This is a genomic window from Acinetobacter sp. BHS4, assembly GCF_018454425.1.
In the GTDB taxonomy this organism is placed as follows: Bacteria; Pseudomonadota; Gammaproteobacteria; order Pseudomonadales; family Moraxellaceae; genus Acinetobacter; species Acinetobacter pittii.
Genome location: NZ_CP075323.1, coordinates 2305082 through 2362752, shown reverse-complemented (window position 1 = coordinate 2362752; position 57671 = coordinate 2305082). Strand labels below are relative to the sequence as shown.

Annotated in this window: 43 protein-coding genes, 1 pseudogene and 1 riboswitch (2 of these 45 running past the window's edge); of the genes and pseudogenes, 35 read left to right on the top strand and 9 right to left on the bottom strand. The window is 37.9% G+C overall.

Annotation, left to right across the window (positions count from 1 at the left end; translation table 11 throughout):
* Positions 1 to 101, top strand: the final stretch of a protein-coding gene (locus KIP84_RS11230) for a chloride channel protein (protein WP_213688503.1). Its footprint begins 1120 nt before the window's first position; 101 of the gene's 1221 nt are visible here — the last part of the coding sequence; its start codon lies off the left edge, out of view; its stop codon occupies positions 99 to 101.
* A gap of 86 nt (positions 102 to 187) precedes the next feature.
* Here the strand turns inward: KIP84_RS11230 and KIP84_RS11225 are convergent, their stop codons facing one another.
* Together KIP84_RS11225 and KIP84_RS11220 are read right to left on the bottom strand one after the other, a co-directional pair.
* Positions 188 to 1195: a hypothetical protein gene (locus KIP84_RS11225; protein ID WP_213688502.1), complete on the bottom strand. Its 1008-nt coding sequence runs from the start codon at positions 1193 to 1195 to the stop codon at positions 188 to 190.
* Between the two features lie 90 nt (positions 1196 to 1285).
* A complete protein-coding gene (locus KIP84_RS11220; RefSeq protein WP_213688501.1) occupies positions 1286 to 2782 on the bottom strand; it encodes a DUF2235 domain-containing protein in 1497 nt (498 codons plus the stop codon).
* 812 nt (positions 2783 to 3594) lie between these two features.
* Between KIP84_RS11220 and KIP84_RS11215 the strand changes: the two genes are divergently transcribed.
* Complete coding sequence (locus tag KIP84_RS11215) at positions 3595 to 4161, top strand: TetR/AcrR family transcriptional regulator (protein WP_213688500.1); 567 nt, start codon at positions 3595 to 3597, stop codon at positions 4159 to 4161.
* A gap of 52 nt (positions 4162 to 4213) precedes the next feature.
* Here KIP84_RS11215 and KIP84_RS11210 read toward each other — a convergent pair whose 3' ends face one another.
* Both KIP84_RS11210 and yddG read right to left on the bottom strand, forming a co-directional pair.
* Complete coding sequence (locus KIP84_RS11210) at positions 4214 to 4645, bottom strand: SRPBCC family protein (protein WP_002114206.1); 432 nt, start codon at positions 4643 to 4645, stop codon at positions 4214 to 4216.
* Between the two features lie 128 nt (positions 4646 to 4773).
* Complete coding sequence (gene yddG, locus KIP84_RS11205) at positions 4774 to 5706, bottom strand: aromatic amino acid DMT transporter YddG (protein WP_213688499.1); 933 nt, start codon at positions 5704 to 5706, stop codon at positions 4774 to 4776.
* 204 nt (positions 5707 to 5910) lie between these two features.
* On the opposite strand from yddG, the gene KIP84_RS11200 reads away from it, so the two are divergent.
* From KIP84_RS11200 to uca, 5 genes are all read left to right on the top strand, one after another.
* Positions 5911 to 6861 (top strand): 3-hydroxyacyl-CoA dehydrogenase NAD-binding domain-containing protein, encoded by a 951-nt coding sequence (locus KIP84_RS11200; protein WP_213688498.1) that lies wholly within the window; start codon positions 5911 to 5913, stop codon positions 6859 to 6861.
* Positions 6862 to 7099: 238 nt separating this feature from the next.
* A complete protein-coding gene (locus KIP84_RS11195; RefSeq protein WP_017402877.1) occupies positions 7100 to 8263 on the top strand; it encodes a zinc-dependent alcohol dehydrogenase in 1164 nt (387 codons plus the stop codon).
* Between the two features lie 188 nt (positions 8264 to 8451).
* Positions 8452 to 8547, top strand: a riboswitch (guanidine-I (ykkC/yxkD leader).
* A 28-nt stretch (positions 8548 to 8575) separates the two neighbouring features.
* Positions 8576 to 9316, top strand: coding sequence for an urea amidolyase associated protein UAAP1 (locus KIP84_RS11190; protein WP_213688497.1), 741 nt, complete (start codon positions 8576 to 8578; stop codon positions 9314 to 9316).
* Positions 9317 to 9331: 15 nt separating this feature from the next.
* Positions 9332 to 9985: an urea amidolyase associated protein UAAP2 gene (locus KIP84_RS11185; protein ID WP_108008312.1), complete on the top strand. Its 654-nt coding sequence runs from the start codon at positions 9332 to 9334 to the stop codon at positions 9983 to 9985.
* Between the two features lie 2 nt (positions 9986 to 9987).
* The gene (uca, locus tag KIP84_RS11180; RefSeq protein ID WP_213688496.1) at positions 9988 to 13593 is read left to right on the top strand and encodes an urea carboxylase; all 3606 of its coding nucleotides are present in this window, start codon (positions 9988 to 9990) and stop codon (positions 13591 to 13593) included.
* A 39-nt stretch (positions 13594 to 13632) separates the two neighbouring features.
* On the opposite strand, the gene KIP84_RS11175 is transcribed toward uca, so the two are convergent.
* A complete protein-coding gene (locus KIP84_RS11175) occupies positions 13633 to 14169 on the bottom strand; it encodes an NAD(P)H-dependent oxidoreductase (RefSeq protein WP_213688495.1) in 537 nt (178 codons plus the stop codon).
* A gap of 92 nt (positions 14170 to 14261) precedes the next feature.
* Here KIP84_RS11175 and KIP84_RS11170 point away from each other — a divergent pair, with 92 nt between their 5' ends.
* The 5 genes from KIP84_RS11170 (at position 14262) to KIP84_RS11150 (ending at position 18211) form a co-directional block, all read left to right on the top strand.
* Entirely contained in the window at positions 14262 to 14615 is a 354-nt protein-coding gene (locus KIP84_RS11170) for a helix-turn-helix domain-containing protein (protein WP_000024061.1), read from the top strand.
* 191 nt (positions 14616 to 14806) lie between these two features.
* Positions 14807 to 14932 (top strand): hypothetical protein, encoded by a 126-nt coding sequence (locus tag KIP84_RS11165; protein WP_001000625.1) that lies wholly within the window; start codon positions 14807 to 14809, stop codon positions 14930 to 14932.
* A gap of 4 nt (positions 14933 to 14936) precedes the next feature.
* Positions 14937 to 15371, top strand: coding sequence for a transcriptional regulator (locus tag KIP84_RS11160; protein ID WP_001118705.1), 435 nt, complete (start codon positions 14937 to 14939; stop codon positions 15369 to 15371).
* Between the two features lie 12 nt (positions 15372 to 15383).
* Positions 15384 to 17192 carry an allophanate hydrolase gene (gene atzF / locus KIP84_RS11155; protein ID WP_213688494.1) on the top strand — a complete coding sequence of 603 codons (1809 nt, stop codon included), beginning with the start codon at positions 15384 to 15386 and terminating at the stop codon, positions 17190 to 17192.
* Positions 17189 to 18211, top strand: a complete 1023-nt coding sequence (locus KIP84_RS11150; protein WP_213688493.1) for an ABC transporter substrate-binding protein — start codon at positions 17189 to 17191, stop codon at positions 18209 to 18211. The genes atzF and KIP84_RS11150 overlap by 4 nt, the downstream gene beginning before the upstream one ends.
* A 51-nt stretch (positions 18212 to 18262) precedes the next feature.
* On the opposite strand, the gene KIP84_RS11145 is transcribed toward KIP84_RS11150, so the two are convergent.
* The 3 genes from KIP84_RS11145 to KIP84_RS11135 form a co-directional block, all read right to left on the bottom strand.
* On the bottom strand, positions 18263 to 19144 hold the full coding sequence (locus tag KIP84_RS11145) for an ABC transporter ATP-binding protein (protein ID WP_032070481.1): 882 nt from the start codon (positions 19142 to 19144) through the stop codon (positions 18263 to 18265).
* Positions 19144 to 20088 carry an ABC transporter permease gene (locus KIP84_RS11140; RefSeq protein WP_213688492.1) on the bottom strand — a complete coding sequence of 315 codons (945 nt, stop codon included), beginning with the start codon at positions 20086 to 20088 and terminating at the stop codon, positions 19144 to 19146. Before KIP84_RS11140 ends, KIP84_RS11145 begins: the two co-directional genes overlap by 1 nt.
* A 95-nt stretch (positions 20089 to 20183) precedes the next feature.
* Positions 20184 to 20582, bottom strand: coding sequence for a hypothetical protein (locus tag KIP84_RS11135; protein WP_213688491.1), 399 nt, complete (start codon positions 20580 to 20582; stop codon positions 20184 to 20186).
* A 144-nt stretch (positions 20583 to 20726) separates the two neighbouring features.
* Here KIP84_RS11135 and KIP84_RS11130 point away from each other — a divergent pair, with 144 nt between their 5' ends.
* From KIP84_RS11130 to KIP84_RS11105, 6 genes and pseudogenes are all read left to right on the top strand, one after another.
* Positions 20727 to 23924 (top strand): type VI secretion system Vgr family protein, encoded by a 3198-nt coding sequence (locus KIP84_RS11130; RefSeq protein WP_213688490.1) that lies wholly within the window; start codon positions 20727 to 20729, stop codon positions 23922 to 23924.
* A 9-nt stretch (positions 23925 to 23933) separates the two neighbouring features.
* Entirely contained in the window at positions 23934 to 28757 is a 4824-nt protein-coding gene (locus tag KIP84_RS11125; protein ID WP_228308289.1) for an RHS repeat-associated core domain-containing protein, read from the top strand.
* Complete coding sequence (locus KIP84_RS11120) at positions 28758 to 29216, top strand: SUKH-3 domain-containing protein (protein WP_213688489.1); 459 nt, start codon at positions 28758 to 28760, stop codon at positions 29214 to 29216.
* A 100-nt stretch (positions 29217 to 29316) separates the two neighbouring features.
* Positions 29317 to 29655, top strand: a pseudogene (locus KIP84_RS11115) (hypothetical protein); the annotation flags it as partial.
* A gap of 349 nt (positions 29656 to 30004) precedes the next feature.
* Entirely contained in the window at positions 30005 to 32785 is a 2781-nt protein-coding gene (locus KIP84_RS11110; RefSeq protein WP_213688487.1) for a type VI secretion system Vgr family protein, read from the top strand.
* Between the two features lie 7 nt (positions 32786 to 32792).
* Positions 32793 to 35795 (top strand): hypothetical protein, encoded by a 3003-nt coding sequence (locus KIP84_RS11105; RefSeq protein ID WP_213688486.1) that lies wholly within the window; start codon positions 32793 to 32795, stop codon positions 35793 to 35795.
* Between the two features lie 28 nt (positions 35796 to 35823).
* Here KIP84_RS11105 and KIP84_RS11100 read toward each other — a convergent pair whose 3' ends face one another.
* The gene (locus tag KIP84_RS11100) at positions 35824 to 36792 is read right to left on the bottom strand and encodes an SUMF1/EgtB/PvdO family nonheme iron enzyme (protein ID WP_063098539.1); all 969 of its coding nucleotides are present in this window, start codon (positions 36790 to 36792) and stop codon (positions 35824 to 35826) included.
* A gap of 825 nt (positions 36793 to 37617) precedes the next feature.
* On the opposite strand from KIP84_RS11100, the gene KIP84_RS11095 reads away from it, so the two are divergent.
* From KIP84_RS11095 to KIP84_RS11015, 17 genes are all read left to right on the top strand, one after another.
* Complete coding sequence (locus KIP84_RS11095; protein ID WP_199996951.1) at positions 37618 to 38307, top strand: hypothetical protein; 690 nt, start codon at positions 37618 to 37620, stop codon at positions 38305 to 38307.
* A gap of 16 nt (positions 38308 to 38323) precedes the next feature.
* Complete coding sequence (tssB, locus tag KIP84_RS11090; RefSeq protein WP_202744313.1) at positions 38324 to 38827, top strand: type VI secretion system contractile sheath small subunit; 504 nt, start codon at positions 38324 to 38326, stop codon at positions 38825 to 38827.
* Positions 38820 to 40301, top strand: coding sequence for a type VI secretion system contractile sheath large subunit (tssC, locus tag KIP84_RS11085; protein WP_032003316.1), 1482 nt, complete (start codon positions 38820 to 38822; stop codon positions 40299 to 40301). The genes tssB and tssC overlap by 8 nt, the downstream gene beginning before the upstream one ends.
* 49 nt (positions 40302 to 40350) lie before the next feature.
* The gene (locus KIP84_RS11080; protein WP_000653195.1) at positions 40351 to 40854 is read left to right on the top strand and encodes a type VI secretion system tube protein Hcp; all 504 of its coding nucleotides are present in this window, start codon (positions 40351 to 40353) and stop codon (positions 40852 to 40854) included.
* 78 nt (positions 40855 to 40932) lie between these two features.
* Complete coding sequence (gene tssE / locus KIP84_RS11075; RefSeq protein ID WP_002048404.1) at positions 40933 to 41409, top strand: type VI secretion system baseplate subunit TssE; 477 nt, start codon at positions 40933 to 40935, stop codon at positions 41407 to 41409.
* Between the two features lie 16 nt (positions 41410 to 41425).
* Positions 41426 to 43237 (top strand): type VI secretion system baseplate subunit TssF, encoded by a 1812-nt coding sequence (tssF, locus tag KIP84_RS11070; RefSeq protein WP_039765402.1) that lies wholly within the window; start codon positions 41426 to 41428, stop codon positions 43235 to 43237.
* Positions 43201 to 44199, top strand: coding sequence for a type VI secretion system baseplate subunit TssG (gene tssG, locus KIP84_RS11065; RefSeq protein ID WP_213688485.1), 999 nt, complete (start codon positions 43201 to 43203; stop codon positions 44197 to 44199). Before tssF ends, tssG begins: the two co-directional genes overlap by 37 nt.
* Positions 44196 to 45605: a hypothetical protein gene (locus KIP84_RS11060; RefSeq protein ID WP_213688484.1), complete on the top strand. Its 1410-nt coding sequence runs from the start codon at positions 44196 to 44198 to the stop codon at positions 45603 to 45605. The genes tssG and KIP84_RS11060 overlap by 4 nt, the downstream gene beginning before the upstream one ends.
* Before the next feature lie 30 nt (positions 45606 to 45635).
* A complete protein-coding gene (tssM, locus tag KIP84_RS11055) occupies positions 45636 to 49457 on the top strand; it encodes a type VI secretion system membrane subunit TssM (protein WP_202744309.1) in 3822 nt (1273 codons plus the stop codon).
* A gap of 37 nt (positions 49458 to 49494) precedes the next feature.
* Complete coding sequence (tagF, locus tag KIP84_RS11050) at positions 49495 to 50454, top strand: type VI secretion system-associated protein TagF (RefSeq protein ID WP_014206363.1); 960 nt, start codon at positions 49495 to 49497, stop codon at positions 50452 to 50454.
* A gap of 2 nt (positions 50455 to 50456) precedes the next feature.
* Positions 50457 to 51224 (top strand): OmpA family protein, encoded by a 768-nt coding sequence (locus tag KIP84_RS11045; protein ID WP_199992844.1) that lies wholly within the window; start codon positions 50457 to 50459, stop codon positions 51222 to 51224.
* Between the two features lie 16 nt (positions 51225 to 51240).
* Complete coding sequence (locus tag KIP84_RS11040) at positions 51241 to 51504, top strand: PAAR domain-containing protein (protein WP_108011985.1); 264 nt, start codon at positions 51241 to 51243, stop codon at positions 51502 to 51504.
* 148 nt (positions 51505 to 51652) lie between these two features.
* Positions 51653 to 54334, top strand: a complete 2682-nt coding sequence (tssH, locus tag KIP84_RS11035) for a type VI secretion system ATPase TssH (protein WP_213688483.1) — start codon at positions 51653 to 51655, stop codon at positions 54332 to 54334.
* A gap of 22 nt (positions 54335 to 54356) precedes the next feature.
* Positions 54357 to 55451 carry a type VI secretion system protein TssA gene (tssA, locus tag KIP84_RS11030; RefSeq protein ID WP_213688482.1) on the top strand — a complete coding sequence of 365 codons (1095 nt, stop codon included), beginning with the start codon at positions 54357 to 54359 and terminating at the stop codon, positions 55449 to 55451.
* A 16-nt stretch (positions 55452 to 55467) separates the two neighbouring features.
* Positions 55468 to 56832 carry a type VI secretion system baseplate subunit TssK gene (gene tssK, locus KIP84_RS11025; protein WP_014206368.1) on the top strand — a complete coding sequence of 455 codons (1365 nt, stop codon included), beginning with the start codon at positions 55468 to 55470 and terminating at the stop codon, positions 56830 to 56832.
* Between the two features lie 17 nt (positions 56833 to 56849).
* Positions 56850 to 57656 carry a type IVB secretion system protein IcmH/DotU gene (gene icmH / locus KIP84_RS11020; protein ID WP_002114531.1) on the top strand — a complete coding sequence of 269 codons (807 nt, stop codon included), beginning with the start codon at positions 56850 to 56852 and terminating at the stop codon, positions 57654 to 57656.
* A 12-nt stretch (positions 57657 to 57668) separates the two neighbouring features.
* Positions 57669 to 57671, top strand: the 5' portion of a protein-coding gene (locus tag KIP84_RS11015; protein ID WP_213688481.1) for a hypothetical protein. Its footprint extends 621 nt past the window's final position; the window shows 3 of its 624 coding nt (coding positions 1-3); it begins with the start codon at positions 57669 to 57671; its stop codon lies off the right edge, out of view.

The window sequence follows — 57671 nt, the reverse complement described above, 5'->3', positions numbered from 1 at the left end:
TTGGAATGAATGTTGCCACGTATGCCATCATTACGTGTTTATTGGCTGCGTTATTTTCTGGGAACTGTGGATTGTATCGCCGTAAAAAGTTGATGGATTGATTAAGCCTTTCTAAGGAGTTGAGTAGTTTTAGGTTGCTTAGCTCCTTAGAAAAGGTTAATTAGAAGCTTATAAGAGAAAGTTTTAACTAAGGGGTTTCTACTGGATGAAAGTTAAAATTATTACCGACGTCAGTTTCATCAGTAAATAAATTTTTCACTAAATTTAGATCTTGTTCGTTTTTACTAAAAGCAACGGCATATGGTTTTGTATTATCTAGCTTGTCACAGTTGCGCAGTGTTTCAGAAAAATTTTTAGACTCTAATGGGTTACAGTTCTTATCAAGTATAGGATCTACATTTTTTCTATCTACCATTGAGAAGAAATATACTTGATATTCATAATTGTCAGCATGAGAACCTCCGCAGATACCTGTTGAGATTCCGAAGTGAGAAGAGATTTCAGGTTCTGACATACAATATGTAATGATTGTACCTAGCTGTGTGTTTTGAAGATTTTTAATATTAACATCCGCTTGTGTATATTTAGAGGGGGTTAAATAACCTATTACTAAACCCAGACGCTTCATTCCCTCATGATAGTCAGCTACAAAATAAGCATCTTTATATTGGTATCTTGAAATTGTTATTGATGGATCTATATCTTCATCACTTAGCGGTTCTTCACTAAAAGGTTGACCCATAACTTCAACTATCTTTTCTTTAGGAGAATTTGAGTTAATTTCATTTAGCTTTGTAGCTATCTCTATATAATTTTTTTCTTCATTTAATTTTTCATTTGGGACTATAACTTTTTTTTCTTCATTGTGGGGATTACGTTGTTTATCTAAACAGTCTAAGTAAGCTTGGAATATTTTTACACCATATTCATTTGATCTTATATTTTTAATAATTTCACCTCGGCTAGCTTCTATAGATGAGGCACTCGTTTTTATATTTAAAAAATTAGCCATTTCCCCCAAAATTTGACTTTCTGTTTTACTATCCATTCCTCCGGAACACATTTTTATAGCTTCTTCATTTTGATTTTTTGTATCACTTTTTATTTTAGGAATTAATACTATTAAAGTATTAACAATTATCATTGCAATAAATATTAAGAGAATAATATTTTTATAACTTCGAAAGAATTTCATTGTTATTTCTCCTAAGTAATTATTTTATATTTTGATTTCATTATATAATTATTAAGATAGAAGAGCTTTCCTCCTATCTTACTATTACAATTATTCAACTTGTAAGCGTATGCGGCCACGATTGTTTTCATAGCAGTTCCAAGCATCGTTAGCATACGCATATAAATAACCAGACTGTTTAGGCGTATATTTACATCCGTCACCAATTAAGAAAGTTTCATGTGGTATCCAATTACCTTGACTATCGACCTTTCCATTTGCAATTGCCCCAACTAGACTAAACCAGTTCAATTTTTCATGTCTTTTTGTGAATTTGAAATCCGCAGAATGATTACCAGTTATTTTTTTAAACAAGTCCTCTGCTTTGCCTAAAAGAGATCCTGCAACTTGAATCATTTCAGCAATTTGAAAGTCACCATCCTTAGTACCAGCTGGGCCACATTTAATTGAACTGTCTGTCCATTCACCTGAAGCACTAAAACTATAGGTTTTACCTTTTTCTAGCCAAATACCAGTTTGATTCCAAGGATTAAGCGCATAAATATCTAAACTACAAGGTAATGTCCGAATAAATTTATAAGGACTTTGCTTAATAGGCGGTGTATTAAGTCTCTCTCTTACAGAGTCATGGATAGCAATAGAATTATTTAATTGAGGAGAACTGCGAGGTAAAGATGGAAATGTATAGAAGATACCTGTATAGGAGTTATGTAATGTATCCTGAAAAAGAGGTGTAATTTGTTGTTCAAACTTTGGATTGATTGCTAAATTAAGATGTTTTGCTTCATCAATCATCCATCTAAGAGTGATATGTGATAATCCATGATCTTTATAACCTCCTCCAATATCAGAATGAACGCCTGCAAACCAAACTTGTTTAGTATTGGCATTTGGATTACTCCATAGAGTAGGTTGAAAACTTGCGCGCATTTCGTCAAGAGCTAAAGCTTGGCGTGCATTAATTATTATGGGACTTAATTCAGTATCATGAAAAGTATAGTTTTCAAAGCTATCAATAAGATTTAATAAGCCAAAATAATCGGGTATTCCTAGAGATCCAACTGTTTCCCATACACCAATAAACCAAATAGGCACTGGCGTACTATAATTAGTCTTTAATTTCCATCCTAAGGAAATCCATGTATCTTGTGTTTCAATTTTTTTTCTATAACCCTGTTTAAATACACGATCGATTCTGTCCCATATTTCAGTTTCATTTAAACCTTTAATATTTAATAGCCCCGAATGATGTACTAATCCAGCTAAGCTTCTTACTGTATAAGCGCCACGGCTAAATCCAAATAAAAAAATCTTATCTCCTGGTTCATAATATTCACATAGTTCGCGATATGCGCTTTTAATATTTTTATCTAATCCCTCGCCAGTTCCGCCATTAATTAATTTGTCCCATTTTGTCCCATCTGTACCTACTCCAGGGTGATAATATTTATGTTGTGCTATACCATTACTATCTTGATCTGCTAATGAATTGTATAGTTGTACAACGTTAGTTGGTGATAATACTCCTTGATCTTGTTGATCCGTTGTGTTCCATGTCCCATCACAGCAAATAATTATATTTTTCATTTCTTATTTCCTGATTATTATTTATTTAATAATCAACTCTTTCTAATAAACAATCTAATCAGATTTTTTGTAAATATACTGTTAACTCCATGGAATAAATTGATTTATTAAATTTTGTTTAAAAATTAACCTGATAAAGTCTTTTTTGTTTATTTAAACTAATTGATCAGTAAATATATTTTTATTTAATGTTAAAAAATAGCTTAAATTAATTTTTTAAATCGTAAAAACATTTATCTGCTCTCAACCCAACCGCTCTACTTTAATACAATTGTCATTTCCTACGCTTGACGCCAACAAGAGCGAATACTATCCTTTGCGTGCTGGCCACATTGCCAGTTGGTTTTAGCAGACCATCAGCCAAAGTACACGAAAAAGTATTAACTTTTTTGTGGAAATCCCTGCGTGCCCCCTCTGCGGCGGAACGGGAGGGGGACACCTTCGGGTGTGCTGGATTCTTTGGCTCCAGTCTGCTAACCCTCTTTCGTTTCGCCACCATTATTTAGCAGTAATGCGGTGAAACTTCTTTATAGCCAAAGGAGTCCGCTATGCGTACTAATTCTTCTCATTTATTGGCTTTTGCCAAAGTCTTTCTATCCATACCGTTTAAACAATCTGTAAATCGGTTTAATCGACTCTAGGTTTTTACGCCTAAACATCGTTACGACTAAAACATAGCAACAATAAACCCGAGATAGGCGAGCACACCATTATTGTGCCGCTCTTACATGCCTGTTTTTAGCACTCAATTTAAGAGTGACGGCATTTCTAACTCTTTTACATACAACAAAAAATTATTTTAAGCGGTATACATGAACAATTTAGAATCTTCATTTAGAGCACTACGGGTGCTGCACACGGCAAAAGATTTATTTAATCAAGATGGGTTTAATAAGGTCGGGGTTGACCGAATTATTGCTGAAGCCAACATCCCCAAAGCGACTTTCTATAACATCTTTCATTCAAAAGCACGACTGATCGAGATGTGTTTAACCTTTCAAACGGATGCGCTCAAAGTAAAAGTCCTTTCAATTATCAATTCATACAGCGAACTTATGGTGTTCGATAAACTCAAGCAAATTTACTTTTTACATGCCAATTTAGAAGGCTTTTATCGTTTACCATTTAAAGCAATTTTTGAAATTGAAAAGTGTTATGCAACGGCTTATCGAGTGGTTGTTGATTATAGAAATTGGTTTATAAATGAGCTTTATAAGCTGCTTCTTACCGTCAAAACTACCGCTTCAATAAAAGATGCCCACATGTTTCTATTTGCAATTGATGGGGCAATGGTTCAGCTGTTAAGTGCCAATAGCGTAGATGAACGGGATAAATTATTAAATTACTTTTTATTTATGCTATCTGAGCATTCAACTTAAACTTTAAAAAATAAAAAGCCCGTGATTGGGCTTTTTTGTAGATATTGGTCGATTAAAACTTAAGTTTTTTAAGCCCACGACTCACGCCATTTTGTAAGGCTGCCTTAATAATCGGGCCAATAAAAGGAACGCGACCTTTAAAGCTAATGGTGTAATCCAAACGAGTACGATTATTTCCCAAGTCAGTAAATTTCATGACACCACGGTGACCTTTAATTGGGCTAATCCCGCTCGTAATTGCATACTCGATCAGTTCATTTTCTTTATAGACTAAATTGGTTTCTACAAATGAAGGGGTCAATGGAATAGACATTTTGCGCGCAGAGCCAACACCATTACGAGCGTCTTTTCCGTTGCTAATGCGAGTCACTTTAGCAGGAGCGAAAAGTTTACTTAGGTTTTCATGCTCACTTAAGGTTGCAAAGACTTTGTCTACGGGTGCATCAAATTCTTGTACGATGTTGATTTTTTGAGTTTTTAACATCTTATTCCCTCTAGAAATTATTTTGACATTGGTAATTGTCAGAATTTGGATGTTAGCACGCTTTGGGCAATGGGGGAATTCTTCTTCGTCGGAGTTATCGCATACTTAAAAAATTCACTTTGGTACATCTACAATGCTTTTTGGCCTTTTCTTAATTTTTTAAAGAAGGGCTGAATCACAGACCAGTTGGTTGAAACCCAGCAAATAAAGGAACCAGCCGTCACCATTGCTGTTCCTTGCCAAAAGCTCATTGAAAGTTGAGTTTGTAAAACAAACATCGCCAAAATAGACGAGATAATCGGGGTGAAATAAGAGGCCACCACAAGCACGGTAATGTTTCCATGAATGATGCCAATGTTCCAAGCAGCATAACCAAAACCCATGGCAGCAGAAGCAACTAAAAGGGTCATGACTGTTGGAATATCCATTGCCGGAATGGAAAATTGTCCCGAGACAAGCAGCTTGAGCCAGAGAGTGAGCGCGACACCAACAAAGAAAATGGAAATTGGATTTTGCCCATTACTTAATTTTTTGGTGAGTACACAGTAAAAAGCCCAAATGATGGCACCTGCAAATGCCAAAATATAGCTGAGTGGGTTGCTATGAAAATTATCGACAATACTATTTAGACTAAAATCACCGCTTCCAGTTTGAATAAAAATAATGCCGAAAATTGAAAGCATTAGCCCTAAAATAATAAGGAAATTAAACTTTAATTCTTTAAAAATAACAAAAGCTAAAACCGTTAAACTCGGCCACAGATAGTTAACAATACTAATTTCAATTGCTTGTCTTGCTGTCTGAGAATAAGCAATCGCAAATGAAAAGCACACCTCATAAGCCACGAACAGAATTGTGCCAAATATTAAGTATTTTCTAGAGATCTGCTTAAAATCTGGAACTTTGAAAATGGCAAGCAACAGTAGCGCACTTAAAGAATAAATAAAGGTAACACCTAGCTCAGGCCCAATGGCGGCACTGACTTGTTTCATTAAGCCGACCAGAGATGCCCACATGAGAATGGCGCTTAAACCAATCAATGTTGCTAGATTTTTTGACATAAAATTCAGTAAATAACGATTAAAAAAGGGTAAAAGATGAGGTTGTACTAATCAAAGGAATAAATTTTCAAGCTAAGGAATATAGGACAAATTATATAAAATATAAACAATTAAATTTATTGATTGGTTGAATCTGCTATGTTTATTTAAGCATTCATTTGAGTAAAGAAATTTCGGATAAAACAACATTTGTACGAGGAAAATATGGAAGTCATTAAAACGGTTGGTGTTGTTGGAGCTGGTGTAATAGGTGCGAGTTGGACGGCCTTATTTTTATATAAAGGATTTAAAGTTAATGTTTACGACCCGTATCCGATAGATGAAGCGGTCTTTAAAAAAAGAATATCTGCAAATTTAAATGATTTATTGGCTTTAGACCAAAACGCTGAACACAGTTATTCTCCGCAAGATGTACTGCTTCATCTGGAAATTTTTAATCATTTAAAAGATGCAGTTTCAGACGTAGATTTTATTCAGGAAAATGCCCCTGAACGTCTCGATGTGAAACAACAGCTATATCAAGAAATCACGGCATATTGCCCTGAACATACTATTATTGCTTCAAGTTCATCGGGCTTAAAAGTGTCTGATTTCCAAAAAGAGGCGCAACATCCTGAACGTATTTTATTAGGTCATCCTTTTAATCCGCCTCATCTCTTACCTTTGGTCGAGATCGTTGGTGGTAATCTGACTGATCCTCAAATTTTAAAACAGGCTTCTGAGTTCTATAAACAGTTGGGCAAGAATCCAATTGTTTTAAATAAAGAAGTAAAAGGGCATGTCGCAAACCGTTTGCAGGCTGCGCTATGGCGAGAAGCTTTTTCATTGGTTGAACAAGGCGTGTGTTCTGCCGAAGATGTCGATGTCGCGATTACCAGTGGGCCGGGTTTAAGGTGGGCGCTATTTGGTCCCTACATTAATATGCAGCTTGCCAACCAAAAGGGCTTTAAAGAAGCAATTCATCATTTAGGCCCACCAATGACAGAATGGTGGAATGATATGCACGCATTTCAACATTCAGACGAGACAACAGAGTTATTGGAAGCACAAACCAATCAGCTATTAACACAATATAAAGATATCGATTTATATGAAACCAGAAATAAAGGTCTGGTCGATATCTTAAAGCTCAGACAACAACTTAAGTTAGATTAATTCAAAATATTAGAATAGAGCCAATCATTTTATTGCAGAGATGATTGGCTTTTTTTGTTGGGGTAAATAACAAAAACATTCCTACCTGAAACAATCCTATATTCATTAAATGTTACTGAAATTCCTATCGCGTTGCATTTGAACTATATGCCTTACGTGAAAAGTAAGAATCGTTGCAAACCGTAAAGAAAGCCTCCTCATAATCAAAGGACATGATAGAAAATAGAGGAATAACAATATGCGTGCTCTAACTTACCACGGTGCCGAAGATGTTCGAGTAGAAACAGTAGCAGACCCTATTATTCAAGAACCGGATGACATTATTTTACGCGTGACTGCCACAGCGATATGTGGCTCTGATTTACATTTATATCGAGGCAAAATCCCTAGAACCGAGCAGGGTGATATCTTTGGGCACGAGTTTATGGGCGTGGTTGAAGAGGTCGGTCCAGCTGTCACCGCAGTAAAAAAGGGTGATCGTGTCATTGTTCCTTTTGTGATTGCCTGTGGGGAATGTTTCTTTTGCCAACTTGATCTAACGGCTGCTTGCGAAACTACGAATACAGGGCGCGGCGCAATTATTAATAAAAAGCAGATTCCACCAGGTGCAGCTTTGTTTGGCTATAGCCATCTTTACGGCGGTGTACCAGGCGGGCAAGCGGAATATGTGCGTGTGCCAAAAGCCAATAAAGGCCCTTTTAAAGTGCCAACTTCACTGTCAGATGAAAAAGTACTTTTCTTGACCGATATTTTACCCACCGCTTGGCAAGCCGTGACCAATGCCCAAGTGAAGCGTGGCTCAACCGTTGCAATTTATGGTGCTGGTCCAGTCGGACTGTTAAGCGCTGCTTGTGCCAAGATGCTCGGTGCTGAAAAGATATTTATGGTCGATCACAATGACTATCGATTGAACTATGCAGCGGCAACATACGGTGCCATTCCAGTGAATTTTGACGAAGTCGATGCGGCCGAATTTATTATTCAACATACCGACAATTACCGCGGTGTCGATGCGGTGATTGATGCCATTGGTTTCGAGGCGAAAGGCAGTGTGATTGAAACAGTTCTAACTAATTTAAAGCTTGAAGGTTCAAGTGGTGCAGCACTGCGTCAATGTATTGCCGCGGTTCGCCGTGGTGGAGTGGTCAGCGTACCGGGTGTATATGCAGGCCCGATTCATGGTTTCTTATTTGGCGATGCTTTTGATAAAGGACTGACTTTTAAAATGGGCCAAACCCATGTGCATCAATATTTACCGCAACTGTTAGAATTGATTGAGCGTGGTGAATTAACACCTGAAACGATTATTACCCACCGAATGAAATTAGAAGATGCCGCAGAGGGATATCGCATTTTTAATGAAAGAGAAGAGGACTGCCGTAAGGTGATTCTGCTTCCTTAACATTCTCAATCTTATAATTCATTCTTAAGCCTCTTAGTGAAAGGGGCTTTTTTATTTTGAAATGCACAACTTTTAGTGCAGCTTTTTATTTTGTGTTTTAAATCGCACTCAAATTGCCCAATCTTAGTATTACTTTTAATCAAAAACGTAATACTAAGCTGGCATGTCCTTTGCATAGTCTTAAGCAATCAAAAGTGATCTAGGGTTCCGATACTTCACGTATGTCTGGACCGAGAGTTCACGGTTCCTAGCGAACTACACGGAGGGATAAAAGCCCGGGAGGAAGTCTAAAACTATCCGACAGGAGTAGCTATGAACACTGCAAGTTATCATAACAATCAGGCGATTTGGACCGAACTTTTACCCGGCGGACATCACTGGTCGGGTCGTATTCAAAAAGGAACTATTCTTAGATTTACATCCCTAGGCGCTCAGGCAAATGTTTCTTTGTTTTGTGTAAATGCTGCCGATGTGCTTGAACGTTTTAACATGCCCGACAGTTTAAAAGGGCAACACACTGCCTATTTAAAAGCTTCCAATGTGCTCTATTCAGACCTTGGCCGTGTGATGGCTTCTATTGTTCATGATGACCATGGTTGGAATGATGCGCTTTGTGGTCCAAGCCGACCTGAGCAAATTGAAAAGCAATTCGGCAATCGCACATTTCAAGATGCCCGCAATGATATGTACCAAAACGGCTTAGACAGTTTACTCATTGAAATGTGTAAATACGGACTTGCCAGCCAAGACCTGAGTGCCGCGGTTAACCTATTTTCTAAAGTTGTACCAGATGAAAACGGCGCTTTGTCATATGTCAGTTCTGACAATACTGATCAAACCATTGAACTGCGTTTTGAAATGGACTGCCTGCTATTTTTATCTGCCGCGCCCCATGGTTTAGACACCAGCCCAATCTATCAACCCGCCGATATTCAACTCAGTTTATTTAAAGCCAATTCACTAACAGACAGCGATATTTGTCGTGATGCGTGTTCACAAAATCAGCGTGCCTTTCAAAACACAGCCCGCTACTACGCGCTTAGCAATATTTAAATCAGGAGAAGCATCATGACAGTTTTACAATCATTTGAAAAAGCAGTTTTAAATGAAGTTTGTCCTGCTGGCGAAGCGTGGATGTGCGAGGTTAAAAAGGGCCAATATTTTCGAATTATTGATCTGGAAGGAAACCAAGCGGTCGATACTTTGTTTATGAGTGCCGAAAATCCAACTGAGCGTTATAGCGCAATGGACACTTTGGCTATCAACCAACAAATCTATTTAGAAAGGGGCACCAAGCTCTATAGTAACTTTGGCCGTCCAATTGCCGTTATTCATGATGATAACTGCGGGCGCCATGACACCATTGGCGGTGCCTGTTCATGTGAAAGTAATACAGTTCGCTATGCACATGAAACGTATCCTATGCATAGTTGCCGTAACAACTTTATGTATGCCTTGGCAAAACATCCGATTGCAAAAAAGCATGGCTTAAATGTGCGTCACATCGGTCCAAACATTAACTTTTTTATGAATGTGCCTGTTACGCCAGACGGTCAGCTTAAATTTGATGACGGAATTTCAGGACCGGGTAAATATGTCGAAGTTCGGGCAGAAATGGATTTAATAGTTTTAATTTCCAATTGTCCTCAGCTAAACAACCCATGTAATGCCTATAACCCAACCAAAATTCAACTGGTTGTCCGTGAAGCGGAAGGGGTGTAAGCATGTTTAAAAAAGTTCTGATTGCTAACCGCGGTGCAATTGCCTGTCGCGTAATTCGCACCCTTAAAAAACTCGGGATCGCTTCGGTTGCAGTTTACTCCGAAGCCGACCGTGATTCTTTACACGTGACTTTGGCCGATGAAGCTTTCTTGATTGGACCTGCGCCTGCCCATCAAAGTTATTTAAATATTGAAAAAATCCTTGAAGTTGCAAAACAGTCGGGAGCAGAAGCCATTCACCCCGGTTATGGTTTTTTGTCTGAAAATGCCGAGTTTTGTGATTTGTGTGAAAGCCAAGGCATTGCCTTTATTGGGCCAACTTCAAGCCAAATGCTCGATTTTGGTTTAAAACATACCGCGCGTGAACTCGCAATTCAAAGCAATGTACCTTTACTTCCGGGTAGTTCACTACTTGCTGATGAATCCGACGCCTTGACCGAAGCGGACCGTATTGGCTATCCAGTCATGCTGAAAAGTACCGCGGGTGGCGGTGGTATTGGTATGCGTCTGGTCTGGAATGAAACTGAATTAAAAGATGCCTATCAAACCGTATCTTATTTAGCGCAGGTCAATTTTAAAGATGCAGGTTTATATTTAGAAAAATTTGTACAACATGCACGCCATATCGAAGTACAAATTTTTGGTGATGGGAAAGGGCAAGTTTTAGCGTTGGGTGAGCGTGATTGTTCGGTACAACGCCGTAATCAGAAAGTCATTGAAGAAACACCTGCACCACACTTAAATGAACAGCAACGCGACTATCTGCAAAAAGTTGCGATTCAACTGATGCAGTCGGTGAACTATCGCTCGGCGGGCACAGTTGAGTTTGTTATGGACACCGGAACCCAAGAATTTTATTTCTTAGAGGTGAACACCCGTTTGCAAGTCGAGCACGGTGTGACCGAGCAAGTGTTTGGTGTCGACTTGGTCGAGTGGATGGTTACCTTGGCAGGCGGTGACTGGTCAGCACCGACTGAAAAGTTAGAGCCAACAGGACACTCTATTCAAGTTCGTCTTTATGCAGAAGACCCGATTAAACAGTTCCAACCAAGTGCAGGCTTATTCACTCATGTTAAATTTGACCCACAAGCACGGGTCGAAACATGGGTGGAAACAGGGTCAACAGTGTCGTCTTTTTATGACCCAATGATTGCCAAAATCATTGTGACCGCTGCAACACGGGACCAAGCCATACAGGCAATGAGTGCTAGCCTTGCCAACACACAAGTGGCTGGTATCGAAACCAATTTGGAATATTTGCAAAACATTATTGCTTGCGATGTGTTTGCTTTAGGTACTCAAACCACCCGATTTTTAAATACGTTTGAATGGAAAACTCAAAAAATTGAGGTGTTGCAAGCTGGTATTCAAACCTCCATTCAAGACGTAACAGGGCGATTAGGTTATTGGGATGTCGGAGTGCCGCCATCTGGTGCGATCGATCCGCTCAGTTTAACTGTGGCAAACCAGCTTTTGGCCAATGAACCAAATACCGCAGGGCTTGAATGTACTTTGCAAGGGCCGACCTTAAAGTTTCACTGCGACAGCCAAATTGTCATTACGGGCGGTGATATGCCGTCAAAACTTGATGGCGAACTTGTGCCGATGTGGCAAACCGTCAATGTAAAAAAAGGCCAAGTTTTAAAATGTGGGCTTATCCGTTCAGGTTGCCGTAGCTATATAGGTGTGAAAGGTGGATTTGATGTTCCTGACTATTTAGGGTCACAGGCGACTTTCACTTTAGGGCAGTTTGGTGGGCATGCAGGCCGTAATTTATTAATTGGCGATATGCTGCCGATTACTGAATATTCCGCTCAATCGACCACAGCTCTAGCTCAAGCACAAATTCCTAGCTTTACCCAAAACTGGGAAATTGCCGTCATGTATGGCCCACATGGCGCACCAGATTTTTTCACCAAACAAGATATTGATACGTTCTTTGCCAATGAGTTCGAAATTCACTATAACTCAAGCCGTACAGGCATTCGCTTAATTGGGCCAAAACCTGAGTGGGCACGTGAAGACGGCGGTGAGGCAGGCTTACATCCATCCAATATTCACGACAACGCTTATGCGATTGGGGCAATTGATTTTACGGGTGATATGCCAATTATTTTGGGTCCAGATGGTCCGAGCTTAGGCGGCTTTGTTTGCCCTGCGGTAGTCATTCATTCCGAGCTTTGGAAAATCGGGCAGCTAAAAGCAGGCGATAAGGTCAAATTTGTACCCGTGAGTTATGCGCAAGCAAAAGCACTTGATCAAAAATATTATCAAAGCTTAACTGCGGCTGATACAACTCAGATCGATTTTAACCCAGCCATTCAAGCAGAACCCGACACTTTAAAAGATGCAGTTTTAGCTACTTTAGACGGTAAAGCTGACTTACCAAGCGTGACCTATCGACCAGCAGGAAATAGCTATTTGTTGGTGGAATATGGCGAGTTAGTACTCGACCTAAACTTACGCTTCCGTATTCATGCACTCATGCAATGGGTCAAAGATCAAAACATTCAGGGTATTATCGACTTAACACCGGGCATTCGTTCACTACAAATTCATTTTGATTCAATTCAACTCGATCAACTTGAGCTTTTACAGAAACTTCAACAAGCAGAAGCCGAATTACCTGACATTCAAAATATACAGGTGCCTTCACGGACGGTCTATTTGCCTTTGGCTTGGGAAGATTCACAAACTCAGCTTGCCACCGAGCGCTATACGCAAATTGTTCGTCCAGATGCACCATGGTGCCCAGATAACGTCGAGTTTATTCGTCGTATTAATGGCTTAGCTTCTAAGCAAGCAGTTAAAGATGTGGTCTATAGTGCAAACTATTTGGTGATGGGTTTGGGTGATGTGTATTTAGGTGCACCTGTGGCGACACCACTCGACCCACGCCAACGTTTAGTCACCACAAAATATAACCCTGCACGAACTTGGACACCTGAAAATGCGGTCGGCATTGGCGGGGCTTATATGTGTGTGTACGGTATGGAAGGGCCGGGTGGCTACCAGTTTGTTGGCCGTACCACTCAAATGTGGAGCCGTTACCGTAAAAATGCCAATTTTGAAGATGGCAAACCGTGGTTATTACGCTTTTTTGACCAAGTGAAGTTTTATGAAGTTTCTGAGACTGAACTTCTGCAAATGCGTGAAGACTTCAAGGCGGGTCGTTTAAAACTTCGTATTGAAGATGGCGTACTCAACTTAAAAGAGTACAACGCGTTTTTAAAAACACATCAAGACAGCATTCAAGCCTTTAAAGACATGCAACAAGCCAATTTTGAGGCTGAACGCCGCCGTTGGCACGAAGCGGGCTTACAAGAATATATCTCTGAAAGCCTAGATGCTGTTGATAAAGGTGAAACCGTGGTTATTCCTGAAGGGGGCTGCGCAGTCGAATCGCACATGCCGGGTTCAATCTGGAAAATTGAATGTGCATCGGGAGATATAGTTGAAGAAGGCGCAACCCTTGCGGTAATTGAGGCAATGAAAATTGAAATTCCAATTATTGCGCCGGAACGTATGAAGGTCGAAACCATTACCATTGAAAAAGGGCAAACCGTAAAAACGGGGCAAGTGTTATTTACCTTGGCACCTGTCGCTTAAACCAAAAGAGAGCATCAATATTGATGCTCTCTTTTCATATTATGCTTCGGTCAAATGCTTTAATACTTTATGACCATGTTCAACAGCTTCTAATTTAATTTTCGACTCTGGATTACCTGATAAAGGCGAAACGTCATAAAGCAAGTAGGTGGCGCTTAACTGCATTTGTGTATATTGAATTGAATATTGAACCGCTTTTAAAAAACTATCCGCTAAGTTTTCTCGGTCATTCACCATATCGGCTTCTTTTTGCCCGACCGTCATACTAATAATGACTTTTTTATCTTTTAATTTGTCGCCTTGAGAGCCATAAGCAAACTGATAAGTAAAAACTTCATCAAACCATAACTTCAAAATTGCCGGCATATTAAACCAGAACATAGGATATTGCAGAATGATGGTGTCATGGCGTAGCAACGCTTCTTGTTCAGCACGTACATCAATTTTATAGTCTGGATAAAGCTGAAAAATATCTCGGACTTCAAGGTCCGGATAGGTTTTTATAAGTTCATTCACTATCGTTTTATTTGCAATTGATTGAGCGTAGTAGGGATGGGCCAAAATAAGTAAAGCCATAATAATGCCTTGTAGCTATAAAAATCATAGTCACTATAATTTTTATAGTATGGGTGTACAATAACTATCAAAGTTGATAGGTGGCATGAAAAATGGCAAATACTGAAAATAAATGTGAAATCACCATGAATGGAAAAACCTATCCATGTCATATCAGTATGGCTATGGATTTGGTGGGTGGAAAATGGAAAGGCGTTATTCTGTATTATCTAAAAGATGGGCCAAAACGTTTTAATGAAATCAATCAATTAATGCCAACCATCACAGAAATGACCTTAAGCCTTCAACTTAAACAATTAGAGCAAAGTGGCTTAATATCTCGAACCGTTTATGGTGAAAAAGCACCGATTAAAGTGGTTTATGAAATGACCGAATTAGGCCAGTCTTTTAAGCCTGTTTTAGAGTCTTTATCAGTATGGGCGCATACAATGATTAATCAGTCATAAGATGAAAAATTAACTTTTTAAAAATATAAATATTAGCCCCATCCCTGTGCATGGGGCTTTTTTTTGCCCAAAAATCACTCATAAATTTCTGTCAAGCCTATCAAAACCATGTTTAAAAACTGGCACATATTCTGCATCTCATATTAGTAATACAAAAACTGAATTTGGTAATACCAAACTAGAGGTGCGATATGAATGATGTAAAACCTGTGGTTCAACCAAAGCCAACTTTAAAAGCCTTTTTAGTCGAATTGCTCAGCGTACGTGCAGGCGTATATATCAAGCAAAACAATCAGCCGCCTAAAACAAAAGGATAAGACTGTGGCAAAACAAAAGTTGGCTCGAATCAGTATTACCGTACCTGAAACGACACTTAACGCACTCGATCAAAAAATTGTCGAGCAGAACTATGAAAGTCGCTCGCAAGCCATAGTCGACATGATTAATAAACACCTGATTGCAGAGCAAGCACAGGCCAATGAAGTCATGGTAGGCACGTTGACGCTGCTTTATGACGCTAGCCAAATGACCTTGCGTAATCAATTGGTCGATTTACAACAACAGTTTTTAGCACAGGTGATTAGTTCACTTCATATCCAGCTCGACCAACAAAAGATATTGCAAGTCATGTTAATGCAGGGCGCAAGTTCTGAACTCAGACAAATTAGCCAGCAATTTATTGTGTTGAAAGGGGTGATTAAAGGGCATTTAGAACTGATGGATGCCGTCATGCCGCCTATACAGCAAAATGACTAAATGAGGAGTAGCGTGTTGAAAAATTTATGGACAATTCAAGACTGGAAAACAGCATATCAAAACGGGCAAATCTATCTTGCAGATCTGATTGGCTATGTTGCAGAAATTAAAAATGATGATAGTGCGTGGATTGAAATTGCATCGAACGAGCAGATTCAATCGCAAATTGATATTTTAAAAGACCAGAATATTGCTGACTTACCTTTATATGGTGTGCCATTTGCAGTTAAAGACAACATTGATGTCGCTGGCTTTCACACGACTGCTGCCTGTAAAGAGATTCAATATTTAGCTAAGCAAGACGCTGCCGTAGTTGCCAAGCTAAAAAAAGCAGGGGCGATTGTGGTTGGAAAAACCAACCTCGATCAGTTTGCAACGGGGCTGGTTGGTGTTCGTTCACCTTATGGTGCAGTAAAAAATAGTTTTAACCCTGAATATATTAGCGGTGGGTCAAGCTCTGGTTCGTCAGTGGTGGTTGCCAATGGTATTGTGCCTTTTAGTTTGGGGACAGACACGGCGGGGTCAGGGCGTGTTCCTGCGGGCCATAACAATATTGTGGGCCTTAAGCCGACAAAGGGCTGGTTTTCTACCACAGGTTTAATTCCAGCCTGTCGAACTATTGATGTCATTTCTATTTTTGCGCTGCATATTGATGATGCGTGGACCATTGCGAATTTAATGCAGGGCTATGATGAAACAGATGAATATTCACGAGCACATCCAGCTAATGTACCGACTCAATTTTCTAAACAAAAAATAGCTATTCCAGCTCAGCTTGAGTTTTATGGTGATCTTGAATCTGAAAAAGCCTTTTTAGTGGCAATTGAGCGTGTAAAAAAACTGGGCTATGACGTTGAGAGTATTGATTTCAGTGCATTCAATGAACTTGCTGCCGCACTATATAACGATGCTTGGGTAGCGGAAAGAACAGTCGCCGTTGAACGCATGACCACACGTGAAAAGGCTCATCCTGTTATTGCTCAAATTATTGCGCAGGCAGATAAATTCAAGGCAACAGATGCACTTCAAGCTGAATATAACCGCGCCGTGCTTGCTCGAAAAATTAATTCGGCATTACAACCTTTTGATGCCTTGATGGTTCCGACAGCGCCAACCATTTACACCATTGCCGAAGTTGAAGCCGACCCATTGACTAAAAACGCGCACATGGGGGCCTATACCAACTTTGTTAATTTTGCTGATCTTTCTGCTTTAGCTTTACCAAATGTACTTCGTGAAGATGGCCTACCAAGCGGTGTAACCTTTATTGCACCAGCTTGGCACGATCAGGCACTCGCTAATTTTGCGCAGCTTTGGCAAGCAGAAACATCGTTGGGTTTAGGTAAATCAACTCAACATTATCAAAAAAGTCTAGAGATCCAATCAAATCATTCAGTACAGCTAGCTGTGGTGGGAGCGCACTTAACAGGCATGCCCCTTAATTTTCAGCTCACTAGCCGTAATGCCACTTTGCTTAAGAAAACACAGACTGCAGAGACCTATAAACTCTTTGCCTTAAAAAATACCACGCCACCAAAACCGGGATTGCAATTCGATGAAGCAGGGGCATCTATTGAAGTTGAAGTGTGGAATGTTCCCTTAGCAAATTTTGGAGCCATTGTAGCTGAAGTGCCTGCACCACTTGGTATTGGGAACCTCAAATTAAAAGATGGAACATGGGTCAAAGGCTTTATTTGCGAAGCTTATGCCATTCAAGATGCAACCGATATTAGCCATTTTGGAGGCTGGCGAGCCTATATACAGTCACTCGATCAAACCGCTCAAAGTGTTAGTAAAAATGTTGGGGAAGTTTCTATATGATTAAAAAAGCGTTGTTATCCGTATCTATTTTATCGGCAGTTGTATTGGGTGGGTGTGACAATACCGCTAAAGTGCCCGAGGCCAAACAAGATGCTCAGGCATCCACAAATACAAAACCAATTACCATTGGATATAGCGATTGGCCGGGCTGGGTGGCTTGGCAAGTGGCTATTGAGAAAGGCTGGTTAAAAGAAGCAGGGCTAAATGTAGAGTTTAAATGGTTTGATTATTCGGCTTCTCTTTCAGCCTTTTCGGCAAATCAGCTCGACGCTGTTTTGGTCACCAATGGCGATAACTTGGTAACGGCCTCAGGTGGCACGCAAGGCATGATGATTTTGGCAACAGATTATTCTGCGGGCAATGATGTCATTATTGCAAAAGAGGGCATTAATACCATTCAAGACCTAAAAGGAAAATCGATTGGTGTCGAAAAAGGCCTGGTTGATCATCTTTTATTGGCAACTGCTTTAACCGACCATAATATTAAAGCGAATGAAGTAAAGCTGGTAAATTCAGCGACGAACCAATTACCTCAAGTGTTTAATAGCCCCGATATTTCTGCGATTGCTGTTTGGCAACCTGTTGCAGGTCAGGCATTAAAAGCAGTGGCAGGCTCTAAAATTATCTATACCTCTAAAGACAAGCCAGGTTTAATTTACGATACCTTAACAGTCAACATGAGTCATTTAACTGCTCATCAAGAGGAATGGAAAAAAATCATTCAAGTGTGGGATAAAACAGTTAAATATATTAATGACCCTGCAACCCATGCCGATGCGGTTAAAATTATGGCAAACCGTTCAGGAGTCGACCCCAAACAATATGAGTTGATGGTTAGCGGTACGCATTTACTAGATATCAATGCCAATAAAAAAGTATTTGCTAAATCTCAAGGCTTTGACTCGATTTATGGCTCTACTTATCACGTCAATAAATTTAACGTTGAAAACGGTATTTATAAAACCGAACAAAATGTAGATGGGCTAATTTATCCAAAACTCATAGAACAGCTCAAATAAGCCCAATCAATAAAAAAGCCCAAGATGAACTTGGGCTTTTTAATGTCTTTCTTATTTTTCTGTACTGACCTGAGTCATACGCGGTATTTTCGGTAAGTCTTGTAAGGCAGGGTCAAGCTCATCTTCTTCAGCGTGAACTAAATAATCTACCCGTGAACGGAGCTGTTTAAATTCAGGTGTGCTCATCAAGTCGAGTGAGCGTGGACGCGGCAAATTAACTTCAATAATTTCCTTAATTTCACCGGGATTGGCTTTGAGTGCCACAATTCGGTCTGCCAGTAAAATGGCTTCATCCATGTCATGGGTGACAAAAATAATGGTGATATCAATGTTTTGCCATAAATCCATCAAGTGCTTTTGCATTTTTTGACGTGTGTGTGGGTCGAGCGCACCAAAAGGTTCATCCATAAGTAAAATTTTAGGTTGATTAACCAAAGCTCTAGCAATCGCAACGCGTTGCTTCATTCCTCCTGAAAGTTGGTGTGGATACTGATTTTCATATTTTTCTAAACCAATAATATTAATCCATTCACGTGCTTGAGCTTCGGCTGTCATTTGACTCGCGCCACGCATTTGCGGACCAAACATCACGTTTTCTTTTACGGTTTTCCACGGGAAAAGGGTATAGCCCTGAAACACCATGCCACGTTCAGGGCATGGACCCGTAATGCATTCGCCATCTACTAAAACTTCTCCACTATGGTATGGGTCTAAACCTGCAATAACACGGCTTAGAGTCGATTTGCCGCAGCCAGAAGGTCCAATCACACAAATAAATTCTCTTTTATGAATTTTTAAATCGAGTTTATTTAAAACAGTGCGTTCGCTGTGACCATGCTTAAAGACTTGGCTCAGTTGTTTAGCTTCCAAAATAACAGGACGTTCATAAATTTTTTGAAAGTATTCATGTGCGTTAAATGTTGAATCGTTCATTATTTTGCTCCTACTTTCCAAGTGAACATCCGCTCACCTAACTTCATTAATAGCCAGTCACAGACCAGACCAATCACCCCAATAATCAAAATAGCCGCATAGACATTGTCAAAGTTTTGATAGCGAGCCTGTTGGGTAATAAACCACGTAATACCCGAGGTCGTACCAATCAACTCTGAAACAATTAAATAGGTCCAAGCCCAGCCCAGTAACACACGTAAGTCACGGTAAATATTAGGTAAGGCCGCAGGAATCACCACGTGAAATAAACTTTTGAGCTTATTGGTACCAAGCGTATAGCCAGCTTCAATTAAGCTTCGATCTACCATTCGGGTGGTATTAGCAATAATTAGAATTTGCTGAAATAGCGTACCAATCACAATAATGGCAATTTTAGGTGCGTCATTAATCCCTAAAATTGCCACTGCAAGTGCGCCAAAAGCAGGTGCGGGTAAGTAACGGAAAAATTCGACAAAAGGCTCTGTTAACAGTGATATTCGTTTAGAAAAACCACACAAAATACCCAGTGGAATCCCAATCAGTGAAGAGATAAAAAAGGCTGAAAAAACCAGTTTAATACTGTGCCATAAACTTTGGTGAAACCACGGTGAATCGGGTTGCTCTGGTGGCGTGGTAAAGGCGGTGACCAAAGCCTTAGCGACTTCATGGGGAGCGGGTAAATAAATCGGATTGACTAAAATACCTTGCGGTGGTGCAGAATTTCGATTGACTGCATTTTGTGCTTCGAGATAGAACACATTTTTATCAACGCGACTTCCTACTTGTAAGTAAGGAACACTGCCTGAACTTGTGATTTGTACTTGAGGATGCCAAACAAAAGGTAAGTAACTGATTGCGCACCAAAGACATATTGGAATAACAAAAGAACAAATACTGAGAATCAGCTTGTTCTTTCGCGTAAATTCCTTTGCAACATAACCCATATTGAGAGCTCCCCATTTTGATCAGTATTACGATTTTCATAAAACGTAATATTGTTAAGCAAAATAGGTGCCATCTTTAAGGTGCTCTACATGACTTAAGACGAGGGAACTAAAGTTTCATGTAAATACACCCAATAACATTTTTTATCTTCTACTTTAATGCAGGCCGTAGAGGTACGCACTGTCTCCGTTTCATCAGTTTGCTGATGTTCCTGATATTGCACCCAACAATAATTTTCAAATTCGTATAAAGCTGTACTCTTAATAATGTCGATATTTAAAGAGGGTTTCTTTCCAATATTTTGACTAAATAAGCTTTTAACTTCGGCTAAACCAATAATCTGACCTTGAACCGTAACCATCTTAAAATTTTGATCAAAGCTATCTAAAAGTGGGCTCAGACTTTGCTCTGCATTTTTTCCTGTAAATACATTTTCTATTAAAACATGTAGGTCAATGACACTTTGAATGGCTTGATCCATTTGATTAGACATGAGTTTTCTCCTTTAATACCTTATCTTTCTTTTAGATAAACTAAAAAGTATGTAAATTAGGGGAAGATAAGCTATTTTATATAAATAGACAATTCTGTCTGTTTTTTATAAAATATCGATGATTATGACTCAGTTTTTATAATAATGATGTCCCATAAAATATTTCAAATTTTAGATAGTTTAGGGTTGGTCGCACAGAACCGCGTTCTTCATGTGCAATTTTCCAACGCATCATTAAACAATCAAGTTTTCTTGCAACGCATTGAGGGCGAACATACGCTCAACCAAGGTAGCGTTGCTGAGTTACTGTGCTTATCGACAAACGCGCATATTGCATTAAAACAATTTATTGGCTGTCAGGTTGCCGTCGATCAAGTCACTGACATGGGGCAGTTTTTTAGAACTACGGGCATTATTACCGAAGCGAGCCAAGGGCAAAGTGACGGCTCACTCACCATTTATAATCTCACCTTAAAAGACCCGACTGCACTCTGGCATAAACGCCGTAATAGTCGCGTGTTTATGAACAAAAGTGTGCGGGATATTAGCGAAATTCTGTTTAAAGAATGGCAGGGTAAAAGCCCGTTATTTGCCGCAAGCCTAACCCTTGATACATCTGGTTTAAGCAAAGACTACGATGTGCGTCCGTTTGTGATGCAGTCAAACGAAAGCGATTATGACTTTTTAACCCGTTTGTGGCGTAGTGAGGGCATTGACTGGCTGGTCGATGAGTCACAGCTTTTTGTCGCTGACCAGAATGCTTCCATTCAGCCACAAGTCTTACGTTTAATTGATGATAACCAAAACTATCAGGCGCTTGACCGTCGTAGTCTACGTTACCAACGCAGCAGTGCGACAGAACAGTTTGATACCATTACCCAAGTCAAGGCAGAGCGCCGCTTACAACCAACCTCGGTTCATATTCAACGTTGGCAAGCCGATGCTTTGCAACAAGAAGAAGGCAGCGGCAGTGTACAAGGTAAGCAGCAGCACAGCGAACACTATGACAATGCCAGCCTAAACCTTGAAGATGCATGGCACGTTAGCCCCGCTTGGATGCAGGACTTAAAAGGCGAAGATCAAGCCACAGCTTCAGGTAATAGCCAGATTGAACAGCTTAACCAGCACATCAATGCTTACCATCACCTGAGTTCTAAACAGTTTACGGTTTCGGGCAACGTCCGTGATGCACAGGTGGGTTACTGGTTTGAGCTGAATGACCATCCAGAACTCGATCAACATGACAGTGCGGACAAAGAGTTCTTAATCTTAAGCAAGCATTACTATAACCAGAATAATTTACCGAAAGAATTACAACAGCAACTTGAACGTCTGTTGCCAAAAGACAAGCTCAAGGCTGCGCAACTCGACAGCCAAAACCCTGAGCAGCGCCACTATGCTGAGCTGAACGTGGTTCGACGCAATATTAAAGCTGTCCCTGAATATAACCCGCTAGAGCACCGACCAGCCGCTTACCCGCAGCGCGCTAGAGTCGTGGGGCTGGAAGGTGAAAGCATCCATGTCGATCAATGGGGACGCATTAAAGTCCGCTTCCTGTTTACCCGAGCTGATGACCATAGTCATGACGGCGGAGCGGGAAGTAACGACAATGACACCGACTCGGCTTGGGTAGATGTGCTGACTCCTTGGGCGGGCGCCGGTTATGGCGCACGCTTCTTGCCTCGCGTGGGTGAGATCGTTGTCATCGATTTCTTTGACGGCAACATTGACCGCCCGTTTGTGGTGGGGCGTATTCATGAAGCTGAACGTCACCCAACTCAGTTCGATCAGAAAGGCCAGTTACCCGACACCAAGAAACTGAGCGGCATCCGCTCCGAAGAAGTCGACGGTAAAGGTTTTAACCAACTACGTTTTGATGACACGACAGGTCAAATCAGTGCCCAGCTACAAAGTAGTCATGCAGCAAGCCAATTAAACCTCGGTAACTTAAGCCATCCAAAAGACAAGGCTGAAAGTGAAGGCCGTGGTGAAGGCTTCGAACTCAGAACAGACCAGTGGGGCTCAGTAAGAGCAGGTAGTGGCTTACTCGTTAGTACTCACAAACAAGACCAAGCTCAAGGCGTACACCTAGATGCAAATGAGGCCAAACAACAAATCGAAGGGGGCCTCAACAATGCCAAGGCACTTAGTGAAGTTGCTAAAAATCAGCAAACTGATCCATTGGAAATGCTTGAGAACCTAAAAACGTTCATAGAGCAAATTGAAGAAAAAGATCAAGACAAATCTGCCGCTTTTAAGCAAGCCTTGATGATATTAACGGCACCTAACAGTATCGCTTTAGCCAGTAATGAAGACATTCACCTCAGCGCAGATGCTCAGTTAAGTCAAACTGCTGGTGATAGCATTAACCTGACTACGCAAAAGAACCTGATTGCACACGCCCAAAATAAAATTAGCCTTTTCGCAGCGCAAGAAGGGGCAAGACTCTATGCAGGCAAAGGCAAAGTCGAGATACAAGCACAAGGTGATGGAGCCGATTTAATTGCCCGTAAAGCGGTTCAGATTATTTCAACTGAAGACAAAATTGAGATTAGTGCTTCTAAAGAAATCGTTATCACGGCGGGTGGATCTCAAATCAAGATTAATGGTTCAGGAATTTTCCCTGTCACTGGCGGCAAGTTTGAGGTAAAAGCTGGGCAGCATTTGTTTATGGGGGGAGGAAGTGCGAATTTTAGTTCTTCACTACCGCCTCCGCCAAAACGTAGTCCAGGAAATTTAGAGCTCATCCACGATTATGCGCATGGTGAGTTTGTTAAAGGTGGAAGCTATACGGTTGTCGACAACTTAGGAAAAGAAGTCACTGGCAAGCTAGATGATAAGGGATTTGCAAGAATTTCTGGCTTAGCAACAGGTGCAGTAAAAGTCTTCTTTGAACCAGATCACCGTGATCCTTGGGATGCAGCAAGTGATTTTAAACGTCCAGTTGAGTGGCCAAATAAGAATGATGCGGATAATGAGCAATCAGATTCCTTAATTGCACAAATGAGTAAAACAGCCCAGTCCAAACTTGGTGAATTATCTAAACAATTAACCAATCCTGCGAATATTATGGAAAATATTCAGACAGCACAAAGCATAAAATCTGAAGGAGCAAAGGCTTTAATGCCAATATTAAAAATAGAAGCGCAGGGATTAGTGACTGATCAAGTGAAAAGCTTTTTACCTATTTCAGAAGTAGGTCGAAAAATAGGGAACAATATTGATCTTGCATCAATTCAGAAAATAAATGACATCAGCAAATTAAGTTCTGTTGATAGCGGTAGTTTGCTGACTAACGCGCTTCCTCAATATTTGCAAAGTCCTTTTAAAAAGAATTCATAGAGAAAGAAAATGTCTGGAAAAACAGAAGTTGTTAAGCCATTAACAGAAGTTGCTATTAAAGATGTTAGTCATTCAAAACAAAAAATAGATAATTGGTTAAAGAGTCATACACATCAAATTGTGACATTAGACTTGCTAGCCAGTGTAATGGGGACAGTTCCAATTATTGGAAATGTGATGGCTGCTATCGATGTGGTCTCCGACATTTGCTATATCTACGATAAAGGTTTTCAAAATGCCGATATTATGGATTGGTCCACAATGGGTATTGACCTTATTGGGATTGCACCTGTACCAGGAACAACAGCAATTCGTATGTCTGCTCGTCCAGCCCTGTTTCTAGTCCGTCAAGAAGTTAAACGTGTGGGTAAAGCTGCTTTGGGAGAAGCAGTTATCGTAGTGATCTCCAATCATTTAAATGATCAGGTTGCGGGACAAATTGATAAATTCTGTAAAACAGGCCTTCAACAGTTAAATTCAATTTTAGCCACTTGTGGTGGAACCGTTCAAAATGCCACAACACAAATTAATGGTGGTATTGTTCGAGTTGTAACAAAAGGCCAAGTATTTACAAATGCGGGGTCAAATACAAATCGAGCTCAACAGCAAGCTGCTGGTGTTATTAAAGGAATAAAAAGTGGTGACTTAACACGAGCTGGAAAAAACTTGGTTTACATGACCGAAAACTTGGGAAAAGCTCTTATTAAAACAGGAGCAAACTCGAATGCTAAAGTTGTTACCTCTTTAGTTCCTGCACATCTAAAGCAGCCGATATTAAATGTAGGTGCAACGATTAATAAAATTGGTATCACTGCCAATACTAAAATTAAGGGCTTGGGAAATACAGCGCAGCCGCAAACAATTGGCTGGTTATTTGAAATATTACGTTTAAGTAATGCCAGATTTAGAAAAAAAGCCTCCGGCCAAGTTAAGCCAACCCAAACCACACAAGTTAGACATGACAAGAAGAATGATAAGTTAGAAAAGGCAAATACTGAACATGCTGCGACTCATAATGCGAATGCATGTAAAAACTGTAAAGGGGGGGCGACTAAACGATCGATTACCTTTGCCATGGGTACTGAATTTTTAAATCATACCGATGCACAAATTCATCCATTATTGATAGAGCAATTTTCGAGAACGTATGTATCAAACTTATATCAGTATGATCAATCGATTTTCGGAGCGCGGTGGATTACACCTTTTACAACCAAGATTGCTCGTTGTTCTCGTTACAACATTAATGAACCTAAAGAACCGATTGAGCAAGAGGGCTGGGAGTATATTGGCAGCGATGGCCGTCCTGTTCGCTTACCAGAGCTAAAAGTTGGGCAGAGTTACTATGATGAAGTAGAAACTTTTACTTATACAGTTGTCTCACCTGAAATTAGAGCAATTTCATATGGTGTTTCAGAAACTCGCTTCTATCAAAAATATAAAAATGAGTTTCGTTTAGTCTCCATTGAACGTCAAAATGGATTTAGTATTGGGCTGCGTTATGACCATGAATTAGAAAATGGTGATAGCTATTTATCCGACATTATATTTAAACAGCAACAACAAACACTGGCGCATGTTGCATTACAAATTAATGATGTGCAAAAAGTTGTTGCAGCTTGGTTGGTTGAAGATGGTCAACTCATTAGACAACTATCAGCATATCAATATAACGAGCAAGGCGATTTAATTAAGGCAACCAATGAGTTTGCTGCTTCTTATGAATATCAATACCAAGCTCACTTATTGACTCGTTATACTGATCTTACTCAAAGAGGAATGAACTTAAAGTGGGATGGCGTTTTACCTAGCTCAAAAGCAATTGAAGAATGGGCCGATGACTATAGTTCCGCTACTAAATTAGATTGGGATGAAAATGTTCGCGTAACTTCAGTCATGGATATCGATGGTAACGTGACTGAATACTATTATGGTATTACGGGTTACACCTATCGAATTATTTATCCAGACAATTTGCAAGAATGGTTCTTTAGAGACCAAGCAAAAAATATAACATCGCATATTGCTACAGATGGAACAGAAACATCGTATACCTACGACGAACGCGGTAATGTCTTAAGTATGGTTCAGGCCGATGGCTCAACCTTTTATTATGAATACGACGAAAAAGATAATCTGACTGGTTTTGTTGATGCTGAACAGGGGCGTTGGTTTAAAGAATACGATGCTTCAGGGAATATAATTAAAGAAATTGATCCGCTGAAGCATGAAACAGCCTATACCTATAATGCGATGGGATTGGTAACCTCCATTAAAGATGCTAAAGGCGGTAAGAAGACACTTAAATATGATGATCAAGGGAACTTGGTTACTTATACGGATTGTTCTGGTAAAGAAACTCACTGGCATTATGATGATCGCGGGCGTGTCAAATTTATTGAAAATGCTTTAAAGCAAAAAGTTGAATATTTCTATACGGAATTAACTGCTGAACCAAGAAAACCTCTAGCAAAAGGCTTACCGCTGAATGCTTTTGGACAACTCGAGAAAATTAAACACGCTGATGGAGCTGAAGAGCATTTTATTCATGATGAAGAAGGTCGATTATTAGTTCATATTGACCCTAAAGGTCAGCAGACACGTTATGAATATGATGCGGCTGGTTTAATTACTAAGCGTATTGACCCATTAAATCAAACCTTAAAATATCAATGGGACCGCTTGAGTCGCTTAAAACGTTTAACTAATGAAAATGGCGCAAGTTACGAGTTTGTCTATGATGCGGCGGGTCGATTAGTAAAAGAAATTGATTTTGATGGCAAAGAAACTGTTTATACGTACGATGAATATAATGGTCGTTTAACTAGTAGCATTGAGGTCGCTTCTGCCTATGGTCAAGATTTCAAAGATCGCGCTGCTCCTAAAGACCGTATTCAGCAATTTATTTTTGATAGCATGGGACGTTTAGAACAACGTACAGCAGGATATGGTTATCAAGGGCAAGAGCTTGAAGAAAAGCAAATAGAAGAATTTTCTTATGATGGCTTAGGTAATCTAGTTCAAGCTAAAAATGCTGAAACCAACTTACAGTGGTTTTACGATGCAGCAGGCAATTTAATTAAAGAACATCATCAAGATGTTGTAACTCAGAAAACAGCTGTGTGGAAACATGTCTATGATGAATTAAATAATCGAACCACAACTATTCGACCTGATGGGCAGAAAATAGATTGGCTGACTTATGGAAGTGGACATGTTTATGGCGTAGCTTTAAATGATGAAGATATTGTTAGCTTTGAACGTGATGATTTACATAGAGAGACATTACGCCACTATGCAAATGGTCTTAGCCAACAACAACGTTATGATGAAGTAGGCCGCTTAACTCAGCAATTAATGTTGAATGAGCATGACAAAGGTTATCAGACCCAAACTAAAAATAATGCTATCCAGCATACCAACCAATTGATTGAACGCTTATATCACTACGATAAAACAGGTGAGTTAACGCTCATTAAGGATACTCGTCGTGGGGCTATTCATTATAAATATGATCCTGTTGGGCGTTTATTAGAAGCGACCAGTAAACTTGGGAAAGAGACTTTTAATTTTGACCCGGCAAGTAATATTCTAGATCGATATAACAGTACCAAAGAGCAATCCTCACAACCCGCTGTCACTGAAAAAGGTCTTGGTTATAACCGCTTAGTTAATAATGTCGTGCAGGAATATCTTGACCAACAATATCAATATGATGCTTTTGGTCAACTGATTCGACAAAAGTCATCACAAGGTGATTTAAATCTTGAGTGGGATGTGTTGGGACGTCTTGTTCGTAGTAGAAACAATCAATACACGGCAGAATATCGCTACGATGCTTTAGGCCGACGTATTCAAAAAAGAAGTAAGCATCACCATACTGGACAAGAACAGAACATTATTTATGGTTGGGATGGTGATACTTTAGCTTATGAATCTAGCGCTGATATAACTAAACACTATTTCTACGAAAAAGATAGTTTCGTGCCTTTGTTGCAAGCGGCGTATCATCACCCCATTGAGCTACATCAAACCCAAGACTGGACAGAAAAAACATATAGCATTTATAAAGACCCTCTTTGGAATACAGTAAAACAAAGTCAAGGTTTTGATGATGTATGGTTCTATCACTGCGACCATTTAGGTACACCGCAAGAAATGAGTAACCTGACAGGCGCCATTGTCTGGAAAGCTCAATATAAAGCTTGGGGTGAGTGTAAGGTAGAACAGGCTAAGTCAGATTTCTTTGAAAAGTCAGAAATTATTAGCAATAATATCCGTTTCCAAGGTCAATATTTTGATGGGGAAACAGGGCTTCATTACAACCGTTATCGTTATTATTCGCCGTATGTAGGGCGGTTTATTAGTAAAGACCCGATTGGATTGTTGGGTGGATTTAATGTGTATTCTTATGCACCGAATCCTAATAATTGGATTGATCCACTTGGGCTAACCTCTAAAACATGTCCTAATGCATATGATGAGGCAGTTAAAAAGGCAAAACAAATAAGAGAAGCAGGAGGGCGTCTACCAACTGCAACCTGTGCTGTAGTAAATAAACGTACAGGTAAAGTATATTATGGTACAAGTGGTACCCAACCTAAAAATATTCATGCAGATTTAAGTGTCTCTTTGCCTTCTCCATCTATTGAGCCTTGGGCACCCAATAATTGTGCGGAAGTTGATGCTGTAAATAAAGCATTAAAAGATGGTTCTAATAGAAGAGATTTGGAAATGGCAACTGTTCGAACTAGAAGTGGAGAAGCATTTCCTTGTTGTAGGAACTGTCAAGTAACTTTTAAATATGACAAAGTGTTAACAGGAAAGAAATAAATGCAAGAATCCAATTTTGATTTAAATGCTAATATTGAAGAATATTTAATCAATTGTGGTTGGTATACAGGAAGAAAAATAGATAGCGAACACATCATAGAAGCATGGAAAGCGGATAAATATAAAATTTTTAATTCTGCTATAGTTTTTGTCCAGAGTTTTAATGGATTAAATATAGCTCATGAGGCATATAGAGGAAAAGAAAAAGATTTTTCGTATTTCAATTCTATTAAAGCAACAGAAGGTATAGATCCTGCCTGGATATTTGAGGAGTATTCATTAAAGGCAGGAAGTGACCTTTTACCAATTGGATTGGGCTATAGTGAACATTTAACATATTTTATAGATCCATCATTTAAGTTCTATGGTGGTTATGATGACTATTTTTGCAAAATTGGGGATTCAGTTAATAGCTTTTTTAATAATATTTTTTATGAAAAAAACTTTATTCAATTGTAAGTAATTAAAAAATTAACAGTCAAATACTCTAAAGTTTTGACTGTTAATTAATGTATAATTGAAAAATATTTATAAATATTTTAACTAAGTTTTTGGCTTTGTGAATTTTTATACAATTTATCCGTCTGAGTATATTGATAGAGATTTTTCTTTTGATTTGAAAGGGAAGCAAGAAATTGCCATTAATTATTTTAAATTTGACCTAAGTAATCAATTTTTAAAAAAACCTAGAATAAATTTAGATTATGATAATATTTTTTCTGATCAATTAAATGAGATATTAGAGACTGATTTTTATTATTCATCTTCTGGAATTTTACTATTTTCAAAAAGATTTTTTAATGAAATGAAAGAAATTCTTGAAGATGAGTGTGATTTCTATAAGTGCTATGTGAGGAATGAAGAGGTAGATATTTATGCTATGTATATTAAGAGAAAAAACAATTTATTAGATGAGGATGACTTCATAAAAAAAGATCTTGTAACAGATGAATTTTTTATTGCTAGAGTTACGGATAAACCTTATATCTATGTAGTAAGTCAAAAATTTGTGGATATTATTAATAAATTTAAATTAAAAATGAATTTCTTAGAATACTAAAAAATAAATAATCGTTAAAAGTGAGTTAATAGCGTAAGTTGTTAATTCACTTTTTTTATATTTATCACGGATAGTATTCTCATTCATTCGTGTATTCATATGGTTAAGTTTCCCTATTACAAAATAGACAGATGTTTCTATATTTTATAAAATAATGCCAATCCTGACAAAGTTTTCATAAAAAAAGATGTTATCTCATATACACAAAATTCTAGAAGATTTGGGTATCAGCTCGCAAAAACGCGTGCTTCATATTCAGTTTTCTAATCCATCGTTGAATACTCAAGTCTTTTTACAAAGTATTGAAGGACGGCATCAGCTAAATGAAGGACTGACTGCCGATTTATTTTGTCTTTCTACCAATGCCCATATTTCATTAAAACAATTTATTGGTTGTCAGGTTGCAGTCGATCAAATCACTGATCAGGGGCAGCTATTCAGAACTACAGGAATTATTACAGAAGCAAGTCAGGGGCAGAGTGATGGTTCATTAACATTGTATAAACTGAGATTGCAAGATCCAACCGCACTATGGCATAAACGCCGCAATAGTCGTGTGTTTATGAATAAGAGTGTACGGGACATTACTGAAATTCTATTTACAGAATGGCAGAACAAAAGCCCGTTGTTTACTTCTGGTTTAACATTGGATTTAAAAGGTCTAACCGAAGAATACGATGTTCGACCTTTTATCATGCAAAGTAATGAAACGGATTATGAATTTTTAACCCGACTTTGGCGTAGTGAAGGCATTAACTGGTTAATTGATGAAGCTCAGTTGTTTGCCACTCATAGCTCAGTTGAGATTCAACCGCAAAAGTTACGTTTAATTGATAATAATGAATCATATTTAGCATTAGACCGAAGAAATATCCGTTATCACCGTAGTAGCGCTGTTGAACAACAAGACAGTATGATAAGCCTTGTGCCAACTCGAAGCTTGCAATCTACAGCCGTGCATGTACAACGCTGGCAGGCTGATGCTTTAAGTCAAGAAGAAGGCATGGGCAGTGTTCAGTCAAAGCATAGTCATAGTGCTAATCAGGATAATGCGAGTTTAAGTCTAGAGCAGGCATGGCATGTCAGCCCTGCTTGGATGCAAGATTTAAAGGGTGAAGACCAAGCCACTGCATCGGGTCACCAGCAGCTAGAAAAACTCAACAATAATCTATCTGATTATTATGCGTCTCAATCAAAATATTTCCGTGCACAAACTACGGTACGTGATACGCAAGTTGGCTATTGGTTTGAATTGAATGAACATCCTGAAATAGATACGCATAGCGGATCAGACAAAGAGTTTCTGATTATTGGTAAAAGCTTCTATTTACAAAATAATTTGCCTAAGGATTTGCAACAGCAAATCAATCAACTTTTTAGCCAAAGCCAATGGCAAAAAGATCAATCCGAGTTAAATGACCAAACCGAGCGTCAGGGTAATGAGCTCATCTTATCGCGTAGAAATATTAAAGCGGTGCCTGAATATCACCCGTTAGAGCACCGACCAGCAGCTTACCCGCAGCGCGCTAGAGTGGTTGGATTAGAGGGCGAAAGTATCCATGTTGATCAATGGGGACGTATTAAAGTTCGCTTCCTGTTTACCCGAACTGATGACCATAGCCATGACGGTGGAGCAGGAAGTAACGACAACGACACCGACTCTGCTTGGGTAGATGTACTCACCCCGTGGGCAGGCGCGGGTTATGGTGCACGCTTCTTGCCACGTGTCGGTGAGATTGTGGTCATCGACTTCTTTGACGGCAACATTGACCGTCCATTTGTGGTGGGACGTATTCATGAGGCTGAACGTCATCCAACTCAGTTCGATCAGAAAGGCCTGCTCCCTGACACTAAAAAACTTAGCGGCATCCGCTCAGAAGAAGTCGACGGTAAGGGCTTTAACCAGCTACGCTTTGATGACACCACGGGGCAAATTAGTGCCCAGCTCCAAAGTAGTCATGCCGCAAGCCAAGTAAACTTGGGTAACTTAAGCCACCCAAAAGACAAGGCAGAGAGTGAAGGTCGTGGAGAAGGGTTTGAACTTAGAACAGATCAGTGGGGCGCGGTAAGAGCTGGTAGTGGCTTACTCATTAGTACTCACAAACAGGATCAGGCTCAAGGCGGACACCTTGATGCAAATGAGGCTAAACAGCAAATCGAAGGCGGCCTCAACAATGCCAAGGCACTCAGCGAAGTTGCTAAAAATCAGCAAACTGACCCCTTAGATATGCTTGAGAATATTCAGACTTTCCTAGAAGTTCTTAAACAAGAAGATCCTAAAAAAGCTGCTGAGTTTCAATCAGCAGTGATGCTGCTGGCATCTCCAAAAAGTATTGCTGTAAGTAGTAATGAAGATATACACCTCAGTGCAAATGGTCAGCTCACTCAAAGTGCTGGAGATAGCATTAATATTAGTACGCAAAAGAATATAGTAAGTCATGCGAGTCAAAAAATAAGTCTATTTGCTGCCCAAGAAGGTGCTCGACTTTTTGCTGGCAAGGGCAAAGTAGAAATTCAGGCTCAAGGTGATGCCTTAGATGTGATTGCTCGAAAAGGTGTACAAATTACTTCAACTGAAGACACAGTTTTTATTACTAGCCCAACTGAAATTAATCTGACAGCAAACGGATCTCAAGTTAAGCTGAATGGTTCAGGTATTTTCCCAGTCACGGGTGGTAAGCTTGAGGTGAAAGCAGGACAGCATTTGTTTATGGGGGGAGAACAAGTTACTCCTCCCAAAAAGCAGGAAAATAAGCCTTATTATTTGACTTTTGAAATTACTGATTTAGATGGAAAGCCAGCGAAAAATGTAGAGTATATTGCATTTAGAATGGATGGTAGCCGGCAAAAGGGGCGAACTAATGCCCAAGGTTTAACTCAAAGATTTGAAACTGATGGCTCAGAACAAATTTCTATTCATATTAGTGATGAAAATGCTTCTAAATATAAACTAGCGGCAAAAGGTTAGAGATATAATGACTCCTTATACTACGTTTGAATATACAATAGTATTTTATAATCAAAGAAATAAAGAATTACCAAATGTAAAATACAGCATAATCTTTTTCTGTGAAGATGGGACGAAAGAGACTTATAAGGGTGCCACAAACCCAAAAGGACAAACAAAACCAATTTCATTAAATCAAAATGGAAAATTGCATATTTTTGTTGAGGGGCATGAAACTATTTTCGGCCCTAAAAAGACTATAAAGCCTATTTTGGCTGAAGGAAGCAATATAGTTGAAGTAAACTCCATAAGCCTTAAAAAAAATGCTTTTTTCTTAACAAAAGCTCAGTATGAACTCAAGCAGAGCAAAGCAAATAAAGATTTAGAAGAGCTAAGAAAAAATGCTAAATCAGTTAAACAAAAAAACTTTTTTAATTTATCAAAAATACAACCAACTTTTCCTTTAGATTTAGCAGAAGAATTAAATGAAAGAATTAATATGTCTTATGAAGAATATAAAAAGAAGAATACTCATATTGTAAAAAAAACTAAACATCTTAAGTTTAAAAACTATGCTTTATATAGATTTATTGATAGCGCTGGGAATGGGATTCCAATTGTAGATTATCAAATCTTTGGACAAGGTCAGGATAAGCCCTTAGTAAACTTGAAACCAGGACCACCTGATAAAAAAGGGTATACCCAATTAGCTTATACGCATTTGAAGAGTAGAGTTACATATACTTTAGGAACTACTAAAAAAAATAGTGAATGGTATGAGCCAATAACTTGTGTAGATAAACAAGTTATTTATCAGATTATTTTTCCGACTTCAACAGCGGTAACTCAACCTGATATTAATCATAAGGAAAATATGGGTGCAAGACAAAAACCACCTATTGTGATTAACCCGTGTACCAATGAAGTGCTTGTTTTGCCGCCTGCAGTCTATGCTGAATTTGATAAAAAAACTAAGATATTATCTGATGCAGTAAAGGAAGTTCACAAGTCTAATAAGGATCTAACACAAGCAATCCAAAGTCGTGATTTGGAAGAAATTAAAGAATTGGAAAAGCGTTTAAATATAAATCAGGAAAAGGCCATTGAAAAGATTAATGGTGAATTTAAGCAAAGAGCTGATTTAAGAGAAGTATGGGTGGTTGAGAGCAGTGGTAAAACAAACGAACAAGCATCTAAATATAATTTAAAACGACGTTATTTAAAAGTTACTGAATATGAGGAGTTAAAAGCAAAGCGTAGAAATCCTCAGACAAATGTGGATGTAACTGCGAATCAATATACAGTACAACAACCTGCACAAATCCGTAGTAGTTTTGAAAAACTTTCCCAGCAACTTTTGACAGCAAAAGGGAGTGTTGGAAGTGATGAAAAAGCTGTTTATAACCTGATAGGAGGCTTGGGTGGCGAAATTGCTGAAGAGTATAAAAATAGTAGGGATATTACCGTTACCCAAGAAGCACAATGGATGCGCATGGTCGCTGGGGCAAGCGGTGAAGGCTCAATAAGTGCTGCACCTAAAGGGGTAAGTATTAAGGCTTCTGGAGATATGTCTACTAAATGGACATTATTTGAAGGAGTGAAAGAGTGGCGGAAATTTTATCCTTGTGAAACAGGTTGGAAACTTGAATATGATAACTATGATCTGGGAATAATCCGTTTTTTAATTGGGGCTGAGATATCTGGTTTTTCAGGAGCAAATTTAGGGATCGCTGGTAATCTATCTGTTGATATTTCTTATCAAGGCACAACTCAAGTCATAAAGGCTGCGGTAAGACCACCAGAAAGATCAATGAGTCAGATGGTAGATCGTAATAAAAAGCCTATGTTTCAACCTGCGCAAGGAAGTTTGAAAATAATTGGTGATAATCAGGAAAATGCGCAGAATCAAGGTAATATTGGTATTAATGCATTTGCTGGAGCTCAAATACAAGGTTTACTTAAAGGCGCTATAGAGTGGTTTAAGCCTAAAGGTGATGGTAGTGGTGAAGGCGAATTTGTTGCGATTGCTTCAGCTGCAGCTGGGGGTGGTGTAAGTGCGGGTGCGGGGGCGCAAGGTCAATTTCAAATTGGCTATGATCAAACTTCGGGTAATTTTAAAATATTGGTAGCAGCTCATTTGTGTTGGGGTGTGGGAGCGAAAGGAGTTGCATCATTCGTTGTAGGAACAGAGCATTTTTTAAGTTATCTTGGTTTTATAAAATCCCAAGTTGCCCATGCAGGATTTAAGACACTTTTATATATAAATCAAACAGCATTTCTATTAGCTGCACAAGTTCTGGCTTATTGTATAGGGGAGAATCATCCAGTAATCAGTGATATAAATAGAATTGCAGCTTCATATGGAGACTGGATTAGAAGGCTGGATATTGATCAAGGGCGCTATAAAACTGCACAGAATATTAACTCTAGTTCTGGAAAGAAGGAGTTGTTATATGCTACACCAGAGACTAAAGGAATATTATTATACGCAGTAACTCATTGGACAGATAGAACTGCTCCTATTTTTGATATGAATGTTAAATTCTCAGATATGAAAATTGAATTTTTCCCAACTCGTAAGACAGCAGTAATCAATATTTTTAAAACATGTATTTCTACAGAAGAGTGGGAAAATACGATTCAACATATTCATCCACGTGGCAATAAGCTTACTCAAGCTCAATTGGGTAAAGTGGAGGGAGATATTATTCGCTTTCTTAATTATGGAAGTGATGAGAAATATGCACAAGATATAATCCGTTGTCTAAATTCTGGTATCGAATATAAAGGTACTCAAATTAATGCATGGCTTCAGGATTATTTAAAATATCGTAAAGGAGCAAAAAAGATAGCAGGTTCTTTGAATTACATGTTGGTAAAAAATCAGGATGATAGTCGATTTAAACAGCTAGAAATACAGCAGGGTGTATGGGGTGATTCAGAGGAAATAACGCTCATGGCAAGTAATTCAAATGTTTTATCGCCTTTTGATCAAGATGATACAGATAAATATGAAACATATAATGTGTAGCTGTATTATATGTTTCATATAATTCGGTTTAATTAACCGCACATCTAACAGAATTATTTTGATTTAAGTCAAGATGATGTTTTTTTGTTAATTCATCTTTAGCAGCTTTAGGATCCTCTATAGGGTGAATAGCATGCCTACTAAAAGTGAAGCCTCCAAACATTTGTAGGGATTGTCCTTCAGAAGGAATTGAGCTACGTACAACTTTGAGGCTACCTTTTGTGGGTCCTTGAGGGTTTTTTTCAGGAGATTTGCTGTAATACTGTGGATCATACCAGTCTAGCATCCACTCATAATTATCAGTAATCATGTCATAAAGGCCTAGAGGGGTTGCGGGAAACTTTAATAACTCAGGAATATTTCTAAAAGCGTTTAATTTATTTTGTTGATTTTGACGTTGTTCAAAACTCCAAACATTTCTACCATTATCGATTTTACCGTTGTCTGTAGGATAAAGAATATATTGTCCTCGATTTCGCGCAGCATATTCCCATTGAGCTTCGGTCGGTAAATCCATTTTTAAATTAAGTTGTTTTCCTAACCATTGGCAATAATTGCGGGCTTGTTGCCAATTGACTCCTGCTGCTGAATTGGGAATTCGATCTTGAATTGATAGTTCATCAAATTTACCAATTTTTTCTTGGCCAGTAACTTCTGTGTATATATCAAAGTCAGCATAAGTTGCTTTTGTTGCGCTTAATGCATAATTATCTAAAGTGACTTTATGTAAAGGTTTGCTATCAGCATCACTATCGTACGGTAAGTTATTCGGACTTTTTTGCTCACCAAAATCCCCCATCATAAAAGTACCACCTTTAATCTCTACAAGATTCTTTTTAGTTTTATCAAGTAGTTGTTGTAACTTCTTTTGTTGCTCTGATGAGAGATTTTGTTTAGTTGTAAATGCTTGGGTTTGCTCTGTATTATTTGTTGATTTTGCGCAAGCAGTCAACGTAATACTCGAAAGTAGAATGATGGCTAAATTTTGTTTAATCATCTTATTTAAAAATCATGTGGTTGAGTAGTGATTTGATTATTTTAGTAAGAGACATAAGAGATATAAATAGAGGTTTTGTTATTCGGATGTAGAAATAATTCACTTTTCTAAAGAGTAAATGTTCAAATATATGACTATAAATTCTTTGTCTTAACATTTTTTTTATAAAATATTTACTTAAACTATAATCTTGCTGCAAGTTCCTTTTAATCATTTACTCATCTGTAATTTTATTATTTTATCAATTTCCAATGTGATGTAGGCAAGATTCAGTAATATATAATTCTTAAAAATTTGTGGTCTGTGTGAACTTGGTTGCTCACTTTATGGGGTCACATTAGCAATGTGTAATAAAAATATACTTAATAGACCGATTAGTCTTGACAATTTTATTTTTATTAATATTGGGTTTCTATTTTCATAAATTTGAAATGTATCTTTTACAATCATTTAATTTATTTATCTTTTAAATCAACTAAAATCTTTTTAAGAAAATGTTTCGTAAATCTTAACTAAGTGATATTTATGATAATTTTTAGTTTAGTTTAATTTTTTATTTAATTATTTAAATTCAACAACTTATTTTTAATTACAAAAAATAACAATATTATGTTTTTATAAGAATAACTTTATTAAGCTATATTTTATAAGCATCTTAACTATTTACTTTTAGTTTAAGTTGATATGATTTTTATATAAAATATGTTTGTTTATATGATAAACTGTGCCTAAATTTTTTGAATATAAGGTTTTTAGACTGATTTTTTAATGTTTTAAGAATATTAAATTTTCGGTAAAGCCTTGAATAAATAAGAAAACAGAGGAATGAAAGTTGTGTTGAAACGAAGTATTTTGATACTTTTTCTGACTGGAAACATTATCGGTCTATCATATGCTCAAGCAGCAGAACTAGAGCCTGTAAAACTTAAAAAAAGTTGTATTAAGAAGAACCCTTTAGCTGAAGGTCAAAATGATCCTGAGCTATTGAATATTTTTAAACAAGTTTGTGATAGCGATAATACAACTCAAAAAAATGATTTATTAGCTAAAGCTGCTATGCGGTTTTATCAAACCAATCAACCAGTTAAAGCATTGAATTTAGCAAGTCAATTGCAAAGTCAAAATATACGCGGTTCATTAATAACAGATGTCTTGTTTTTATCTGGTGTGAGCATTGCAAATAATTCTCTGCAGCAAATGCGTACTCAGGAAATGAGATATTTAAGCAATGATGTGACTTATCCTCCTGCAAAGCAGTTAATTGAAAATATTCATACTGCTATGCCTGCTCCGGACCCATCGAGTTTTAAGGCGAGTTCCGAAAGTAGCTCAGCTGATAATGAAAAAAGAAGTTATAAAAAACAGTACGCAACACGTAATAAAGTGAGTACTTCTAAATCGTCCAATAAACGAGTATCAAGCCCAACTAAGACGGCTACCGTAAAACCTAAAACTGCACCTGCAGCCACTGTTAATAAATCAAAAAGTTCGCCTTTTGACCCTTTAATTAAATAATCCGGAATAGAATCTTATGGCTAAGAGAGAGAGCGTACAAAAGAAGCTTCAGCGAATTCGACCTCCACGTGTTCAGCTTACATATGATGTCGAAATTGGTGATGCAAAAGAAGCGAAAGAACTACCATTCGTTGTGGGTGTGATGGGTGATTTTTCGGCTGCATCTGAGCTTGAGCGTACAAAATTAAAAGATAAAAAATTCATTAATGTTGATTTAGATAATATTGATGAAGTTATGGAGTCATTATCTCCAAGAGCTGCTTTCCAAGTAGACAATACCTTGACAGAAGAGGGCGGTAAGATCGCTGTTGATTTAACATTTAAGTCAATGGGAGATTTTCGTCCAGAAAATGTGGTTCAACAGGTTGATCCATTAAAGAAACTTGTTGAAGCTCGTGAGCGTTTAACTGACTTAAGAAACAAAATTTCTAACAGTGAACGTTTAGAAGACTTACTTGATGAAGTTCTTAAAAATACAGATCAGATTCGTAAATTAAGTGCGGAGGCTGATCATGAATAATACTCAATCTGCAGCAATGCCTCTTGTTGAAAATGAACAGGTTAATCTCTTAGACTCGATTGTTGAAGAAAGCCGTATTGCCCGAAATGAAGAAGAACATTCACGTGCAAAAAGCTTAATCGGTGAGCTTGCTAAAGAAGTAATGGCAGGAACAATTACCGTTTCTGAAAATATGACTTTATCAATTGATAAGCGTATTGCAGAAATTGATGCGCTGATTTCAAGTCAATTAAGTCAGATCATGCACAATGAACAATTCCAAAAAATTGAGTCAACTTGGCGTGGTCTTTATTATTTCTGTCAAGAGACACCATCTAACCCTCTTATTAAAATTCGTATGTTAAATACGACTAAGAAAGAGTTGGTAAAAGATTTCCAAGGTGCTACAGATTTCGATCAAAGCACCTTATTCAAAAAAATCTATGAGGAAGAATACGGATCTTTTGGTGGTGCACCATATTCAGCGCTCATTGGTGATTTTGAATTTGACCGTACGCCTTCTGATATGTATTTGCTTGAGCAAATCTCTCATGTTGCGGCTGCAGCCCATGCGCCATTTATTTCGGCCGCTAGCCCAAGCATTCTTGGTCTAGAGTCCTTTACAGATATTGATCGTCCTAGAGATGTTTCAAAAATCTTTGAAACAGCTGAATATGTTCAATGGCGTTCATTCCGTGACAGTGAAGATGCTCGTTATGTTGCTTTAACATTGCCACATGTGCTTGGTCGTCTTCCTTATCATCCAAAGGAAGGAACAGCTACTGAAGGCTTCAACTTTGCTGAAGATGTTTCGGGCGCAAATCACAATGAATATTTGTGGATGAACGCTGCTTATGCTTTCGGTACTCGTTTAACAAATGCATTTGATATGCATGGTTGGTGTGCTGCAATTCGTGGTGTTGAGGGTGGTGGCTTAGTCGAAGGCTTGCCTGTACACACTTTTAAAACACAAGATGGTGAAGTTGTATTCAAATGCCCAACCGAAATTGCAATCACTGATCGCCGTGAAAAAGAATTAAGCGATTTAGGCTTTATTCCTTTAGTACATTGTAAAAACACTGATTACGCTGCTTTCTTTGGTGCCCAATCAACTCAAAAACCTAAAAAATATGACAATGATACAGCAAATGCTAACTCTGCTTTATCGAGTCAAATTCAGTACATCATGGCCGTTTCACGCATTGCTCATTATTTAAAAGCAATGATGAGAGATAAAGTGGGTAGCTTTGCTTCTGCTGGAAATGTTGAAGCATTCTTAAATGAGTGGTTGTCACAGTATGTATTACTTGACGATGGCGCTTCTCAGGAAGCAAAAGCTCAATACCCTTTACGTGAAGCGTCTGTAAAAGTTGTAGAAGATCCTGCTCAACCAGGTCACTACAAATCTGTGGTTTTCTTGCGACCACACTTCCAGCTGGACGAGTTGTCAGTTTCTTTACGACTTGTCACTGAGTTACCTCAGTCCTCAAATTAATAAAGGTCAGCGAAAGAATAACTTTAAATTACAAATAGGAAAGTTCTAAATGAAAGATATATACGTTGAGTTTCGCGGTAAATACAAAGTTGATGGAGAGTCTCGTGACTCTGAGCACAAAGGCTGGTTAGAAGTTAACTCTTGGTCTCATAACATTCGTCAACCTAAATCTGCTACTTCAAGTAGTGTTGGTGGTCATACTGCTGAACGTGTTGAACATTCAGATATGGTTTTTGTTAAAGATCTAGATGCAACTAGCCCGAAATTATGGGAAGCATGTTCAGCTGGTTATACATTTGATGAAGTACAAATTGACTTCTACCGTGCAAATGGTGATAAGCGCATCAAGTACTTACAAATCAAATTGAAGCATGTTCTAGTGTCTAGTGTAACTCCAACAGTTAATGAAGAAGGTGTTCCAACAGAAGCGTTTGGTTTGAAATACGCAGCTGTTGAATGGACTTACAATCAACAAGATATTAACGGTACTGCTAAAGGTGCTGTTACTAAGAAATGGTCACTTTCTAACAATACTGCTTCTTACGCAGCGTAATTGTTTAAGTGAATATTTGGTGGAGGCTGACTTAAAGTTAGCCTCTGCTGTCTTTAAGCATGCTTGTTGTGAACTCGAATGAATTTAGATCGGCTTTATCCATATGGATTTCGTTCAACTTTGTTTGATCGCTTAATTCCTGAAAGTGAAGATTATGCAAAAGGTCTTTCTATTCAGCAATTAAGAGAATCGGTAGCAAAAGATTTAGAAGACTTACTTAACAGTCGAGTCGCTAAATTGGATCATGTAGTTGATGATTACCCGCTAGTTAAAAAATCTATACTTCAGTTCGGTATTATTGATTTTGTGGGGCTTTCTACAGCCAATCCGCTAGATCGTGACAAGATTTGCCAATCTATTGAACAGTCAATTGCAGCTCATGAACCTCGGTTAAGACAAATACGGGTAGAGATGTTGTTGGATGGGCACAATATGGGGGCATTGTGTTTAAGCATTCAGGCGTATCTAAATATTCATCCACTGTATGAACCTGTCGTTTTTGATGCATTGTTAAAACCGACAACGCAGCAATATGTAATTTCAGCGAGAACCTAGGCATAGTGGGTGTGTTGTGATAGAAGAGCTTTTACCTTTTTACGAAAAACAACTACAGGAATTTGGTCAGCAATCTCGTGAATTTGCTCAAAAATATCCGAAAATTGCTCAGCGTTTATCTTTAAATCAAGAGCAGATTGATGACCCGCATATCGAACGTCTTATACAAGCATTTTCATTAATTTCTGCTCGTATTGATAAGAAGCTTGCTGATAGTTATGACGTATTTACCCGTTCTTTATTTGAGGTGATGTTCCCTCAATATTTACGTCATTTTCCGGCTTGTTCAGTAATAAGTTTTGAAGATATAAATAAAATAAAGCAGCTCACAGAGGCACATATTGTTCCTGCTCACACGGTCTTGAAGTCACGCAGTTTTAAAGGGGTCCAGTGTGAGTTTAATACTACGCAAGAAGTCAAATTACTCCCTATAAATTTACAAGCGCTAGAGTTTAAAAGCACACCTAGTGCACACATGCATTTAAGCCAAAATGCGACTTTAACTTTTAAGTTTGAAATTTTTAATCATGCTCATGTATGTTTAATAAATGAAAAACTACCTATTTATTTAGATGCAATTTCTAATTTTCCACTTCAAGTACTAGACAGTATTTTTAAGAAGGGAACAACTTTTGCCATTAAAATAGGACAGAAAATTGTTGAACTGGATAAAAATCCATTTGAGTTAACAGGTTTTTCTGAGCAAGAAAGTCTATTACCACTCGATCAGCATACTCATCATGCTTATCGTTTGCTGATGGAGTATTTTTGTTTTCCTGAAAAATTTAATTATCTAAAACTTGATTTAGGTTTTTTAAAGCGCTTATCCCTAGAAGATAGTAATTTTGAACTGCTTATACATTTTAAATTAAATTTAAATGATCAAGCTGTAGTGCGAAATTATTCTGAATTAAATGTCGCTAATTTTAAATTGTTTACTACACCAGTTATTAATTTATTTGAAAAATACGCTGAACCACAAAAAATTGTACATAAGCAATTAGAATATCCGCTGATTACAGATGCTCATCATCCTGAGTTTTATCAGGTGTATTCAATTACTGAAATGAATATGGTTCGTGAAAAAACGAGTCAAGAAGAAAGCTATGTTCCGGTGCTGCCTTTTTTTGCCATGAGTCATTATCATGCTGACACGGCGCGTTTTTTCTATTCAGTGAACTATCAAAAGCTACAACCCAATTTTGTCGAAATGGGTTATTCAATTATTTCTAAAAATTTAAATCCTTCGTCAACACGTTCGGATTTTATTAGTACAAAACTATTATGCTCAAATCGTGACTTGCCGCATGAAGCATTAGGGCAATCCAATAATATATTAAACCTTAATGATAGTAGTCTGGCTCGTCGTGCCATTGTTTTAAAAAGACCTACGAAGCCTTATCAATTTGGTCAAAGCCAGAGTGAGCAGTGGCGTGTTATTTCACACCTTTCATTAAATAGTTTAGCGTTAATGAAAGGTGATGCGGTATCTCATATTAAAGAATTACTTGCTTTATATAACTTACCTTTATCAAAAGAAAATTATCTAATTATTGAGTCAATCAAACATCTTGAATTTTCACTTACTCACAAACTTGTAGATGGAAAGCCATTCCCAATGTTTGTAAGAGGAGTAAAGGCAGAGTTACAAATTGATTCATCGGTATTTAGAGGTCATAGCCTATACATTTTTAGTCAGTTATTAAGTCGTGTTTTTAATTTAAAGGTTCAAATTAATAGTTTTGTTGATTTGGTTGTTAAGGATTATTCATCTCAGCAGGAGTTATACCAATGCAGTCAGAACGTTGGTGGCAAGACTCTTCTGTAACAGCTGAGCTCTTTACAAAGCCAAAGTCTTTTGAGTTTATCCAAGCAACACGGCTATTAAGACACGATTCAAGTCGTACAGTTAGTTCATTTTGGAGTGATCATTTTAAGTTTGAGACATCCTTTAATTTAAATTTTCCTGCTACAGAGATTGAAAATTTAGAACTAACGGACGACCGGATTTATATCACGAATTTAATCGTTGGTCTTACGGGTATACAAGGTGCTTTACCTTATACGTATACGAATAAGATTAAGCAAGCTCCGCGTCAGCAACGAGCTGAGACCAAAGAGTTTTTAAGCTTATTTAATCATAAGCTTACTGCTCAATATGTAGAGTCTAGTATTACTTATAATCTGCCGATTAGATATGAGATAGAACATAAAAATGACTATTTAGATATTCTGCATGCTTTGAATGGTTATGTACGTTCACAGCATCAACAAGCTGATCTTGATGAATATTTTGCAGAATTCTCTGGATTAATGCAGGGGCAAAATAATACAGTTCATGCATTAAAAACGATGCTGTCGTGTATTTTTAAACATGAAATTACGATTAAAGAATTTGTACAAGAATCATTTAAGTTAGCGAGTGATCAGTTAACAACTTTAGGTGGAAGTCAGCCGAGCCTACTTGGTGTTAATACTTTTTGTGGGGAAACCATTCAGCAAATTGACGGAAAAATTGAAATTCAAATTGGACCATTAAAACGTCATCAATATCTCAGTTTCTTACCAAATCAAGAGTTAAGCTTAAAGCTTAAAAAACTTGTAGAAACGTGGTGTAGTCCAACTTTATCAATAGATTTACGGCTTATCTTGGATGAATCAGAAATACAACCTATTTGTCTCACTCATAAGAATCAGAGTGGGTTAGGGCAGGGTTCTTTTCTCATATCACGACAACCAAAAGTACATAGTCATGAAACCTGCTATAGCCTTATTGGAGAGACAATATGATTAAAAAAATATTACTCTCATTCATTGCTATTTTTCCAGTGGTTAGTGGAATAATTATTTTCTACTGGCGCGATGTTCAATATAACCCTGATAAAGGAGATTTTTTCCTTTATTTCTTAGTTTTACCAGCAATAATTACATTGGTGATTTTATCGCCATGGTTAATTTATAGCGCTTATACAACGTATAAAGACAAAAAAGAGCAAGCTATAAATCAAGATAAAGATGACGTTAATTCAAAACAAACTGCGGTAACTGATCAACCATTAGAACAGCTAGATTTTAATATTTATTCTGGTTTTGCTTTACATGCTTTTGGTGAGAATGAAAGCATTATTGAGCAGCTACAAAATTTTAGAAGTCCAGAGCTGGATGATCAACTGTTAAATTCTTACGGATTACCTCTTTTATCTTACCGTATTAAAGATTTGGATGAAGAGAATCATGAGGAGAGTGATTACTCATCTCCACGACAAGTTCGTATGATGTCATTAATAAGACAGCAACTCGATCAAAATATAGAAAATTTATATCTTCTAGCTGAGCATTTAAAGCGTTCAACTTTATTTTATGAGTCGCAGCAAGCCCTTGAATATCATATGCATCCGGCATGGGTAAATCCCGAGTCTGAATATGACGATGTTGAAATGCCGATCGTAGAAGTTTATCGCTTAAATCGCTTAAATCTACACATCCTTCTTTCGGAGGATTTGTTACATATCTGGAATGATGACCACAGTAATGAATTAATTTTAGAGTTTTTTACTGAGATTGGTATTCCTGCTCAAAAAATCCATATTGAATATCATTTTTTTGGAGAGCAACTGGCTTACCAAGAGTTAATGCATTTATTAAAGGGTATTCATAAAAGAGAGCATGAGATGTTCTTTTTGGTCGTGGCCGATTCGGAAATTGATCAAGATCTAGTTGATGAAAAATCTTGGATGATTAAAGATTATATTCCTGCTGAATTTGCAGCAAGCTGTTTACTCGCAGATCCTTTAGTAAAAATTCAAGAATTAGAACCGACTAAAGCACTGAAAGTAGTAGTAGGTCAACAAGATACAGCGAAGCTTTTTAATAATTTTGAATTTAATGATTTACCTCAGCATGAAGGTGATGAGCCTTATGTACTGATTTTGTCAGATCAAACCGATATAAAAGTTTCGAAGAAATTGCAACAACATTTTCTTCAAACGCCTGTAGAACCGCATCACTATATTTATGTGAAATCTTCATTAGGGCATACCCAGAATTTAGCTGATATTTATGGCTTTATGCTGAGCATGCATTTCCCTGAACATATCATTCCTTTTGTCTTTGGAGAAAATACGGTGTCAGCACATACGTTTGTGCAGAGTATCACTGAAAACTCAGAAGATGATGCGATGGTGTTGAATAACTAATTTAAACTTTGGACTTAGAACGAGAATAGAATGCATACAATTTTAGGCTACTTGTGGCAGTACATCACGAATCCTAAAGCAATTATCGCCTTGTCATTGTTCGTGGCATTGATGTCTTCATATACTTCAATTCCTCGTCATATATTCTGGGCTTTAGCAACTGCCTATGCTTTGGGTCTTATTGTTTATGGTATCTATTGGCTTATTCAACGAAGAAAGCATGCTGCTCAAGGTGAAGAGTTAGCTGAGGCAATCGAAAAAGATAACCAAGCTGAATATGGCAAAAATAAAGATAAAGAAGAGCTTCAGCTAGTTAGTCAACAAATGAAAGAATCAATTCAACTGATTCGTAAATCTAAGTTGGGTGATAAAAAAGGGAATGCTGCATTATATGAACTTCCTTGGTATATGGTTATTGGTAACCCAGCCGCCGGTAAAAGTTCAGCTATCTATAACTCTGGTTTAAAGTTCCCTTTTGAAGAAACACATCAGAAAATGGTATCTGCTGGCTTAAGTGGTACTCGAAATTGTGACTGGTTCTTCTCTACAGAAGGTATTTTGCTCGATACAGCGGGCCGTTATTCTGTTTATAGCGAAGATCATTCCGAGTGGTTAGGTTTCTTAAATATTTTAAAAAAGAACCGCTCTAAAGCACCAGTTAACGGTTTGATTCTAATTGTTAGTATTGCTGAGCTAATTAGTCAAAGTCCTGAAAATTCATTAAAGCTTGCTAAAAATTTACGTGCTCGTATTCAAGATCTAACTGAACGTTTAGAAGTGGTAGTACCTGTTTACTTAGTCTTTTCAAAAATGGATTTGATTGCAGGTTTTACTGAGTTTTTTGAATTTTATGAAGCTCAAGAATATAACCAAGCTTGGGGAGCAACGCTTCCATATGAGCAAAACTCTTCTCATAACGCGGTAGATTTGTTCGAAAAACATTACACTATTCTTTACGATGGTCTAAAAGGCGTGAGTTCGACTCATTTAAGTCGCCGTCATTCGCAGAATATCTCACCAAGCGTAATGACTTTCCCATTAGAATTTAAAACATTAAAACCAGCTTTAAAAAGCTTTATTGGTACACTTTTTGAAGATAACCCATATCAATTTCAACCAGTTTTCCGTGGGTTTTACTTCACCAGTGCTTTGCAAGAAGGTGTAATTGAAAGTCCAATGACTGAGCAAATTGCACAAGAATTCCAGCTGACTCAAATTGCTCAAAATGATTTAAAAGACCATACAAAAATTACTCCTAACCATGGCTATTTCTTAAATGGTCTATTTTCAGATGTTATTTTAAAAGATAAAGATCTCGTTAAGCAGCATGTAAATACGGGCAGAAAACGCCAACGTTACATTGCATTTATTGGTGCTTTAGCGGGCGTTTCAATTATTTTGGGTGTATGGGTTTGGTCTTATCGTAATAACCAGCAATTAATTGGTGAAGTTCAAGCAGATTTAAATAAGGTGGTTCAATTAGAAAGAGCCTCTGGTCAGCAACTGTCTACCCAATTAGAAGCTTTGCTGATTCTTCAAAGACGTCTACAGCAGTTAGATGAGTTTGATGAAAATAGACCACTTAAGTTTAGTTTTGGTTTATATCAGGGCAATGAGCTTCGTGAAAAGCTAAAAGCTGAATATTTAAAAGGTGTTAAGCAGATTGTGTTAACACCAACACAGCAAAATATTGCTCAATATTTGCAACGTGTAAAAAATAATGAAGCAACATTAAAAGCGAACCACACGAATGTTGAGATCAAGCAAACTGCTCAATCTCAACAATATTTGGAACCTTCAGATACCAATCCTCAAGATGCTTATAATGCTTTAAAAGCTTATTTAATGATGAGCAATCCGCAATATATGGATGCTAGTCATCTAAGCGATCAGGTTACGCGTTTCTGGCGCTCTTGGTTAGATGCAAATAAAGGTCAAATGCCGCGTGCAGATATGATTCAAGAAGCTGAACAGATCTTGTCGTATGCAATGACCTTAGCAAATGATAAACAATTCCCAGTTTTAGAAGCAGATTCGCAAATTGTTGATCAAACTCGTCAAGTATTACTCTCTGTTGTTCGAGGGATGCCAGCGCGTGATCGTGTTTATAACGAAATAAAAATGCGTGCTGCGGTACGTTTTCCAGCACTGACTGTAAGTCAGATTGTGGGTGAGGCAAATAAAAATATTGTATTGGGTAGTTATGCATTACCAGGCGTATTTACCCAAAAAGCTTGGAATGACTATGTAGAAAAGGCAATTGAAGAAGCTGCAGATAAGCCAACAGACAGTAAAGACTGGGTGTTAAATAGTCGTCAATCTGATGATTTAACTTTCTCAGGCAGTCCAGAGCAAATTAGAAAGCAGCTAACAGCGCTTTATAAGCAAGAATACATTGCGGAATGGAGAAAATTCTTAAGTGGTATTCATTATGCTAAAGCCGGCCAATTTGCTCAGCAAGTAAAAAATATTGATGTTTTAGGTGAACCACAAAACTCTCCAATTAGAACATTAATTGAAAGGGTTGCAGTCGAAACAAACTGGGATAATCCGGTTGTTCAAGCTGAGCTTGCAGCTCCACAAAAAGGATTCATTGCATGGTTTAAACGTAAAGTTCTAAATCATGATGACAAGCAAGTTGCTAATCAAGTGGCAAACAATGCCCAAGGCGCTATTTCTCAAGAATACCAAATGTTCTACCAGTTGGTTCGCAAGCGTGATGATCAACAAGGTAAGTCATTGCTTGATGAATATATGACAAATTTAGCACTCGTTCGTAGTAAGTTTAACGAGCTTAAAAATGCGGGCGAAATTGGGCCTAATGCAATGACATTAGTTAAACAGACCCTAAATGAGCAAACGTCTGTATTTAATCAAACTCAAAAAATTGTAGATGAAAAAATGGCGGTTGGTTTCAATGAAATTGATCAGCGTTTACTTCAAAAACTGGTGGTTAGCCCACTTACGCAGGCTTTTGAGAGTTTAATTACACCGACGCAAGACGAAATTAATAAATTATGGGTAATGCAAGCCTATCAACCATTTACAGCAAATCTTGCTAAGAAATATCCATTTAACTCATCAGCTTCTTTACAGGCAACAAGTAGTGAAATTGGTCAAATCTTGGGTGAGAACGGTAGTATTTCTCGCTTTGTAAAAGAAAGTCTGGATCCATTTGTGATTCGTCGTGGCTATACCTTAACGTCTAAAACTTGGAAAGATTTAGGCATTAGTTTAAATCCTCAATTCGTTATGAATTTCCAAAGATATGTGGCACCAGCCAATGGTATGGCAACTGGTGAGTTGAATGCTCAAGCACCAGCTGCTCCAGCGACTAACCAATCTAACTTCCAGTTCTACCCAATTCCAAACCCACAATTGCTTTCATATACCGTTGATATTGATGGTCAGCGTATGACTTATGAAAACGGTGTTCAGCAATGGGTTAACTTCATTTGGCCAAACCAAGGCAGTATTCCAGGTGCTCGTATTACCGCTGTAGATTTACAAGGCCAAACCCACACGATTTTTGATGAGCCAGGTGAGTACGGTATTAACCGTTTAATTGATAGCGCTCAACGTAAGGAACAAAATGGCGGATTTGAAATGCTTTGGCGTAGTAAAACTGATCCATCATTATTTGTAAAAATGAATTTCCGTCTAATTAGCAGTAATTCAGGCAGTATCGGTTCAAGCCGTGGTTATGCAGGTATGCAACTGGTTGATAAAGTCACTGCTGATAAAGCTGCTCGTGTGGTGTCTGCTCAGCAAGCACCAGCTCAAGCTGCTCCAGCAAGAACTGAAAATCCTGTTTCTGCACTTGCTCAGCCTTCTGCGGGAGTTAAACCATGACATGGAAAATAACCTCTATGCGAAAGGAGGAGCAATAATGCAAACATTAAAAACAACTCCTTTGTATTACGGCAAAAGTCCTGCACGAGGCGACTTTTTAAAAACAAAAGGTCAGAATGCTCTAATACAGTTGCTTGATCAGTGGATTACTGAAGCATTGGAATATGCAATGCAATCAGGCAGCTTTAAAGAAGCTTATAACACGTTGCCTTCGCTGGATTTCTTTATTGCGAATCCGAAAGAAAATATGTTTTTAGCGGCGAACCTTCTTGCAAGTGAAGATAGTTCGGGGCGATCTTTTCCAATGGTACTGAGCCATTTATTAGAAATTGATTTACCGTATGATAATTTGTTGTATGCGCCCTATAGCTATAAACATGTATTAGTTGATTTATTTCAAAACAATCGCGCTTTAAAAGGAATTAAAGATTCAGATCTGTTACTTGGAAAATTAGGTCACTTACAAAATCAAATTCAGGTTTTAACTGAACGTGAATGTGTGGGTTTCTATGAAAATCATACGATGCACTCATTCGCTCAGTTAATGAAGCTAAGTATTTATGAGTTAGCGCAAAGTATGATTGGGCTGGGATTATTGCTACAGCCAATTTTACAAAATGGAACCAGTCGATTAAATAAAGTTTTAATTTTGCCTATTAATAATCCCGCTTACAGTTATGAAATAGCAGCATTTTGGGTCAGTATTATTTGTCGCTTTTTAAAAGAACATAATACTGAAGTGCTGATAGGTTTGTTACATCGAGAGCAGCCTGTATTATTCTTCGGTTTTCAAGGGGCTGATATTTTAGCCTTGAGCGATATTTTTACTCAGAATATGGATAGTAAACACTGGGTTTCTTTAATAGAAGCACAATGGATTGATACTTATTTGGAGCAGAATGCTGGTTTAGCTACGCTAGAACAATCATTATGCCAACGCCAATTAAGCTTAAATCAAGGTTTAAAACTATTTAGACAGACTTTTTTGGGTGAATAATAATGAATCAACGATATCAAAGTAAACTTTCGCAGCTCATAAAAGGCTGTTTTATCTATGCAATCGCTAACTATGCTTTAGCTCAGCCCATTGTCGTAGAAGGAGTCGTTCCTAATGAGGCGAGTAAACAGGCTATCTTATTAAAAATGCAGTCTGTTTATGGTGCTGATCAGGTTGTAGATAAAATACAAGTGAGACCTGTAGCTGCTCCAAATGGGTGGAGTGATTCAGTAACTCGAGTGATTACCCCTGATCTTAAAAAGGTTTCACAAGGCAAATTAAGCGTAAACGGCACACGTTTTGAGTTGAGTGGGAAAATGCTGAACCCAGCAGATATCCAGCCTACAATTCAATCTTTTCAAGGATTAGTGCAACCGCCGTATCAACTATATTCACAATTATCAGTCAATCAGGCTGAGCAGAAAATTATTGATGATGCACTTAAAAATCGAATTATTGAGTTTGAATCTGGTAGCGCAGTTTTAACTGATGCTGGTCAAAAAATTCTAGATGAGATGGCGGTTGCTTTAAACAAAGTTGGTGGCAAGAAAGTCAAAATTATTGGTCACACTGATAGTTCTGGTGATGCGACTAAAAACTTGAAACTTAGCCAAGATCGTGCGTTAGCAGTTAAAAACTATTTGATTAGTAAGAGTATTCCTGCCGACCATTTATCTACAGAAGGTTTAGGTTCATCTAAGCCAGTTGCAGATAACACTTCTCCGGAAGGAAGAAAGAAAAACCGTCGGATTGAGTTTACTGTTCTATAAATATAAGGAGAAGAACATGGCTAGCCCTTACATTACGATTGGATGCCCAACAACTGGTGGAGGGCAAGTGATTTCAGGAAACAGTACATTTTTAATTGATGGAATTGCAATTGCCTGTGTAGGGGATAAGGCTACTTGTCCTGCTCATCTAACGGTATCTACGATTGTATCGGGCGATCCAAATATGCTTGTCATGGGAAAATCCGCAGCGCGTGTAAATGATTCATTATCGTGTGGCTGTAAATTATTGCCAAAACAGAGTTTAGTTAATCAAGGATAAGGGTAGAGATATTTTTATATAGATATAAATATCTACTAAAACATATTAATGCTTGAAATGATGAGTAGTTTGTCTGATAAAGCTGAATTTTGTTAATATACAGGCATTATGATTTTAAGCATTAAATTATATAAAAATATTGAGAGTAATGATGAGTAATTTAAAAATTTTAATTACAAAACTTTCTACAGTTGCACGAACTGCTTTAGAAAAATCGGCTAATGCTTGTGTTATTCAACAAAATTATGAAATTGAAATTGAGCATTTATTTTTAGAATTACTTAATCAATCTTTAGAGAATGATTTAAAAATTTTATTAAAGAAATATAAAATTTCATCTGAAGCTTTAGCTGATGATTTAAAAGAAACAATTTCTCAATTACCAAAAGGTAATACTCGAACTCCTATTTTTGCTAAATCTATTGTTCGTTTGTTTGAACAAGCTTGGTTATTAGCTTCGGCTGAGCAAAATCCAGTTATTCGTAGTGGTCATTTATTAGTTGCGTTATTAACTGCGCCTGATTTATATCAAATTGCAACAAGAGCTTCGAGTTTATTTGACCTTTTACCAATTGATTCAATGAAACATAAGTTTCTTGAAATTTGTGAGAAGAGTTTTGAACAACAAGATGAAACAAAAACACCTTCTGATGAAGCTGACTCAACAGAGGCGACTGTAGCAAATACCCAAGTAGCTAAAACACCTGCACTTGACCAATATACGATTAATCTCACTGAAAAAGCGAAAAAAGGTGGTATAGATCCAGTTATTGGGCGTGAATATGAAATTCGCTTAATGCTCGATATTTTAATGCGTAGACGCCAAAACAATCCGATCTTAACCGGAGAACCAGGTGTTGGTAAAACAGCTGTAGTGGAAGGTTTGGCTTTAAAAATTGCTCAAGGTTTAGTACCAAACGCCCTAAAAAATGTACATTTACATGTGCTGGATATGGGGTTGTTGCAGGCAGGTGCAAGTGTTAAAGGCGAGTTTGAAAATCGTTTAAAACAGGTTATTCAAGAAGTTCAAGCTTCTACTCATCCTATTATTTTATTTATTGATGAAGCACATACTTTAATTGGTGCAGGTGGACAAGCAGGGCAAAATGATGCTGCAAATCTTTTAAAACCAGCACTTGCACGTGGTGAGTTGCGTACGATTGCTGCGACAACTTGGGCAGAATATAAACAATATTTTGAAAAAGATGCTGCATTGAGCCGACGTTTTCAGGTAGTAAAAGTAGAAGAGCCAACTGAAGAAGTTGCAGTAGATATGTTGCGGGCGATGATTCCAGTCATGCAGCAGCATTTTAAATTGCAAATTGATGATGAGGCGATCGTTACTGCGGTTCATTCTTCACATCGATATATTAGTGGTCGCCAACTTCCGGATAAAGCAATTAGTGTGCTTGATACGGCTGCAGCACGTGTTGCTTTGACTCAAAATGCTCAACCTGTAAAGCTTGATCAGTTAAAGGCCCAAGAGCATAACTTAAAGCTTGAGCAGCAAATTTTAGAAAATGAGCATCGTCAGATTCCAATACATCATGAACGATTGGAAGCTTTAAAAGCTAATTTAGAATCTTTGCAAAAAGAGATCCATGAAACCGAAGAGCAGTGGCAAAAAGAATTAGAACTTGTTCATAAAATTCAAGAGTTAGAAGCACAGAATCATGCTAATGAGTCTGAAGCTTTCGATCAGATTAATCTACTGCGTAAAGATCTTGCTGATATTCAGGGCCAGCAACCATTAGTATTTGAAAGAGTAAATTCTCAAATCATTAATGAAATTATTTCTGATTGGACAGGTATTCCTGTTGGAAAAATGGTCAATGATGAAATTAAACAGATATTAACGCTTGAGGATAAATTGGGCGAGCGTGTAATGGGGCAAGATTATGCACTCACACAATTAGTTCAAGGGATTAAAACTTCAAAAGCAAAACTTGAAGATCCTAATAAGCCACAAGGTGTATTTCTTTTGGTCGGACCAAGTGGTGTAGGTAAAACTGAAACTGCATTAACGTTGGCAAATGAGTTATATGGTGGTGAGCAGCATTTAATCACAATTAATATGTCTGAATATCAAGAAGCTCATACTGTATCTTCGCTAAAAGGTGCACCTCCAGGATATGTCGGATATGGCCAAGGCGGAGTTTTAACAGAAGCTGTTCGTCGTAACCCATATAGTGTTGTGTTACTTGATGAAATTGAAAAAGCTCATAGCGATGTTCAGGAACTGTTCTATCAAGTATTTGATAAAGGTACTTTAGAAGATGGTGAAGGTCGAGTAATTGACTTTAAAAACACGACTATTTTGTTAACTTCAAATGCTGGTTCAAGTGCCATTATGCAGGCTTGCTTAAATAGACCTGTAGAAGAATGGCCTACAGCTGAAGAGTTGATCGAGCACTTAAAACCAAGTTTATATAAACAATTCAAGCCTGCATTTTTAGGCCGAATGAGAGTTGTTCCTTATTTCCCACTGCATGATGATCTACTTGTACGAATTATTAAACATAAGCTAGGCAAAATCACAGCAAGAATTGAGAAACAATACGGAACACAAGTCCAGTATTCTGATGATTTGGTAGAGCTGCTCTTAAGCCGTTGTACAGAAGTCGATAGTGGTGCGCGTAACGTTGATAATATTTTAAATTCTACAGTGTTACCTGCATTGGCTACAGAAATTTTGGTGGCTTTAGCAGAGCAAAAACTACCAAAAATTATCATGATTGATGCTAAAGATGACGAAATTCAATATGTACTAGACCCAGTTGTAAAACCTGCTAAAAAAAGGACTAGTAAAAAATTGAAGTCAGAAGTTTAAAATTGAATAGAGCTAAAATTAGATGAATATTGATATTTCTGAACTACTCGAACCCATTAATGATAGTTTACCTTGTGGTGATGACTTTTCGTTTTCTAATGAATTTCATGAAATAAAAAAAGCGAAGACACAAGATGATCTATTACTAGATCAAGGTGATTGGGTTGCTGAGCGCAAACAAGCCGATTGGGACTTTGTAGCAAAGAACACGAGTGTTTTGCTAAAAGATAAAACAAAAGATATCCGTCTATTAACTTGGCTCTTAGAGGCTTGGACTCATCTTTATGGTTTTGAAGGTATGGCTAAAGGTTTAACTTTAAGCCATACCATGCTGAATCAATACTGGCAGGAAATTCACCCTGTTATTGAAGATGATGACTTAGATCAACGCATTGGTTTATTACAGGGTTTAATTAATCAACTTCCGATGTTGTTAAAGAAAGTTTCTTTAACTAATACGGCTCCTTATTATAATTTGCTTGATTACGATAATTTTCTATATCACGAAAATGTTCGCCGTAAACAAACTGAAGAGTATGACAGCCAGTCGGGACCATCTGAATTAGAGCAATTCGACCAAGCCATTTTTAATACTTCTAAAACTTTTCAATATTCTAATTATCAAGATTTTTGTTCAGTCTTAACCGAGTGGGATGTTTTAAAACAGACTCTTGATCATTTAATGGGATTAGATTCGCCGAGTTTTGCTGCTATTGATTCGGCATTTGAGACCATTCACAGCACATTACGTAAGATTTATAAAGCAGAAGCTTTTGGTACTGGGCTTGCGCCAATCCAAGAACAGGCTACTGTTATCACGAGTTCATCTATGGAAAATCAAGTGCCTGTACAAGTTGTTTCGGATCAGCCAGCTTTTCAGCCTCAAGCACAAACGCACTTGGCGAACCGTGAACAAGCAATGAAAGTGCTGCAAGAGATTGCCGATTACTTCCAAGCAAATGAACCGCATAGCCCTGTGAGCTATATGCTTCAAAAAACGATTAAATGGAGTCAAATGCCATTACATGAATGGTTAGCGCAAGTCATCAAAGATGAGCATCCATTACAAATGGTTCAGGAAATGTTAGGTGTGCAGCCTAAAAATGAATATGAATAAAGATTGGTAAAGACATATGTTTAAAGCTGAAAAAGTCCTGTGGGGCGAAGGTTTATTTTTAAGACCTCAACATTTCCAAATTCAAGATACGTATCATGAACAACGCCTAAATCATACGGTTCGCGCAGTTGTGCCTTTTTCGTATGGCATTCAAAAGTTAAGTTTCGATGAAGCTCAGTTGAGTACGCATATTCTTGCTCTTGAGTCTGTAGAGATGATCTGGCAAGACGGTGAAATTTATCAGGCACCTGCATATGATCTATTGCCTGAACCAATTTTATTAGACGATCTTAATTTACGTGGTGAGATGCTAATCTATTTAGCATTGCCACTTTTACAAGCAAATAAGCAAAATCTAATTGATCAAAACCAAGCGCAAAAGGGTAGATATCAATCTCACCTTGTCGAAACGCATGATCTATTTACGAATGCTACCGAAGCAGATATTAGTTTGCTACGCCGCCGTGCTGTTTTTAAATTATTAGATGTACATAGTAATCCAGACCACAATCTAGATGGTTTCTTATATCTGCCGATTGGAAAGATTAAGCGTCAAAGCTCTGGCGCTTTTGAAATTGATCGAAAGTTTATTCCGCCAATTTTGCACGTGGATGCCTCAGAATCACTCATTTCAAACTTAAAAAGAACACTGAACGTTATTAAGGCAAAAATTAAGACGATTCAAAACAATAACCGAGAAAATGAACAGAAGTTAATTGAATTCCGTTCAGGTGATATCGTTTCATTCTGGTTAGTAAATGCCTTAAATACAGCTCATGCTGGCCTGAATCATTTTGTGCAATATCCACAGATCCATCCAGAACGGTTGTTCTTCGAATTGTTACGTTTAGCAGGTTCTTTATTAACCTTCTCGACGGCGTATGATGTTGATCAGTTGCCTGCCTATAAACACCATAATTTACAAGAAAGTTTTTCGCAGTTAGACACAATTCTACGTGATTTACTCGATACAATTATTTCGAGCCGTTACATCAGTATTGCACTTAAAGAAATCCGCCCTTCATATTGGGTGGGAAGTCTTGAGACCGATAAGATTACTCGAGACACTCGACTTTATATTGCAGTATCAAGTAGTGCAATGCAGACACATGAGTTGATCCAGATTGTACCTTTACGATTCAAGATTGGTAGTACTTTAGATGTAGAGCAACGTGTAGTTGCTGCATTACCTGCAATTCCATTGCATCACTTGATTCAGGTTCCAACCGCGATCCCTGTACGTTCTGGTGTGAGCTATTTTGAAGTTGAACCACATCATGAATTATACCAGCGCATGTTAGATTCAGAGACGATTTGTATTTATGTTCCAGCTGGATTCCAAGATATCAGTATTGAACTGATTGCGGTTATGAACGCTTAACGGTAAAGGAGAGAAAAATGTCACAATCCACAGGTGCTCCTTCTTTATTTGACGATGGGCAAATTGGAACGGGTGGGAATAATAATAGCCAGTCTCAAGCAAAACTACAGGCAATCAATCTGATTGATTTATTGCATGATGGCTTTTATTTGGTTTTTTTGATTCGAAATCAGTATGTGCCGGCAGACGCTCAGCAGTTTCGTGAAAAAATCTTAAATTTACTCAATCAATTTGAGCAACAGGCTAAAAAGTTGCAATTTTCAGCTGATGATATTCATGATGCGAAATATGCATTTTGTGCTTTGATTGATGAAACTATCGTAACGCAACAAGACCCAAGCTATTTTAATTTGCAAAATGCTTGGTTAATTAGCCCATTGCAATTGAGCTTGTTTGGTTCTCAGTTAGCGGGGTATCGTTTCTTTGAAATTTTAGAGCAATTGCGAAGTCGTGGAAAAGAACGTCTAGCCGCTCTCGAAGTATTTCATTACTGCCTTTTGCTCGGTTTTCAGGGGAAGTACCGAATTGAATCTATTGAAAGTCTCAACCACCTCGTATCAAGAGTGGGTGATGAAATTGACTATTTAAAAGGGAAAAAAGTTGCGTTTTCGCCGTTCTCGGCAATTCCCGATCAAATACGAAATATTATTCATCGCGAAGTACCTTTCTTTTGGATTTTGATCTTTTTATTGATTTTTGCATTACTTACCTTTGCAGGCTTAAGATTTATGCTCAACAATCAAAATGATAAAGCATTATCTAACTATCAAAATGTGATTTCTGCTCCTCAAGAGCAAGCACATATTACAATTTATTTACCTTGATGATGGAACGAAATG

Excerpts from the sequence above, each read along its gene's own strand:
- KIP84_RS11135 (WP_213688491.1), bottom strand. The coding sequence starts at position 20,582 with ATGTCTAATCAAATGGATCAAGCCATTCAAAGTGTCATTGACCTACAT.
- KIP84_RS11190 (WP_213688497.1), top strand. The coding sequence starts at position 8,576 with ATGAACACTGCAAGTTATCATAACAATCAGGCGATTTGGACCGAACTT.
- KIP84_RS11130 (WP_213688490.1), top strand. The coding sequence starts at position 20,727 with ATGATGTCCCATAAAATATTTCAAATTTTAGATAGTTTAGGGTTGGTC.
- tssG (WP_213688485.1), top strand. The coding sequence starts at position 43,201 with ATGCAGTCAGAACGTTGGTGGCAAGACTCTTCTGTAACAGCTGAGCTC.
- KIP84_RS11110 (WP_213688487.1), top strand. The coding sequence starts at position 30,005 with ATGTTATCTCATATACACAAAATTCTAGAAGATTTGGGTATCAGCTCG.
- KIP84_RS11060 (WP_213688484.1), top strand. The coding sequence starts at position 44,196 with ATGATTAAAAAAATATTACTCTCATTCATTGCTATTTTTCCAGTGGTT.
- KIP84_RS11040 (WP_108011985.1), top strand. The coding sequence starts at position 51,241 with ATGGCTAGCCCTTACATTACGATTGGATGCCCAACAACTGGTGGAGGG.
- tssE (WP_002048404.1), top strand. The coding sequence starts at position 40,933 with ATGAATTTAGATCGGCTTTATCCATATGGATTTCGTTCAACTTTGTTT.
- KIP84_RS11150 (WP_213688493.1), top strand. The coding sequence starts at position 17,189 with ATGATTAAAAAAGCGTTGTTATCCGTATCTATTTTATCGGCAGTTGTA.
- KIP84_RS11220 (WP_213688501.1), bottom strand. The coding sequence starts at position 2,782 with ATGAAAAATATAATTATTTGCTGTGATGGGACATGGAACACAACGGAT.
- KIP84_RS11170 (WP_000024061.1), top strand. The coding sequence starts at position 14,262 with ATGGCAAATACTGAAAATAAATGTGAAATCACCATGAATGGAAAAACC.
- KIP84_RS11185 (WP_108008312.1), top strand. The coding sequence starts at position 9,332 with ATGACAGTTTTACAATCATTTGAAAAAGCAGTTTTAAATGAAGTTTGT.
- tssC (WP_032003316.1), top strand. The coding sequence starts at position 38,820 with ATGAATAATACTCAATCTGCAGCAATGCCTCTTGTTGAAAATGAACAG.
- KIP84_RS11195 (WP_017402877.1), top strand. The coding sequence starts at position 7,100 with ATGCGTGCTCTAACTTACCACGGTGCCGAAGATGTTCGAGTAGAAACA.
- KIP84_RS11210 (WP_002114206.1), bottom strand. The coding sequence starts at position 4,645 with ATGTTAAAAACTCAAAAAATCAACATCGTACAAGAATTTGATGCACCC.
- tssB (WP_202744313.1), top strand. The coding sequence starts at position 38,324 with ATGGCTAAGAGAGAGAGCGTACAAAAGAAGCTTCAGCGAATTCGACCT.
- tssM (WP_202744309.1), top strand. The coding sequence starts at position 45,636 with ATGCATACAATTTTAGGCTACTTGTGGCAGTACATCACGAATCCTAAA.
- KIP84_RS11140 (WP_213688492.1), bottom strand. The coding sequence starts at position 20,088 with ATGGGTTATGTTGCAAAGGAATTTACGCGAAAGAACAAGCTGATTCTC.
- tssK (WP_014206368.1), top strand. The coding sequence starts at position 55,468 with ATGTTTAAAGCTGAAAAAGTCCTGTGGGGCGAAGGTTTATTTTTAAGA.
- tssH (WP_213688483.1), top strand. The coding sequence starts at position 51,653 with ATGATGAGTAATTTAAAAATTTTAATTACAAAACTTTCTACAGTTGCA.
- KIP84_RS11120 (WP_213688489.1), top strand. The coding sequence starts at position 28,758 with ATGCAAGAATCCAATTTTGATTTAAATGCTAATATTGAAGAATATTTA.
- KIP84_RS11175 (WP_213688495.1), bottom strand. The coding sequence starts at position 14,169 with ATGGCTTTACTTATTTTGGCCCATCCCTACTACGCTCAATCAATTGCA.
- KIP84_RS11045 (WP_199992844.1), top strand. The coding sequence starts at position 50,457 with ATGAATCAACGATATCAAAGTAAACTTTCGCAGCTCATAAAAGGCTGT.
- KIP84_RS11080 (WP_000653195.1), top strand. The coding sequence starts at position 40,351 with ATGAAAGATATATACGTTGAGTTTCGCGGTAAATACAAAGTTGATGGA.
- KIP84_RS11100 (WP_063098539.1), bottom strand. The coding sequence starts at position 36,792 with ATGATTAAACAAAATTTAGCCATCATTCTACTTTCGAGTATTACGTTG.
- tagF (WP_014206363.1), top strand. The coding sequence starts at position 49,495 with ATGCAAACATTAAAAACAACTCCTTTGTATTACGGCAAAAGTCCTGCA.
- KIP84_RS11225 (WP_213688502.1), bottom strand. The coding sequence starts at position 1,195 with ATGAAATTCTTTCGAAGTTATAAAAATATTATTCTCTTAATATTTATT.
- KIP84_RS11105 (WP_213688486.1), top strand. The coding sequence starts at position 32,793 with ATGACTCCTTATACTACGTTTGAATATACAATAGTATTTTATAATCAA.
- tssA (WP_213688482.1), top strand. The coding sequence starts at position 54,357 with ATGAATATTGATATTTCTGAACTACTCGAACCCATTAATGATAGTTTA.
- uca (WP_213688496.1), top strand. The coding sequence starts at position 9,988 with ATGTTTAAAAAAGTTCTGATTGCTAACCGCGGTGCAATTGCCTGTCGC.
- icmH (WP_002114531.1), top strand. The coding sequence starts at position 56,850 with ATGTCACAATCCACAGGTGCTCCTTCTTTATTTGACGATGGGCAAATT.
- yddG (WP_213688499.1), bottom strand. The coding sequence starts at position 5,706 with ATGTCAAAAAATCTAGCAACATTGATTGGTTTAAGCGCCATTCTCATG.
- KIP84_RS11215 (WP_213688500.1), top strand. The coding sequence starts at position 3,595 with ATGAACAATTTAGAATCTTCATTTAGAGCACTACGGGTGCTGCACACG.
- KIP84_RS11165 (WP_001000625.1), top strand. The coding sequence starts at position 14,807 with ATGAATGATGTAAAACCTGTGGTTCAACCAAAGCCAACTTTAAAAGCC.
- KIP84_RS11095 (WP_199996951.1), top strand. The coding sequence starts at position 37,618 with ATGAAAGTTGTGTTGAAACGAAGTATTTTGATACTTTTTCTGACTGGA.
- KIP84_RS11200 (WP_213688498.1), top strand. The coding sequence starts at position 5,911 with ATGGAAGTCATTAAAACGGTTGGTGTTGTTGGAGCTGGTGTAATAGGT.
- KIP84_RS11145 (WP_032070481.1), bottom strand. The coding sequence starts at position 19,144 with ATGAACGATTCAACATTTAACGCACATGAATACTTTCAAAAAATTTAT.
- KIP84_RS11125 (WP_228308289.1), top strand. The coding sequence starts at position 23,934 with ATGTCTGGAAAAACAGAAGTTGTTAAGCCATTAACAGAAGTTGCTATT.